Below are 52,572 nucleotides of genomic sequence, written 5' to 3' on the forward strand. Positions count from 1 at the left end.
CGCCCGTGAAATGCGGCCCGCCGCTGTCCGACATCACAGCGGGCCTGCTCGCAAGCATGGGCATCCTCGCCGCGTATACCCATCGTCTCAAGACGGGCGAAGGGCAGTGGGTCGAGACGTCGCTTTATGAGGCGGCCCTGGTGCAGACCTATTGGCAGTCGACGATCGCGCTGGCCGCGGGCACTGCGCCGCGCGCGATGGGCTCGGCGCATCCGCTCAACGCGCCATATCAGGCTTTTGAGGCCTCGGACGGCTGGCTCGTGGTCGGCGGCGCCAACAAGAAGCATTGGCTGTTGATGCTGGAAGCACTCGGCGCACCCGAGCTAGCCTCCGATCCGCGCTTCGTCACCGGGGCCGATCGCATGGCGAATCTGAAACAGCTCGAAGCGGTTCTGAGCGAGCGCTTCCGTACCAAGCCGCGGTCGCATTGGCTCGCGGTGCTGGACGAGAAGGGCGTGCCGTGCGGTCCGGTGCACAACATGCTGGAAGCCCTGAGCGATCCGCAGACGCTGGCGCGCGAGATGGTCGTCGAGGTCGAGCACTCGACGCTCGGCCCCGTGAAGACGATCGGCCTTCCGGTCAAGTTTTCGGAGACGCCGGGCAAGGTCCTTTCCGGCGCGCCTGTCTATGGCGAGCACACCCGCGAGGTGCTTGCAGAGCACGGGTTTGACCAAAAGCAAATCGAAGCGCTCGAAAAAGAAGGCGCAATCGTATCAGTGTCGAGCGAACGCGAGGAACGCGTCGCCTGACCGGACGTCGATAACAACAAGAACAACGGACAAAAATGAGCTGGAGGAAATCATGGGTCGGACGTCAACGCTTTTGCTTTCTGTAGCTGCGACCGTGCTCGCCGGCACGATGCCGGCGCTCAGCGCCTGGCAACCGCAAAAGCCGATCGAGTTCGTGGCCACGGCAGGGCCGGGCGGGGGTACGGATAATCTTGCCCGCGCGGTGCAGAACATCATCGCCAAGTACAAATTGACGGATCAACCGATCGTCGTCGTCAACAAGGGCGGCGGCAGCGGTGCGGAAGGCTATGTCTACGGCAAGGCGTCTGCGGGCGATCCCTACAAGGTGATCTTCGGCACATCGAATGCGTGGCAGCAGCCGCTCGTCTCCAAGGTCGCCTTCAACTACACCGATCTGACCCCGATCGCGGCGATGGCGCAGGACGAGTTCCTGCTCTGGGTCAAGCAGGACGCGCCCTACAAGACCGCGGGTGATTATCTGAAGGCGGCGGCCTCGAGCGAATTCAAGATGGGCGGAGCGCAATCGAAGGACACCGACGAGGTGCTGACCCGCATGATCGAGAAGACCGGTCACGTCAAACTGACCTACATCCCCTTCAAGAGCGGCGCGGAAGCCGCAGTGCAGCTCGCCGGCGGCCACATCGACTCCCACGTCAACAATCCCAGCGAGAGCCTCGGGCAGTGGCGCGGCGGCACGCAGCGTCCGCTCTGCGCCTTCAGCCCGAAGCGGCTGCCGCAGGGCCCCAAGGTGACCGCGACCGAAGGCTGGAACGACGTTCCGACCTGCGTCGAGCAGGGCCTCGACATCAATCAATATGAGCAGCCACGCACGGTATGGCTGCCCGGCAAGGTCACGCCGGACCAGGCCGCGTTCTACATCGACCTCATGAAGAAGGTGCAGGCCACGCCGGAATGGAAGGACTATATCGAGAAGACCTCTCAGGTCGACACGTTCCTGACCGGTGCCGAGTTCGACAAGTTCATCAAGGAGGACCTCGAGCACGTCAAGCAGGTTGCGGGCGAGCAGGGCTGGCTCGTCAAGTGAGGCGGGAAAGCCCCGCGCCATGATGTCCTGTTGTCTCTCGTCACCAGGAGCCCTTGATGATAACGCGCCGCGCTCTTGAACTTGCGACCGCCATGCTCACTGGCAGTTTCGGTGTGGCCGTCGTCGTCTCCAGCCTCGACAACGGCATCGGCTGGTCGAGCGCGGGCGTCGACGCCGGCACGTTCCCATTCCTGACCGGCGTCATCATCGTGCTCGGGAGCCTCTACAACCTGGTGCGGGGCGCCCTGCCGGCTGCGAGGCTCGCAAGCGTTCCCGTCGCCATCACGCCGATCGAGTTGCGCCGGCTGGCCGGGCTGTTCGTGCCGGCTGCGATTTTCGTTGCCGCGATCCCATTGCTCGGGATGTATCTCGCCTCGGCGCTGTATGTCTTCGCGGTGCTGGCGATCCCCGGGCACCAATCCGTGCCGCGCGCGCTGGTCATGGCGGCGGCGACGGCCCTCGCGCTCTACGTGGTGTTCGAGCGCATGTTCCAGGTAACGCTGCCGCACGGCGCGCTCGCCGCCGTGTTCGGGTTCTGACGGAGAGGGCGATGGACAATCTCCAGGAACTCCTGCACGGCTTCACGATCGCGATCACCGCTCCGCATCTGGTCCTGATGGCGGTCGGCGTGCTGCTCGGCATTCTCGTCGGCGTGCTGCCGGGACTGGGCGCGCCGAATGGGGTGTCGCTGCTCCTGCCGCTGACCTTCGGCATGCAGCCGGTGTCGGCGATCATCCTGCTTTCCAGCATGTATTGGGGCGCGCTGTTTGGCGGCTCGGTGACCTCGATCCTGTTCAACATCCCCGGGGAGCCGTCGTCGGTCGCAACCACCTTCGACGGCTATCCGATGGCGCGCGACGGCCGGCCGACCACGGCGCTCGCCACCGCCTTCGGCTCGGCCGCGTTCGGCGCGCTGATCGGCGTCATCCTGATCACCTTCCTCGCATCCTGGGTGGCACAGGTCGCGCTCGCCTTTGGACCGCCGGAATATTTCGCGGTGTATTTCCTCGCCTTCGCAAGCTTCGTCGGCATGGGCGGCGCGGCGCCGATCAAGACCGTGGTGGCGCTCGCCATCGGCTTTGCGATCGCCGCGATTGGCATCGACACCGTGTCCGGCAGCGTGCGCCTCACCATGGGCATCGACGAGCTGGTCAAGGGCGTGAATTTCGTCGTTGCCGTGATGGGCCTGTTCGGCATCGGCGAGCTCCTGGTCGCGGTCGAGGAGGAGGTTCATGCCCGCGCGGTCTCATCGAAGATCGACTGGGGCGAGGTGTTTCGCGCGGTCGCCCGCCTGCCGCGGCATGGCGTTGCGCTGCTGCGGAGCGCTGCCATCGGCTGCTGGATGGGGATCACGCCGGGCGGCCCGACCGCGGCATCCTTCATGAGCTACGGCATCGCCCGCCGCTTCTCGCGCCGCGGCCGGCATTTCGGCACCGGCGAGATCGAAGGCATCATCTCGCCTGAGACGGCCGATCATGCCGCGGGCACCAGCGCACTACTGCCGATGCTCTCGCTCGGCATTCCCGGCTCGGCCACCGCGGCCGTGATGATGGGCGGACTGATGATCTGGGGCCTCAATCCCGGGCCGATGCTGTTCGTCGACCAGAAAGACTTCGTCTGGGGCCTGATCGCCTCGATGTATGTCGGCAACATCGTCGCCGTCGCGCTGGTGCTGTTGACCGTTCCGATCTTCGCCGCCCTGATGCGAATTCCCTTCGTGGTCATCGCGCCCCTGATTGTGATCATCTGCGTCGTCGGCGCCTATTCTGTGTCGAACTCCTATCTCGATGTTGTCATGATGCTCGGCTTCGGGATCGTCGGCTATCTCTTCAAGAAGCTGTTCTATCCGCTGGCGCCGCTCGTGCTCGCGATCGTCATCGGCGACAAGGCTGAGGATGCGTTCCGGCAGTCGATGCTGATGTCCAAGGGATCGCTCGGGATCTTCTTTGCAAACCGGCTGGTGACGTGCCTGATCGTGGCCGGCATCGCCCTGTTGCTGCTTCCGCTCGCGTTGCAGCTTACACGTCTCTGGCGCAAGCCCGCATCCCCCGCTGCCGAGACGACAAGCCAGGAGAAGGTGATCATATGACAGCAAAGCCGCTCATTGCATTGGCAATGGGAGACCCCGCCGGCATCAGCCCGGAGCTGACGGCGAAACTGGTGGCGCAGGACGACATCCGTGCCCGCAGTCGGCTTGTCGTGATCGGTGACCGCCGCATCTTCGACGAGGGAGCGCGCGTTGCGGGTGTGAAGCCCGAGTTGAAGACGGTGAGGCAGCGAGACGATTTTCGCGCGGCCGAGGGCGAGGCGCTGTTCGTTGATCTCGGCCATCTTGATCCGGCCGAGATCGAGCGGGGAACGGCGAGCCTTGCCGGCGGCCGCTTTGCGCTCGCCAACTATCGCCATGCGCTCGAGCTCGGTCGGGACGGGCGCGTCGACGCCGTTTGCTTCACCCCTTTCAACAAGCAGGCGATGCGGCTTGCCCGCGCCGACTATGACGACGAGATCGCATTCTCCGCGGAAGTCGCCGGGCTCAAGACTGCGGCAAGCGAATTCAACGTGCTCGGTCAGCTCTGGAATGCGCGGGTCACCTCGCACATCCCGCTCAAGGACGTTGCCGCGCGGCTGTCCAGCGAACGCATCCACCGCGCGCTCAAGCTGACCGATTTCTGTATGCGCAATGCGGGCTTTGCGCAGCCGCGCATCGCGGTCGCGGGGCTCAATCCGCACGCCGGCGACGGCGGCAATTTCGGCCGCGAGGAGATCGACATCATTGCGCCGGCGGTCGCGGCCGGCCAGCGCGAGGGTATCGCCGCCGAGGGGCCGTTTCCCGCCGACACCGTGTTTCTGCGCGCGAAAAACGGCGCCTTCGATGCGGTGCTGACGATGTATCATGACCAGGGCCAGATCGCGATGAAGCTAATGGGCTTCGATCGCGGCGTGACCCTGCTCGGCGGCTTTCCGTTTCCGATCTGCACGCCGGCGCACGGCACCGCCTATGACATTGCAGGGCAGGGGACCGCCTCGATCGGCGCGAGCCGCGCCGCAGTGCTGCTCGCAGCGGAGATGGCCGCGCGTCGCGTGGCCTGATTGGCAGGAATGGAGCGGGCGCATGCGCGATAGCTGCGCCCGCCGCGCGCCGAGGTTTTGCGCCTTTCGGGAAGAACTGGAAACTTCCGCCGTCGAGGCGAGTTGCCATCCCGATGAACGTCTCCACCTCGGAGCTCGAACATGGTCGACGACGGCCTGTTACGAACGGCGACGAATTGGTCCGTCTACCGCGCCCGGCAGATCTGTATCCTTCTGATCTTCGCCCTGACGACCACGCCTGCGCTCGCCGCCGAGATGACCGCGGACGCCATCAATTCCGCCCAGCCATCGAAGAAGACCCTGTCGAACGAGAAGCCGACCCCGGCGGGGGTGCGGCTGCAGGTTCTCTTGGATCGGGCGCACTTCTCGCCCGGTGAGATCGACGGCAGGTTCGGAGAGAACGCGAAGAAGGCGCTGCGGGCCTATGCGGAAGCGCAGCAGTTGCCGAGCTCGGACGCTTTGACGGAGGACGTCTGGAAGGCGCTAGCGGCGGACGACCGGCCGGTGACGGCGACCTACACCATCACCGAGCACGATGTCGCGGGCCCGTTCCTGCGCAAGCTTCCCTCGAAGATGGAGGACATGAAGAACATCCCGAAGCTCGCCTTCACAAGTCCGCGCGAAGCATTGGCCGAGAAGTTTCACATGAGCGAGCAGCTATTGTCGGCGTTCAACCCCGGGCGCCGCTTCGATCGCGCCGGCGACAGCATCGTCGTGGTGGACACCGCCAGCGGAAGCGGTGCGCCTGCCAAGGCCGATAGGGTCGAGATCGACAAGAACCGGCAGACGGTGAAGCTGTTCGACAAGTCGAATGCGCTGATCGGATTCTATCCGGCGACCGTGGGAAGCGAAGAGAAGCCGTCGCCCTCGGGCACCCTGAAGGTCACGGAGATCAGCCGCAATCCGCGCTATCGCTACAATCCCGCTTATCATTTCAAGGACGTCCGTTCCCGCAGGCCCTTCATCATCAAGCCCGGTCCGAACAATCCGGTCGGCACGGTCTGGATCAACCTGTCCGCCGAAGGCTACGGCATTCACGGGACGCCGTCGCCTGGCAAGATTTCCAAGGCGGAATCTCACGGTTGCGTGCGGCTTACCAATTGGGACGCCGAACGTGTCGCGGGCAGTGTCGCGAAAGGTACGCCGGTTGCATTCGTCGAGGGGCTTGGATGATGGGCTGCCGCATGCGGATCCGGCGCTACTTCGACAGGGGCGTCGTTAGCTCCTTGTCGTTCGTATCGACCACGAACACGGCAAGCAGCTTCGCCGGCTCGGTATCGCTGGCATTGGCGCTGATGGCATGGCGGTCGCCAGGCTTCTCGAAGAAGTTCTCGCCCTTGCGAAAGACCTTGGCGGGCTCGTCATTGACCTGACTGCGGATCGCTCCTTCCAAGACGGTGGCATAGATGAATGCAGAGCGCGCGTGGATGTGGGCCGGCGAGGAGCCGCCGGGACCATACTCGACCAGCACGCCCTTCATGCTCTTGCCCGGGACATTCGGCAGCGCCTGGTCAAACACCACCGTTATCTTGGCCGACGGCGCTGCTGGCTGCGTCTCGGCTGCCCGTGCCGTCAGGAAAGAGGCGGTACAAACCGCCATTACGATCAGCAATCCGCGCATGTGACACCCTTCATTGCCTTGTCTGCCGTGAATCCCGGGAGCGCGGACCCTCAGACCCGCGCGAGCCATGTGGCGAGCGGCGTTTTGCCGAGACGCGCCTCGCCGAGCGGGATCAGCGACGTGTCGTCAACGGGTGCGCCGTAGTACTGGGCGCTGGGCTCTCCAACCACCAGGCGGCCGTCGCCGGCCGCTTTCAGGCGACGCGCGACGAATTCATTGAAGGGAGCCTTCTCGGGTCCTGCGATATCGATCGTGCCATTCAGCGGCCGGCCCGTTGCTATGTCTGCGAGGCAATCAACCACGTCGTCGGCCGCGATCGGCTGAAACAGCGCCGATGGAACGACGATATTGCGGCCAACCGCGCCCGATTCGGCGATGGCGCCGAGGAACTCAAAGAACTGGGTGGCACGGACGATCGAGTAGGGCACCGGAGATGCCTTGACGATGGTCTCCTGGGCGAGCTTGGCACGAAAATAGGCGATGTCGGGCGACCGATCGGTCCCCACGATCGACAGCGCCACGTGATGTCCAACGGCGGCTGCGGCCTCGGCCGCGCCGAGATTTTGGCTCGACAGCTCGAAGAATTCTAGTACGGCGGCAGGCTCCCAGGACGGCGCGTTGGCCACGTCGACGACAACATCTGCGCCGGCCAGCGCCTCAGCGAGGCCTTCGCCGGTCACGGCATTTACGCCCGATCTTGGCGAGGCCGCCACGGCCTCGTGGCCCTGCTGATTGAGCTTCGCCACGAGCTTGGATCCGATCAACCCGGTCCCACCGATCACGACAATCTTCATGGCATATCTCCTCAGCATTTTGCGGGCGTGAGATGATCAGAACCAACTGATGCTCACGCTCTCCTGAAGCGAAGCGCAGTCTAGAGCCGCATTGGGGCAAGCTCTTGCCTGGAACGGGCGTTCCTTGCCGGAAAATGCTCCAGACGGTCCGTTGCGATGCAGCAACGATCCATGTTGCCTGGATGTTCGTGCGAACGTCGAGCATGCCACCGGTCCCTGTTATTTCCCATGATATCGAAGAGCGTCGACCAGCAGCGAGAAGGCCGGCGAAACCTGGCGCCGGCTGGGATAGTAGAGATGATATCCCGAGAATGGCGGACACCAGTCCGAGAGAACCCGCACCAAGCGGCCTTGCGCGAGGTGAGATTGCACATGGCTCTCCGTGAGATAGGCGAGGCCGAAGCCCTTGAGCGCGCCTTCCAGGAGGAGGCCTGCACTGTTGAATACGAGCTGCCCTTCGACGCGCACGTTGAGCTCGCGCCCGTTCTTTTCGAACTCCCACGCGTAGAGGCTGCCGCCATGCGTCGGCAGGCGAAGGTTGAGGCAGTTGTGGCTCGTCAGGTCTTGAGGAGTCTTGGGCCGCTTGCGCTCGGCGAAGTAGGAAGGCGAGCCCACCACGGCCATTCGTAGGTCGGGGCTGACCCGCACGGCTATCATATCCTTGGCAACGAGTTCGCCGGGACGAATGCCTGCGTCGACTTGCTGGGCAACGATGTTGGTGAGCCCATAGTCGATGATCACCTCGACGTGAATGTCGGGATATTTCGGCAGGATCTTGCCAAGCGCAGGCAGCAGAATCTCCGCGGCGGCATGCTCCGTCGCCGTGAGGCGAACGGTCCCGGCCGGCTTCTCGCGGAGCTCGCTGAGCGCGGCAAGTTCCAGGTCCATTTCGTTGAACTTGGGTCCGATGCTCAGGAACAGGCGTTCTCCGGCCTGAGTGGGTGTGACGCTGCGCGTCGTCCGGTTCAGCAGCCTCACGCCGAGCCGCTCCTCCAGATGTCTGATGATCTGGCTCAAGGCGGACTGCGTCATGCCGAGCTTCGCGGCGGCGCGCGTAAAGCTGCGTTCCCTCGCAACCGCGAGAAAGGCGAGGAGGTCGCTCGCGTCGTCCCGATGCATTGATAAGCCATGCTAATGACTACATGCGAAATCTATCACCTAATCGCGCGCGAGCGGAAGTCCTAGGTTCGGGTCAGCCAACGGCAATGCCGTCTCATTGAAGGGCCAAGACCGATGACCAAAGCGATCAACCACGAGACGGCAGCAAGCAGCGGGTTCGACGCAGCCTATCGGCCGATCCGACATGGGTTTTGAACTCGCATGTCGGTAACAGCCTTGCAGGAGCCGGCCGCGGGCCCCCGCACGTCAGCGAATTTGCTGCCGATCATGGCAGTGGTCTTCGTCGCCTTTCTCGTCATCGGCGTCGCGATGCCGGTCCTTCCGCTCCACGTGCACGACGGATTGGGGCTGGGCACGTTCATGGTCGGCCTTGTCGCGGGCAGTCAGTTTGCAGCGTCGCTGGTCTCGCGACCCTGGGCGGGCCACTTCTCGGACAGCCGGGGGGCGAAGCACGGTGTGGTCGCTGGTCTGCTGGCGGCCTCGGTCTCCGGGCTCCTGTACCTGCTCTCGCTCGGCTTCACTGCGGCCCCGCTGGTATCGGCCGCTATCCTCCTGCTGGGGCGCGGTTTGCTCGGCGGGGCGGAGAGCTTCATCATCACGGCAGCGGTGAGCTGGGGATTGGCGCTCGCCGATACCGGCAGCACGGGCAAGGTCATCGCCTGGGTGGGATCGGCAATGTTCGCGGCCTTTGCGATTGGCGCGCCGGCCGGCGCCGCGCTCTACGCCGCTTACGGCTTTGCGGCGATTGCGGCCGCGACCGTGGCTGCTCCGCTGCTTACGCTGCTGGTCGTTGTGTGGCTTCCGTCGGTCGCTCCGGTGCAGCACGCGCGCCTCTCGTTCGCCAAGGTGATCGGCGCGGTATGGGTGCCCGGCCTCGGCTCGGCGCTCGGCAGCGTAGGCTTCGGGGCGGTGACCACATTCGTCGCGCTGCTGTTCGCGCACCGCGGATGGGCCGACGGATGGCTCGCCTACACAGCGTATGCGGTCGCCTTTATCCTGGCGCGTGTATTCTTCAGTCACGTGGCCGACGCGGTCGGCGGTGCGAAGGTCGCGCTGGTCTGCGCGGTGATCGAAGCCATCGGCCAGGCGCTGATCTGGCTGGCCGTCCGGCCCGAGATGGCGTTGGCGGGCGCCGCGCTCACCGGCTTCGGTTTCTCGTTGGTCTATCCGGGCTTCGGCGTCGAAGCGGTGCGCCGCGTGCCGGCACAAAGCCGCGGTCTGGCCATGGGAGCCTACACCGCCTTTCTCGACTTCGCCCAGGGTCTGGCGAGTCCCGCGCTTGGACTGCTTGCGACCGGTGCAAGGCTGAATGTCGTGTTTCTCGCCAGCGCCCTGACCGTGCTCTGCGCCGCGCTCGTCGCTTGGTGGCTGATGGCGTATCCCGAAACTGTGGAGGTATTGCCGCAATGAGACTGCTTGCAGCGGCCTTGATTTCGTTCTGCCTGATCGCCGGCGGCGCGGCCGCCGCGGACCAGCCACCCATCGAAGGAGCAAATCGCATGTCGAAGTCGGAAGATATCGGCGCGGTCGCGCCCGGGCTCGAGAACTACGCGCAGAAAATTGTTCAGGGCGATCTCTGGAAACGACCTGGCCTCTCGCCTCGAGACCGCAGCATCGTCACGGTCGCTGCGCTTATCGCGCGCAATCAGACCGTCGAGCTGCCGTACTATCTCGCTGTCGCACTCGACAATGGCGTGAAGCCGGCGGAGATCTCGGAGATCATCACGCATCTCGCGTTCTATACCGGTTGGGCCAACGCGATGGATGCGATCCCGGCGGCCAGGGACGTCTTCAAGAGCCGCAACATCGGGGCCGATCAGCTCCCGCCGGCATCGGGACCGCAGCTTCCGCTGGATGAAGCGGCGGAGAAGCAGCGGGCGAGCCGTGTCGGAGAGCAGTTCGGGCAGATCACACCGAGCCTCGTCCAGTACACGACCGACGTGCTGTTCCGGGATCTCTGGCTGAGGCCTGCTCTTGCTCCGCGCGATCGCAGTTTGGTCACAGTGAGCGCTCTCATCGCGACCGGCCAGGTCGCGCAGATCACCTACCATCTGAACCGGGCGATGGACAACGGATTGACCAGGGAGGAGGCCGGCGAGGTGCTCGGCCATCTTGCCTTCTATGCCGGCTGGCCCAATGCGTTCTCCGCGGCCGCGGTCGTCAAGGACGTCATCGAGAAGCGTCCGCGCTGAACGGCGTGTTGCGATGATCACACGCAGGGGCGTGCTCATATGCGGCAGCGCTGCCGCAACGGTCGGAGTTTGTCGGGCGAGGGTCTCGCGTGACGCGCAGAAGGAGTTTCACATGGACATCGACATCAAGCGAAACGGATCGCGGCCGTCCCAGAAGGGCCCGGACGATTGGTTCACTGGCACGGTCCGCATCGACCCGCTGTTCCAGGCCCCGGATCCTGCCCGCGTGGGCGCCGGTCAAGTTACGTTCGAACCGGGCGCCCGCACGGCCTGGCATACGCATCCGCTCGGGCAGACGCTGATCATCACGGCGGGCCTTGGCTGGGTGCAGCGCGAGGGCGGTCCAATCGAGGAGGTCCGGCCGGGCGACGTCGTATGGTTTCCGCCGGGATTGAAGCACTGGCACGGCGCCTCGCCGACCACGGCAATGATGCACATCGCCATCCAGGAATCGCTCGGCGGCAAGAACGTCGACTGGATGGAGAAGGTCGGCGACGAGCAGTATCGGAAGTGATGGATCAGCGCGGTCGTGCGCGACCGGGCCTGCGGAAGACCTCTAGACTGCCCGCAGGCCTTCCCTGGGCATCTCCCGGACGAGCGCGTCGATATCGCTTTGCTCCAGCGTTTCTTTCTCGAGCAGCTTGTTCGCCGCACGGTCGAGGATCGACCGCTGCTTGGTCAAGACGGCCTGGGTGCGCTGGAAGACATGGTCCACGATGGCTCTCACCTCGCGGTCGACGGCCGCGGCCGTCTCCTCCGCGTAATCCCGCTCCCGAACCGGGTAGGGTCGATCTGTGCTTGCCAGGAAATTGCCGGGATCGCGCTCGTAAGCGATGCCGCCAAGCTTCTCCGACATGCCGTAGCGTGTCACCATGCTGCGGGCGATATCGGTGACGCGACGCAGATCGTCGGCCGCTCCGGTGGAGAGATGCCCGAACACGATCAACTCTGCGGCGCGGCCGCCGAGCAGAACCGCCATCTTGTTCTCCAACTCTTCCTTTGTCATCAGGAAGCGGTCCTCGATGGGGCGCTGAATAGTATAGCCAAGCGCACCGACGCCGCGCGGAATGATCGAGATCTTGTGCACGGGATCGACGCCCGGCAACGACAGTGCGAGCAGCGCGTGACCCATCTCGTGATAGGCGACGATCTCGCGTTCTCTGGGATTGAGCAAGCGATTGCGCTTCTCGAGTCCTGCGACCATGCGCTCGACCGCATTGTTGAAGTCGCTGATGCCGACGGCCGCTGCCCGACGACGCGTCGCGAGCAGCGCCGCCTCGTTGACCAGATTGGCGAGGTCGGCGCCGGTGAACCCCGGCGTCAGGGCGGCCACCGTCTCCGGATCGACGTCGTGCTCCACTCGCACCTTCGCCATGTGCACCTTGAGGATGTCGACACGGCCCCTCTTGTCGGGACGATCGACCAGCACCTGGCGATCAAAGCGGCCGGCGCGGAGCAGGGCGGGATCGAGGATTTCGGGCCGGTTGGTCGCGGCCAGGATCACAAGGCCCGAGCGTGAATCGAAACCGTCGAGCTCGGCCAATAGCTGGTTGAGCGTCTGCTCCTTCTCGTCGTGGCCGCCGGCGAACGGGCCGAGACCGCGGGCGCGGCCAAGCGCATCAAGCTCGTCGATGAAGATAATCGCGGGCGCCTTTTCGTGTGCCTGCTGGAACAGGTCGCGGACGCGCGCCGCACCGACCCCGACGAACATTTCCACGAACTCGGAACCCGAGATCGAGAAGAACGGCACTTTCGCTTCGCCCGCAACCGCCTTCGCGAGCAGGGTCTTGCCCGTGCCCGGTGGCCCGACCAGCAGGACGCCCTTCGGCATGCGCCCGCCAAGCCGGCCATAATCGGTGGGGGCTTTCAGGAAATCGACGACCTCGCGGAGTTCATCTTTCGCTTCATCGACGCCGGCAACGTCGGCAAAAGTGACCCCGGTATTGGATTCGACGTAGATCTTGGCCTTGCTCTTGCCGATCTGCATTAGTCCGCCGCCAAGCCCGCCGCCTTCGGCAACGCGGCGGCCGATGTACCACCACAAGCCGAAGAACAGCAGCGCTGGCATAGCCCAGGACAGAAGATCGCGGAACAGGGTGCTCTCGATCTGGCCGGTGAAGCGGACGTTGTGCTTGTCAAGGTCCTGGGCGATGTCCTGATCGACACGTGTCGTCACGAACTGCTTCTGTCCGCCGGGCAGGGGCTCCTTCAGCGTGCCCTGCAATGTGCGATCCGAGATAGCGACGCTTTCGACCTTATCCTGGCGCAGAAGCTGCTGGTATTCGCTGTAGGGGATTACGGCGATCCGGCTCGCCGTCGCAACGAAATACTGGATGAACAAGACCACGAAAATTGCGGCGATGGCATAGAGGATGTTGAAGCGGGTCGTCTTGGTCATACGAGAGCTCGAGATGACGCTGAAACGCACGGTCCGAGGCGAGGCGTCGCACGGGCCGGACCGTAAGGGAAGAACCAAAGCGCGCGGTCTTGGTTTCAACGATCGCGCCATGGAACGGCTTGCAGCACAGCGGCCGAATTGTTGACCGCAACCCCCGTTTCGTCGCGACATCCGGCGCTTCGCCTGCTTGAGCCAGGTGCTCCATGTCGCGAAGCCAGCGCGTGCATCCACCGACACATCATGAACGAGCATTTGGCCGGCCAGGTCGGCTGGTGCGCGCAATCGCCCGTAAGAGCGTCGGTGCGCAGACCGGAGTTATCTCCTGCACCATGAGCTTCTGATCCGTCAGCCCCGGCCATACCCCGGCGCCATAACGTACCCCGATGTCGATGCCCTGCGCGGCAGTCGCAGCCCTCAGGGGTGTTCTCGCGCCGTAGGGACGATTGGTGCTGTTGCACGCAGGGAGGGACACACTGTCCGTATCTGCGGGACATCTCGTCGTGGGCGAGCGCAACATCTTGGTGGCGATGACCGGCACGCCCTTCGAAAACGAGAAGACGCTGGATTTCAGCGTGCTCGCGGGTGTACCTCCGTGCATCGAGACCATGCCATTGGAGAGAGCCGCGGCGGCAGTCGCGCGGATGAGGTCCGGCCAAGCCAAGTTCAGAATGGTGTTGACCATGACGGAGAAAGGCAATGCGCATCAATGACGATCTGACGGTTCCGGTTATCGTGCATGCCGCACAGCTCCCGTGGAAACCAAGCCCAGCCCCGGGTGTCGAGCGCCGCATGCTGTTCCGCATCGGCGACGAGGTGGCGCGCGCCACGTCGATCGTGCGGTATGCGCCGCGTAGCGCGTTCCCCCGTCATACTCACGGCGGCGGCGAGGAGATCGTGGTTCTCGACGGCGTCTTCCAGGACGAACATGGCGACTATCCGGCGGGCAGCTACTTCCGCAACCCTCCGGGAACCTCGCACGTTCCCGCATCCAAGGACGGTTGCACGATCTTCGTCCGGCTTTGGCAATTCCGGGACGGCGATCGCGAGCAGATAGTGCGGCGGCCGGCGCAAGGTCGTCCAATAGCGTCGACATCGGGAGCGGCGAGCGCGATCGAATTGTTCGACGATGGCTTCGAGAATGTGCGCATCGAGAGCTGGACGCCCGGCAGGACGATCATGATCGAAAATCCACGCGGGCTCGAAGCGCTCGTTGTCGCGGGCAGCCTGTCGATCGGCGATCAGATGCTGACGTCGCAAGGCTGGATCCGCCTGCCGGCTGGCGAAGCGCTGCGTGCCGTCTCCGGGCCTGAGGGCGCCAAGGTCTGGGTCAAGGACGCGCCGTTGTTGCATCCGGACGTCTGCCGAATACCGTGACGTCGACCGAGAGATCGGCTCGACCTAAAGCGATGCGACCATTGCGTCGCTGTGTGAGATGATCTGGAAGCTTGGCAAACCATGAGCGAGCCGGTCCCTGAGCGCTATCAACACCTGCGATCGTTCGCCTTCGGCGACAGTCCCGCGCTTGCAGATGAACTACTTGACCTTGTCATCAAGGGCATCAAGACCGCGACTTGCAGCAGAGGACGAGCCGAACACCTCCACGCCCGGCGAGCGCTGGGTCGTGCTCGACGGACGTGGAGTGCCGCGCTGTGTCATCGAAACCAGCGAGGTGACGTATCGGCGCTTCGATGAGGTTGATGCCGACTTTGCGTTTGATGAGGGAGAAGGCGACCGGAGCTTGGCCTATTGGCGTAGCGCGCATCGGACCTATTTCGGCCGGCTCGGACGATTCAGCGAGGACATGATGCTCATGTGCGAGCGCTTTCGCCTGGTCGAGGTCTTTGGCGAACTCCCGCAGAGCTGATGTTTGCGTGGTCGGCGCACGCTCTGCGCTGTGCAGCGCGGGGCCATGATCCTCAGGTCATGTAGCTGCGGCGAGCAAGTGCGTTGACGGTTGGGCTGTCCAATCGTCTGATCCCATCCGCCGCCATCGGGCATGAGCCAACGGCCAAGCTGGCGGACTACGCAATCATTGCAGGTTGCCGCTGTTTTGCCCGACGTGTCAAACGGTTGGGCTGAGCACAAAGCGTCGTGCAAAGCAGCCCCGCGCTACTTTGCATGGGGTTGTTTTTCAGATTTTTGGTTGGGACTCCCCGGACCGGTCCGATTTTCGGTCCGGCTTAGACCTCACGCCCCGCAGACGATTACCCCGTACCAACCGAGCCCCCGATAGGTCTCGTAGCCGGGCGTCGCATGGAAGGCGACCAGCGCACCCGAGCGGTCGTAATAGAAGCCGGAGCGCTGTCCGTTGAGCGACAGCGCGAGTCGCTCGCTCAAGATGCCCTGGCCGTCGGAGGCCGCGATCACGCGCAAATGCGAGTCGACCAGCAGCACGCGCGCCTTGTCGCCGTCGCCGACGCGCACGCCCTGGACGATGGCACGGGCCTGCGGCTCCCAGTCGAAATGGATGGCGAGCACGCCGATCGGCGCACCATTGGCCTGGCCGCCGGCACGCACGCTGGCGCAGTAGGTTGCGACCTGCGCATTGCCGAGCAACGGCTGGATCTCGACGTCGCCTGCGACATAGTCGTCGCCGGAGCGCAAGGAGCGCGCCTCGCGAAACCACTTCGTGCCGGCGACGTTCTGGCCGACCACGCGAAAGCGGTCGGCGCGGCCGTTGGCGATGACGTTGCCTTCGAGGTCGCAGAGCCAGAGGTCGAGATAGACGGTGTAGGCACCAAGGATCACGCCCAGGCGCTGCGAGGCGTGGGTGACCGCAGCCGTGCCCGGCGAGGCCGCGCAATCGACCACGGCGGAATCGGTCGCCCACCAGCGCACGTCGCAGGTGCGCTCATAGAGGTTGCGGTCGATCAGCTCGATGGCGTTGAGCGACAGATCGACCATGCGCTCGCCGCGCGAGCGTTGGCTCATCCGCTCGATCGAGGCGACGAGATCACCGGTGCGTTTGGTGAGCTGGGTCTCGAGTTCGCGCGCGATGGTCTCGACCTGCTGGCCGACGCCGCGCACCTCCTGCGCCACCACGGCGAAGCCCGCGCCTTGCGCGCCGGCACGGGAGCTCTCGATCAGCGCGTTCAGCGCCAGCATCTTCATTTGGTTGGTGATCTGCTGGATCGACTTGGTCTTGTCGACCGCGATCTGGTTGACCTCGGCGGTCAGGCGATTGATCAGCGCGGAGATGTCGGAATCATCGTCGTTGAGTTCGGTAGTTCCGTTCGCAATCGGCTTGGCCTTCAGACTCAGCGCAGCAGACATCGGGGATTTCCCTTGGCAATGAGGTCTGACCTGCAACGAACGCGGAACAACAAATTACAGATCGAATGCGAGTCTTTCTCGAAGATTCCGCCTAACGCCCACTTAATTTGCTGTCGGCGCGGCTGCTCAAATGATAGTCAGGTCGCTCAGGAATTCGGCAATCCACCGCTTTCTGAGGCGTCGAGATTGCAAATTGCCGAAGATTCCCGGCGAATCCTCTGATCCAAGGCGGCCGCTCGCGCCGCTGTTCCTACCAGACCGCTCGAACACATTCGAATCATGACGCCGCCCGCCACCGCCTTGCCCGTCGAAATGCCCCAGGCGTTTCTTGGCGTCGCGCGCTCGCTCACCGACAAGCTCTGGCTGGACCGGCTGGACGCCCGCGGCGCGGCGAGGGCGCTCGCCATCGTGCAGCGCCACCAGCTTCCGGAGCTGCTTGCGCGGGTGCTGGCCGGGCGCGGCGTCGACATCGACGCCGTCACCGACTTCCTCGACCCGACCATCCGCAAGCTGCTGCCCGATCCCTTCACCGTGACGGAGATGGAAGCCGCCGCCAAGCGCATCGCCGATGCAGCCGCTAAGGCTGAGAAGGTCGCGATCTTCGGCGACTACGATGTCGATGGCGCAACCTCGGCGGCGCTGCTGGCCTGGCACCTGCGTCATTGCGGGCTCGATCCACTGATCCACATTCCCGACCGCATCTTCGAGGGGTACGGCCCGAACGTCGAGGCTGTTCGTGCGCTGGCCGCGAAGGGCGCCACGCTGCTGGTCACCGTCGACTGCGGCACCACCAGCATCGAACCACTGGCCGAGGCCAAGCGGCTCGGCCTGTCCGTGGTCGTGATCGATCACCATCAATGCGGCCTCGATCTTCCCGAAGTCGACGCGCTGGTCAATCCGAACCGCCCCGATGATCTCTCCGGGCTCGGCCACCTCGCAGCCGTCGGGCTCGTGCTGGTGACGTTGGTCGCGGTCAATCGCGAGCTGCGCCAGCGCGGCTTCTGGAGCGCGGAGATGCCCGAGCCGGATCTGCTCGGCATGCTGCATCACGTCGCGCTCGGCACGGTCGCCGACGTCGCACCGCTGATCGGGCTGAATCGCGCCTTCGTCGCCAAGGGGCTGATTGCGATGCGGCGGCGCGATCATGTCGGCCATACCGCGCTGATGGATGTGGCGCGGCTCAACGGCCCGCCGGAGGCCTGGCATCTCGGCTTCATGCTGGGGCCGCGCATCAATGCCGGCGGCCGCATCGGCCGCGCCGATCTCGGTGTGCGGCTCCTGCTCGAAGGTGACAGCGTCGAGGCCGCGCGGATCGCGGCCGAACTCGACCGCCTCAACAGCGAGCGCCGCCTCATCGAGCAGGCCGCCGAAGCCCAGGCCGAAGCCGAGGCGCTGGCTTCGATCGGGTTCGAGGACAAGCTCGGCGTCGTCGTCACGGCCTCCGAAGGCTGGCATCCCGGTGTGGTCGGTCTCGTCGCCTCCCGCCTGAAAGAAAAATTCTCGCGACCGGCCTTTGCGATTGCGCTCGAGCCCGGCGGCATCGGCACCGGCTCGGGGCGCTCGATCGCCGGCGTTGATCTCGGCAAGGCGGTGCGGCAGGCTGTCGCCGACGGCATCCTGCTCAAGGGCGGCGGTCACGCGATGGCCGCGGGCGTGACGCTACGAAAAGAGAAGCTCGCCGAATTCCGCGCCTATCTCGAGAACGCGCTGGCGCACGACGTTGCGGAAGCGCGCCACGTCAACGAGCTCTATATCGACGGTGCGGTCTCCGCGCGCGCGGTGACGCCGGAGCTTGCGACCACGCTTAACCGCGCCGGTCCCTTCGGCAGCGGCAATCCGGAAGCCGTGCTGGCGCTGCCGGCGCACCAGCTCGTCTATGCCGACGAGGTCGGCCAGGCGCATTTGCGCCTGCGATTCAAATCCGGTGACGGCGCGATCGTCAACGGCATCGCGTTCCGCTCTGTCGGCCAGAAGCTCGGCAATGCGCTCGTGGCCAACCGCGGCCAGCAATTGCATGTCGCGGGCTCGCTGTCGGTCGACCGCTACCAGGGCGCCGAGCGCGTGCAGTTTCGCGTCATCGATGTCGCGCTACCGGACCAGGGCCCGTCCGTGATTAGATGACCTCCGCAAACAACAAAAAACGGGAGTGAACATGGCAGGGCAGGTTGAGGGCAAGGTCGCATTGGTGACGGGCGGCGCCTCCGGCATCGGTGAAGCGATCGCCGAGCTGTTCGCGCGCGAGGGCGCAACCGTCGTCATCACCGACATCGACGAGCTCAGGGGACCGGACCTCGCAAGCCGTATCGCCAAGGCTGGCGGCAGGGCGATCTTTTTGGAGCAGGACGTCACCAGCGAGGAGCGCTGGGCGGAGGTCGTCGCCGACATCGCGAAGCGCTATGGCCGTCTCGATATTCTCGTCTCCAATGCTGGCATCGGCATTGCCGTGCCCTCGATCGTCGACATGACGCTCGGTGACTGGCGCAAGCAGAATGCGATCAACCTCGACGGCGTGTTCCTGTCGGTCAAGCATTGCCTGCCCCTGATGCGCAAGACCGGCGGCGGCTCGATCATCATGATGTCTTCGCTTGCGGGCCTGCGCGGCGCGCCGGGGCTGTCGGCCTATTCCGCCACCAAGGGCGGCGTGCGGTTGTTCGCCAAATCGATCGCGATGGAGTGTGCGGCGGCCGGTGACGGCATTCGCGTGAACTCGGTCCATCCCGGCATCATCGACACGCCGATCTGGGGCAAAATCCCGACCGGCGCCACCGGCAACCAGGGCAACGCGCCGATCGATCCCGAGGAGCGCGCCAGGGTTGCAACGCCGCTGGGTCGCGCCGGCCAGGCCGCGGAGATCGCGAGCGGCGTGCTGTATCTCGCCTCGGACGCCTCGCGCTACGTCACCGGCAGCGAGCTGGTGATCGACGGCGGCATGAACGCCGGCAACGCGCCGCGGCGGCCCTGATCGATGCAGGGCAGGGTGGCGGTCGCGGGGGCTGACGCACAGGCGCCAGCCCTATAGAACGCCGATGTCTCCGACCGAAAGAGGTTTGCCTCGCCATGGCGCACAGCCTTCACGCCTCCTCACCCGCGCCCCATCGCTCGAACCGGCCGGATCTCGCCACCGACGCGATCCGCACCGCGCGCGAGGATCTTGCCGCCTGTTTCCGGATGGCGGCGCGCAACGGCTTTGAGGAGGGCATCTGCAACCATTTCTCCGCGGTGGTGCCGGGACATGACGACCTCTTCCTCGTCAACCCCTACGGCTACGCCTTCCGCGAGCTGACGGCGTCAAAGCTTCTGATCTGCGATTTCCATGGCAACGTGCTCGACGGCGAGGGCGTGCCGGAGGCGACCGCGTTCTACATCCATGCCGAGATCCACAAGCGCCTGCCGCGCGCCAAGGTGGCCTTCCACACGCATATGCCTTACGCCACGGCGTTGTCGATGACCGAGGGCGATCCCTTGATCTGGGCCGGGCAGACCGCGCTGAAATTCTACGGCCGCACGGCGGTGGACCGCGACTACAACGGTCTCGCACTCGACAACCGCGAGGGCGCGCGCATCGCCTCTGCCGTCGGCGATGCCGACATCGTCTTCATGAAGCATCACGGCGTGATGGTGCTGGCGCCGACCATCGCAGAGGCCTGGGACGACCTCTACTATCTCGAACGCGCCGCCGAGGTGCAGGTGCTGGCGATGTCGACCGGACGAAAGGTGCTGCCCGTCGATCCCGCGGTTGCGGCTGCGACCTACAAGCAGATGCGCGAGGGCGATTCCGAGTCCGCGCGGTTGCACCTTGCCGCGATCCGCCGCCAGCTCGATGCGGAAGAGCCGCAGTACCGGCATTAGACCGAAGCGCTACATTCCCCACATCGTCATTCCACATTGCGCACTTGCGCTATGTGGAATGACGAAGGGAGTGAGCTCTACGACCCCTGGCGCAGCTTGGCCAGCACCTTCAGCCCGCCATAGCCATCCGCCGGCGCAAGTCCTGCCTTCTGCTGAAAATCCTTGATCGCCTTCATGGTGTCGTTGCCGACGCGACCGTCGGTGCCGCCGGTGTCGAAGCCGGCCTTGGTGAGCCGCGTCTGCATTTCCTGCACTTCGGCGAGTGTCAGTGCGCGCTCGGAGCCGGGGAAAGGCTGGATGAAGGGCGGCGCGCCGAGGCAGCGGTCGCCGAGATGGCAGATCGCCAGCGCATAGTTCATCGAGGGATTGTAGCTCTTCACTGAGTAGAAATTCGGTCCCAGCAGGAACGTCGGTCCGCCCGCGACCGGTGTCCACATCTGGGCCGAGGCGTTCGGCTGCGGGAACGGTTGGCCATCGGCACGGGTGGCGCCGGCTGACGCCCAGGCCGCGTAGGTGCGGCTGCCGCTCATATTGCCGGGTGCGCGCACCTCATAGCCCCAATGCTCGCCACGATGCCACTTGCCGCGATTGACGAGATATTTCGCCGTCGATCCCAGCGCATCGTCGGGCTTGCCGAACGGCGACACCTTGCCGTCGCCGTCATAGTCGATACCGACATTGAGCCAGACCTCGGGCATCCATTGCGAATGCCCCATCGCGCCGGCCCAGGAGCCGCGCATCTCCTCCGGCGTGCTCCAGCCTTTGTCGACGATGCGCAGCGCGTTGATCAGCTCGGTCTCCCAATAAGCCTTTCGCCGCGGCTCGTTCCAGGCCAACGCCGCGAGCGAAGGGAATACCGGCCTCATGTGGTTCTGCTGCACCAGCGGGTCGCCATACGCAGACTCGACGCCCCACAGTGCCAGCAGCGTGCCGCGCTCGACGCCGAAATCGCGCTCGATGCGCGCGAACAGCGCCTCGTTGTTCTTCAGTGCGATCTTGCCGTTAATGATGCGCCAGTCGGAGACGCGGCGGTTGATGTACTGCCAGACCTGCTCGTTGAATTCGGGCTGGTTGCGGATCTGCTTGAACACGCTCATGTCGGGTTCGACCCGCGCCATCGCGCGCTGCCACGTTGCGGCCGAAATGCCCTTCGCCATCGCGCGCGCGCGGAAGCCCTCGCGCCACTCGTCGAAGCCGGGCGGCGCGGCGGCAAGAACGCGTGCAGGTGAGGCGAGCAGGGCGCCTGCGCCTGCTGCGGATTGCAGAAGAGCGCGGCGGGTGAGATTGGCCGAGGAATCAGCTTGCTTCATGCGACCATTCTAGCGGGAAACGGAGCCGCTGTGAGGCGGTTCCCGGGGGCCGCGCGGGTGAGTTCCTGCGCAGGCTCACCACAGCACAGGCAGGTCCAAACGCGCCTGTTCCCCGGAACAAAGTGTCGCACTGCTGCATTCCCCAGGCACGCGCGGTACGCAGTGCGAATTGGAGGGTGATGAAAATACGAGCGCATTCAGAGAGTCACGTCGTTGAACTCGATGACGGATCCCGGTGGCAGATCTTCCCCGGTGATCTCGATCTGACATTAAGCTGGAAGCCCGAAACGGAGTTGCGCATCGAGCGCATCGACGATCGGGTCAGTTCGCATGTGTTGGTGAATTCCGCCGACCAAAGTCGCGTGCGGGTGATCGCCGCGGGAGAGTCCTGGCCCGCCGGCGCGGTTAAGAATGCATTGAAGGACGGATAGGGCCCTGCGGCGGGCGCCGTCCTCATCGCCTAATCTTCTTCCTGTAATTCGGCTGCAATGTTGGACAGCCAGCGCCGGATCGTGGTTTCCGCCTTCGAATCCAGGCCTGCGGCGAGGCGCTTCTCCAGCGCGATGACGCGCTCGCGGCACGCCTTGAGCAGGGTCGCGCCGCGCGTCGTCAGTGTCCACTGCTGGATGCGGCCATGGACGGGGTGGGGCGTCATTTCGATCGCGCCGTCGCGTTCGAGATTGCGAATGATCACGCCGACGGTCTGCGGCGTCAGGAAGGTGAGGCGGGCGACGTCGGCGCCCGACAGGCCGGGATAGGCGTTGAGCATGGTCAGCACCGCGAATTGGGGCGACGTCACGCCGAGATCGGCGAGCGTTCGTTCCATCTTCAGCCGAACCGCGGCATGGGCCTGCCGCAGCAGATAGCCGAGATAGCCTTGTTCCCCGCGCTTGCCTTCGCCAGGCGCAGGCACACGGACATCGGCGATAGGCCGGTGAGTGTCTCGCCGCGCGGTCGCCTTTCGGCCCGGTTGCGATCTTGTGACGTCAGCCGTCTTGCGGTGCATAGAAGAGCTCTTATAAGATGTAAGGACGCTTATATACGACGAGGTGAACGAAAATGCCACACGCCCGCAGCGAATATGAGGATTTCAAGCGCCTTGCGCCCGACGCCTATGATCTGGTGCTCGCGCTCGGCCAGCTCGCAGCCAAGGCCGGCCTCGACAAGCAGCTCCTCGAACTCGTCAAGCTGCGTGCTTCGCAGATCAACGGCTGCGCCTTTTGCCTGCAGCATCACATCCTCTTGTCGGAGCGCATCGGTGTGCCCATGGACAAGCTCAATCTGGTCGCGGTCTGGCGCGAGGCTCCGATCTTCTCCGCACGCGAACGCGCAGCGCTCGCCTGGGCTGAAGCGCTGACCTTCCTGCCCGATGGCGTCAGCGATGAGGTGTATGCGGAGGCGAGCCGCGAATTCTCCGAGACCGAGCTGATGTATCTGACTTCGGCGGTCGCCTCGATCAACGTCTGGAACCGGTTTGGCGCGGCGTATCGCTGGACGCCGGCAAAGCGGCCGGTCGCGGCGAATGCCGCGGCGTCCTGATCGCGAGGAGAGGGGGTCACCATGACAACAATGATGATGACCGCGACTCCGCGGCAAATGCCGTCGCGATCGATGTCGCTTGCCGTCGTCGCCGGCCTCGCCTGTGCGCTCGCCATCGGCAAGGCGCTGCCGCTGCCGATGGACGCCGTGTCCGGAGCATTGGCGCCGCTGTGTGCCACGGCCGCCAAGAGCTCGCCGCTCGACAAGGTCGAGCCGATCGCTTCCTATGCGCTGCCGAACGTGCCGGGCAAGCGTGTCACTATCGTGCGCGTCTTCTACGGCCCCGGCGGGTTTTCGCGGCCGCATCGTCACGCGGGATCCGTCACCGCCTACGTCACCAAGGGCGAGATCCGCTCCCAACTCGGTGGCAGTCCGGTCGAGACGTTTGGCGTCGGCCAATCCTTCTTCGAGCCGCCCGGTTCGACGCATCTGGTCTCGGCGAACGCCAGCAATACCGAGCCTGCGGAATTGATCGCAGTGTTTGTGGCCGACGAGGGCGCGCAGCTCACGACGTATTTGGAGTAGCGCTGCGCGCTGCCTCCCCAACGCCGTCCGGCCCCATACGCAATTGCGCACTTGGCCGGGACGACCCTGAATGCGTGGCGAGAGCCAACCCTATGCGAGCTGCCCTCAATTCTCCTCGCCGCCTGAACCCTCTCGCACGTCCGGCTTGATCACCTCGTCCGGCAGCGCATGCGCGACCGGTTGTGCGGCGCCTGCGATCTCCGGGCCGATCTCGCGGCCGCGGGCGCGGATCAGGCGTTCGTAGGACGAGACCAGTGTCACGTAAGGACTGACCCAGATCCAGCCGTCGCGGGTGAACACCTGGACGTCGAAATGCAGGTGCATGGACGTGCCGGCGGGATGATCGAGATAGTTCGAGACGACGCCGATCTTCTCGCCCTCGGTGACAATGCGGCCGTTGAGCAGGCCGTCGGCATTCATTGTCTGCGGATTCATGTGCATGTAGCGGAAGCGAATGTGCTCTGTGCGGCTGTTGACCTCGAGCGTTGCGGCTTGGTCCTTGGAGCCGCGGACCACCACGGCATCGCGTACCGCGACCACCGCCCGCTGCTTCGGATCGCAGCGCTCGCGGCCCTCGCCGGCAGGCGGGCAACCGGCTGCGCGAATATCCTCGCCCTGATGGCCATGGCCGCCGTTGCATTGCCAGACCTCGAAGCTGCGTGACTCGCAGAAATTGTCACGCCACGGGTAAGCGGTTGAACCGTCCGACTTGTCGCGCCTGACATGCGATTGCGAGCGCACGAAGGCCGGTGCCTTTTCGAGCGGGAATCGGATCTGCGCATAGGCGATCACGTCGCGATGGCCGCCCTGCTTGCGGTAACCGGTGTTCGGGACGATGTCGCCGCTTGGCCGGTAACTGAAGTCCGTTGAGCGCTCTGCGGGACGGTCGATGACATCCGAGGCGACGTCCATCAGCGGCCGGATGCGCTGACCGCCGGCGACATGTAGCGCCTTCAGAAACCGTTCGGCGACCGGATAGGCCTCCTTGCAAGCGAGCCGCCGCGGCTTGGCGACGCTGTCGAGGCACTGGATCGACACCACGTAGGCAGCGCCGAAACGCGTGAAGGCGTAGCGCACATAGCCTTCCCGGATGAACTTGCGCAAATCCGGATAGAGCGCCGCGAGCGGCTTGACCTGCTCGCCCTTACCACCGGTGGGATCGGCAACGTCGTAGACGAGCGCGGAGCCGGTGATCTGCACCTCAACCGGCCTTGCGAATACCCGGGTCGGCATGCCGTCGCCGGCGCCGGGTTCGAACGAAAAGCTCGCGCTGTAGCCGGCGGGACCGGCGTCGAACATGTCGACGGGACTGAAATCGGCTTGGTAGCGTGCAAGCGCCAGGCTCGGCGCGGCGCCGTTGCGCAGCGCCTCAAGGTAGGCGGCAGCGTCGAAAGGCAGTAGCACGGGGACGGAGCTGCGCGCGATCCCGGTGAAGAATTGTCCTGAGATCGCGTTGAGCTGCACTAGCGCCGGCATGGCGCGGGGATCGTATCGTGGCACCGAGCGACGCGGCGCGAAGATGAAGTCGCCCGCGATCTGGGGGTGGCTCTTGATCTCGGTGCGGAGTTGGTCGAGCGCTGCGCGCCAATCGACGCGCAGGGCCGACAGCGATGGGCTACGGAACTCATCCGCAGCGAGGGGGCTTGCGATCAGAAGCGAAAGCGACGCCAGAAGCTGCGAGACGAAGCGGACTGAATTCCCAACCACTGTCTCGCCCCCGGCGGCACCTGTTCCGCTACGATCAGTCCTTGGCGCGCTCGGAGTAGGAGCCGTCTTCTGTCATCACCACGATGCGGGTACCGACCGTGATGTGCGGTGGGACGGTGGTCCGCACGCCATTGGAGAGCACCGCAGGCTTGTAGGAGGAGGAGGCAGTCTGGCCCTTGGTCACCGGCTCGGTTTCGACCACTTCCAGCGTCACGCGCTGCGGCAGGGCGATCGACACCGGGTTGGCGTCGTGCATGGACAGCTTGACCGTCATGCTCTCCTGAAGGTACGCGGCCGCGTCGCCGACGACGTCCTTGGAGACCTGGACCTGATCGTAGGTCTCCGGGTTCATGAAGTGGTAGCCGTCGGCATCTTCATACAGGAAGGTGTAGTTGCGCTCTTCGATCGTGGCCTTTTCGACCTGGTCGGTGGTTTTGTACCGTTCGGAGATCTTTACCCCGTCCGAGATTCGGCGCATTTCGATCTGGCTGACCGGGGTGCCCTTGCCGGGATGGATGTTCTCGGCGCTCACGACGACATAGAGCTTGCCGTCTTGCTCGATCACGTTGCCCTTGCGAATAGAACTGGCGATGACTCTCAAAGCTATATTTCCTGCTTGCTTGGCCCGGCACCGGCCAGGACGTGGTCAAATCTCGGGGGGACTCGGGGTCTCAAATCGGACCGCGGCGCCCGTTTCGGGCCGCAACATACTGATTTTGCCGTTGGATGCCAGCATTTTGCTCGCGGCGGGAGCGGTCGGTTAATGGCTGGGGACAAGCCGAGTTCACCGTTCTGGTCGCCCGGCCGGCACATCGATCGCCGGCCGTTCCTTCAGGCACGGGGGGCCATTACCGGGGCTCTACGGGGCTTTTTCGCCGAGCAAGGCTTCGTCGAGGTCGAAACCTCCGTCCTCCAGGTCTCCCCGGGGAATGAGACCCATCTGCACGCTCCGCGGACGGAGATCATGCGGCCCGACGGCGGCCGGGCCACGCGCTATCTGCGGACGTCCCCGGAATTCGCCTGCAAGAAGCTGCTCGCGGCCGGCGAACCCCGGATTTTCGAATTCGCACGGGTGTTCCGAGATCGCGAGCGCGGCGACCTGCATCTGCCCGAATTCACCATGCTGGAATGGTACCGGGCGGGTGCACCGTACGACGCCACTATGGCCGATTGCGTCGTCATCATCGCTCGGGCGGCGCAGGCGACGGGGATCGGGCAGTTCTCCTTCCGCGGCCGGATCGCCGATCCCTTTGCCGAGCCCGAACTCCTGACGATCGCCGGCGCGTTCGTGCGCTTCGCCGGAATCGACCTGCTTGCGACCATTTCGGGCGGCGAGGGTAACCGCGCCGCGCTCGCGCAGGCGGCGGCGGGCAAGGTCCGCGTCAGCGAGGATGACACCTGGTCGGACATCTTCAGCAAGGTCCTGGTCGAGCATGTCGAACCCCATCTGGGGCAGGGTCGTTTGACCATTCTGTTCGAATACCCATCTCCAGAGGCGGCGCTGGCGCGCGTGAAGGCCGACGATCCACGTGTGGCCGAGCGTTTCGAGGTCTATGCCTGCGGCGTCGAGCTCGCCAACGGGTTTGGCGAATTGACCGACGCCGATGAGCAGCGCGGGCGCTTCATGGAGGCGATGGCCGAGAAGCAACGCCGCTACGGCGAGGCCTATCCGCTCGACGAGGACTTTCTGGCCGCGGTCGCGCAAATGCCGGAGGCGAGCGGCGTTGCGCTCGGCTTCGACCGGCTGGTGATGCTGGCGACCGGCGCATTGCGGATTGATCAGGTGGTGTGGACGCCGCCTGCGGGTGAGACATGACGAAAACCAATCTTGCACGGACATTGCGGGAACCGGCGGATCTCGTGGAGGAGGGGCTTGCGCCCGCCACGGCACTGCCGGCGCTCGAGCGCGTCGCCGCGCGCTATGCGGTTGCGATCACGCCGGCGCTGGTCCAGTTGATCGACACGTCGGATCCCGAAGATCCCATCGCGCGGCAGTTCGTCCCGAGCGCCGCGGAACTCGATGTGCAACCAAGCGAGCGCGCGGACCCGATCGGCGATCATCCGCATTCGCCGGTAGCCGGCATCGTGCATCGCTATCCCGACCGCGTCCTGTTCAAGCTGGTTCACGTCTGCGCGGTCTATTGCCGCTTCTGCTTCCGTCGCGAGATGGTCGGTCCCGGCAAGGAGAACGCGCTCTCGGACGGTGCTTACCGCGCGGCGATCGATTACGTCCGCGCGCACAGCGAGATCTGGGAGGTAATCCTCACCGGCGGTGATCCCTTGATGCTGTCGCCGCGTCGGATGAGCGAGATCATGACCGATCTCGCCAGCATCGATCACGTCAAGATCATCCGCCTTCACACCCGCGTTCCCGTGGCGGATCCGGCGCGCATCAGCGATGAGATGGTCGCAGCGCTCAAGGCCGAGGGTGCAACCACCTGGGTCGCGGTGCACGCCAACCATGCGCGCGAGCTGACTGAAGCGGCACGTAGTGCCTGTGCCCGGCTCGTCGACGCCGGCATTCCCATGGTGAGCCAGTCCGTGCTTTTGCGCGGCGTCAATGACAACGTCGCCGCTCTGTCGGATTTGATGCGAGCTTTCGTCGAATGCCGGATCAAGCCCTACTACCTGCATCACGGCGATCTCGCGCCGGGGACTGCGCATCTGCGCACCACGCTGGCGCAGGGACAGGAGCTGATGCGGCAGTTGCGCGGTCGGGTATCAGGATTGTGTCAGCCGGACTATGTCATCGATATTCCCGGCGGTGCCGGCAAATCGCCGGTCGGCCCGAATTATGTGTTGGCGGAGCAAAATACCGCACCGGATGTGCGTGATGCGGCGTCGGAAACGCGCTATCGTATCCTGGACTATTGCGGCGACGTTCATCTCTATCCGCCCGAGACCTGAGCGGTCGAGATGGCAGGCGACGCCGGTTTGAGGATTGGAGGAGCAGAATGAGAAAGATCGTCGTGGCAATGTCGCTCCTGGTGGTGTTCGGCAGCGCAGGCTTTGCGCAAACCGGGAGCAAGGGCACGAGCACGGGCACGTCGGGAACATCGGCGGGTTCAGGCGTGCTGCCCGCCCCGGTCGGTCATCGCCAGCCGCGCGCGGCCGACGTGCCGAGCGAGAAGAATCTGAGCGACCCGAACAATCCGGTGAACAAGGAAGACGCGTTGCTCGACAAGAAGATCAAGAGCATCTGCCGCGGCTGCTGATGCAGACAGGTTTGCGGGCAGGGCGCGACAGCATCGCCCCGCCCGCATGACACCCGATCAGGCGGAACGCTCGTGCATGCCAGCGCGCTGGTTGTTGCGCCGGATCTCGACCGCGTCGGCAAGCTGCTCAAGGACGGTTGCCGTGGTCGCCCAGTCGATGCAGCCGTCGGTGATGCTCTGGCCGTAGGTGAGCGGCTGGCCAGCGACGACGTCCTGGCGGCCGGCAACGAGATTGCTCTCGATCATCACGCCCATGATGCGGCTCTCGCCGCCTGAGATCTGGCCGGCGATGTCGGCCATGACCAACGGCTGGTTCTCCGGCTTCTTGCTCGAATTGGCGTGGCTCGCATCCACCATCACCCGTGACGCAACGCCGGACTTTGCCAGCTCGTTGCAGGCGGCTGCAACGCTCGCCGCGTCGTAATTCGGCTTGCTGCCGCCACGCAGGATGATGTGGCAGTCCTCGTTGCCCGCGGTCGAGGCGATCGCCGAGCGGCCGCGCTTGGTCACCGCCATGAAGTGGTGCGGATGCGAGGCCGACTTCACTGCGTCCGCCGCGATGCGGACATTGCCGTCGGTGCCATTCTTGAACCCGACCGGGCAGGACAGTCCCGAGGCCAGCTCGCGATGGATCTGGCTCTCGGTCGTACGCGCGCCGATCGCGGCCCAGGACACCAGGTCGGCGATATATTGCGGCGTCGTCATGTCGAGGAATTCGGTGCCCGCCGGCAGGCCGAGGTTGTTCACCGCGGACAACACGTTGCGTGCGAGCCGCAGGCCCCTGTTGATGTCGAAGCTGCCGTCGAGGCCAGGGTCGTTGATCAGGCCCTTCCAGCCGACGGTGGTGCGCGGCTTCTCGAAATAGACGCGCATCACGATCTCAAGCTGGTCGGCGAGGTCTTCGCGCAGTTTTGCGAGGCGCTCCGCATAGTCGATCGCAGCCTTGGGATCGTGCACCGAGCAGGGGCCGACGACGACCAGAAGGCGGTCGTCCTGGCCGTTCAGGATGGCATGGATCGCGTTGCGCGCCGCCATGACCACGCGGGTCGCGGTGAGGGTCCGCGGGACCTCCCGCATCACCTCATCAGGCGTACTCAGCTCTTTCAGTTCGCAGATACGAAGGTCGTCGGTCGTACTCAGCACGGCGGGGCTCCTGTCTTTGAAGAACCTGCCGGCCAACAAAAAAGCCGCCAGGTCTGGCGGCTGTTCGGATGTCTTGCTGCAATGTGTCAGATTGAGCGCGATCCTCCCGCCGCCAGCGAGCTGTCGTAGCTAAAGTACCAAAAATAGCTGGTGGCGACGGTGATCATGGCAGGCTCTTTAGCGCAGGCGTTCGGGGTTGTCACCCCCCAATCGACGCAGGGCCCTAAGTGTTGCTCTTGCGTGCCGCCAGCGCCACACCGATCAGGGTGGCGCCGCCGAACAACAGGTTGATGCCGACCAGGATGCCGATGGCCCATTCGGCCGAGCTTGGCAGCCCCGCGATCACCATGAACGAGATCGCGATGTCGAGGAGGCCCGAGATCAGGAGCCACGACCAACGGCTGTTCAGCTCGCGGCGGTGCTCCAGCGCGTACATGATGGTGGCAACGCCCTCGGCGAGAAAATAGGCGCCGAGCACGATGGTCAGCGTCAGCACGGCCTGCATCGGCCGCGCCAGCAGGATCATGCCGGCGAGCACCGCCAGCGCGGCAGAGATCAGCGACCACCAGAAGCCCGGCATGTTGCGCGCCCAGTAAGTCACGATCAGCCCGCCGATGCCGCTGATCAGGAACATCCAGCCGAGGAAGATCGTGATCGCAAGGCTGGCGAGCGGCGGCAGGATCAGTGCGGCAACGCCGAGAACGGCAAGCAGGATCCCTTCGAACAGGAAGGCCTTCCAATGTGCCTTCACCGTCTGGCTCATGGCGGACTGCAATCGTGCGAAATCGTCAGGCGATGTCATCGAAAGCTCCAGGTCGCAGCACCAGGTGCGGCCCCAGTCTAGTATGGCCGCACCGGTGTTGCCATCCCGGAGCTCACCCGCCGCCCGGTGCCGATGAAAAGCCTTCCGCGCTGGTGCGGATGCGGTTGCGGCCGAGAATGTAGATTGCGGTTGTGACAACCAGAAGCGCAATGCCGAGCAGGATCGAGGTCAGGCCGATCGGGATCAGGGCCAGAGTCAGATTGCGCTCGGGATTGACGAGCCAGTGACGGATCGAGGTCAGTACGAAGGCAAGGCCGAGAAACCCGACGCCGCCGCCGGCCAGCAGCAATGCCCACATGCGCCGCAACTGGCTCAGCCGCTCGCGCGCGATGTCGGTACGCGGCGCATGGTGGCGCGCGACGCGCCGCACCAGGCGGATGGCAAAAGCGATCGAGCTGAATCCGATCACGAGGCTCGCCGCACCGAGCCACATTCTCAGTGTCGGATCGAGCTCCGGCATTTGCTGCAGCGTGAGCAGCGGGAAATCGAAGGCCGAATGCAGGGCGAGCGGCCCGGCCAACATCAGGAGGCGGCTGGAGAGACGGGCCCAGTCGCGATGATGGCGGTTCGCGCCGAGTGCCGTGCCTGCGCGTGCAATGGTCAGATATGCGCCGGCGATGATGCCGAGCGCGCCGTGGAAGGGCACGGTCAGCACGCTGCGCAGCGCCGCCAGTGATCGCCACATCTCGGCGTGCTGCACGAGGTAGGCGAGGTTCTCATAGGCCGCGAAGCCGAGGCCGACCGCCGCGCCATAGACCACGGTATCCATGGGATTGGCGAAGGTCCGCCGCTTGGTCGAGGAGACCAGCACGATGGCGATCACCTTCACGGCCTCTTCGGGCAGCGCGACGCCGAAGATCGAATGCATGGCCAGCGCCGTCCAGGGGTTGTCGGGAGCGGCGACCATCTTGGCGAAGGGCGCACGGGCGAGGCCCAGAAGCGAAATGCTGGCCGCGCCGAGCACGAAAGCGGTCCAGACCTGAGCCGGCGGGCCGGGACGCTCTTCGGCGGCAATGACAAGCCACAGCATCAGCAGCGCCGGTGCGATGGCGGCAGTTCCGATGACGGTGGGTAATGCTTCAATCAGGTACATTGGCGTCGAAAATAGGTTCCCTTGACCGCCTTATCCACTTTCACCGGATGCGACCCTGTGTCATGCGCGTGCTGTCGCCTGGATTAACAACCGCGACAGCTTCCCTTCATCGCCGCCGTCAGTTGTGAATTGTCTGCGACGCCGTCCGGCACGGAAGTATGAGTGCAATCAATCGCATGGCGGTACCTGTTCGGAGTCAGGGGCAGCACCGCGCATCCCGCATCAGGTCGCGATTGCTGAATTAGATCAAAGGAATATGAAGAGTTCTTCGATTTACGATGCACGTATCTCGCGCGCGAGTCCAGACCCCCGGGCCATGCGTTCCCGCATCCCGGCGGCCGCTTCTCACGCGAAATGTTTGCCCCCGCGGTTCGAACCGTGGGCGCATCGATCGGCTAGCCGGCCCTCAATGCGTGGCGAGCGACGGCTTTGTGTCGGGCGCAATATCGAAGGCGCCGAGATGGAATTCGTCGCCGATCGCCTGGCCCGGCACAGGATGCTGTACCAGCAGCGCGAACGCCGCGTCCGGATATTGCTTCCAGATCGCAATATCGTCGGCAGTGATCGTGAGCCAGCCAAACGTGTACATGTAACGTCCGGGCTCGGTAACCCGGCCAACCCTGTCCCAAGTGATTTTATTGACAGCCATTCGGTCCCCCGATCGCAAAATCTGCAAATGAAGGCCGGGCGCGAGGCGCGGTCCTTGACAGGCTGACCTCCCATTGCGGCCGCGGCATGGCGGGTGGCGTGGAGGTTAAGCCGGCGGATGCTGTGGACGGATCGGTGTGCCATCGAGGTAGCGCAGCGCGCGCTGCCCTGCGCCGTGATAATGCGGCGCCGCCGGCTCCCCCAAACAGGCCGACTTTTGTCCGCCGGCCGCCTCAGGCCGACTGCAACGCAGCCGAGCGGACGATCAGGCGGACGAGGTCGTCCCGTTGTTGCTTCTCGGCGAATTTCACCGCAAAGCCGTCGTGGAATTTTCGGATGACGCGTCCGACGCAGGCACCGACCGCAAGCGGCGTTCCGACCGGCGGATCGTATTCGGACGACACCGCAACACCGGCGGTGGAGACGTCGATGATGAAGCAGGGGTGGGTGCTGCCGTCGGCGATCGTCAAGAACGTGTGTGCGACCTGCGGAACGAACCGCGCGTCGCGCCGGTGTTCGGCGATGCTGGCGTCCCTCTGCTTCTTCTCGAGCCAGGTCAGCTTTTCGGACATCCAGGCGCGGCGCGCCCGCGTCATCTCGAGCTCCATTAGGAAGCCCGATTTCAGCGTCCCGCTGATCGTGCATTCGAATTCGCCGAAGTCCTCGAAGTAGGACGTCACGCGCTCGCCGACCTTGCCGACGACCGGCACGTCCACGATCATCCGGAACGGCGACACGCGCTTGGTGCGGCAGGCGAACGTTCGCAGCTTGCCTTCGCAGTCATACCAGCGGTGCAGCGAGTAGCTGCCGCCCACGGTGACTTCCACTGCGCGCTGCCTGAGGAACTCTGCGACAGACATGAGGACCAATGATGTTGGAATTGCCTTCCGTATTTCCACGGTAGCAGGCAAATTCTAAGCAAATGATACCGGCGCTCGCGAGCGGGGGTAAATTTCAGGTAAACTCGCGCGCGATTGTGAGGAGACCAACTGTCGCGGCGGAGGTCGGGGACGCCGTTGACGCGGCGGATATCGTCCGGCGTCCAATTGCCGAGCAGGGGATGATTGCCTCACGCCGGTCCTGCCGCGCGTCCACTCAGTGCGGCAATTAAGCCGCCGGCTGGAACCTAATCGCCACTTGAGACGTTCGTTTCCGCGAATGAGCAGCGCCGTCGCCCCGGCGCAGCGAGCGCCGAGGCCGAGGCGCTGAGCTTGTGCGGGGAGAAACGCTCATGAGACTCACCATTTCTGTCATTAAGGCTGACGTTGGCTCCATTGGCGGGCATACAAAACCGTCTTCACGCATGATGGCGGCTGTCGAAGGCGAGGTCGCGAAGGCGATCTGCAATGGTCTTTTGATCGACGGTTTTGTCTGCCACACCGGCGACGACATCGCGATCATCATGACGCACACGCGGGGCGAGGGGAGCTCCGAGATCCATCAATTCGCCTGGAAGGCGTTTCTCGCCGCCACTTCAGTGGCGAAGACCTCCGGCCTCTACGGCGCCGGCCAGGATCTTCTCGCAGACGCACCTTCCGGGAACATTCGCGGTGCCGGCCCGGGCGTCGCCGAACTCAGCTTCGACCACCTCTCAGGTCCGAGACCGGCGGAGTCCTTCATGGTGTTCGCCGCCGACAAGTGCGGCCCCGGCGCCTACAACCTGCCGCTCTACCTCGCCTTCGCCGATCCCATGTATTGCGCGGGGCTGATGCTGCCCCCGATGATCAAGGGATTCCGTTTCCATATCATCGATATGGACAACACGGCCGGTGACAGCGTGATCGAACTCGACGCGCCCGCGGATAACTACCACATTGCCGCGCTGCTCCGCGACAACGAGCGCTTTGGCATTGATCGCATCGTTTCTCGGACACATGGCGAGGCCGCCGCCGCCGTGTCCGCGCAGCGTCTTCACGCGATCGCAGGCAAGTACACCGGCAAGGATGATCCGGTCGCGATCATCAGGAATCAGGGAATCTTCCCCGCGCCCGAGGAAATCGTCTCTCCCTTCGCCAAGGCACACTTCGTCGGCGGCGATGCGCGCGGCTCGCACGTGATGCCGCTGATGCCCGTCCCGCTCAATACACCGGTGACCGGCATGTATTGCCTGCCGATCGCTTCCTGCGCCGGTTTTTCGATCGACAAGGAAGGCCGCTTTTCCGAGTCCTACACAGATTTCTTCGACAATCCGGCGTGGGACGAGGTGCGCCGGCGCGCGCAAAGCAAGGCAATCGAGATGCGCAGCCAGGGCTGGTCCGGTGCTGCGATGCTGCCCTATTCTGAATTGGAGTATGGCGGCTTCCGCGACACCGTATCCGCACTCGTGAAGCGTTTCCGGCTGCGCGAGGAGCGCAAGCCGGAAGCGGCCGAATAGAGAACGTGTGACGCAGGCGCTATAGCGACATGCCAACATTGGGAGGTGGGCGTGGCGAGAAAACGCATTGGCATTCTCACCGGCGGCGGCGACGTCCCCGGCCTCAACGCAATCATCAAGACCGTGACCTATCGCGGCAGCGAGGACGACATCGAGGTCGTCGGTCTCCGCCGCGGCTGGGAGGCCCTCACGCACCTGAACCTCGACGACCCCGCCAGCAAATCCCACTACCTCATCCCGCTCAACCGCGAAAACACGCGCGTCATCGATCGACGCGGCGGTACCGTGCTGCACTCGAGCCGCACCAATCCCTCCAAAATGAAAAAGCTGCCCGATCATCTGGCTGGCCAAGACCTTCCGGTCTCGGAGAGTACCAAGGGCAGCGTCGCAACCAAGACCTGGGACGTCACCGGCCAGGTGCTGGCGAACCTGTCGGGGCTCGGCATAGAACACCTCATCGCCATTGGCGGCGACGACACACTTAGTTATGCGGATAAGCTCAACGGACTCGGTGTCAAGATCATCGCCATCCCGAAGACGATGGACAACGACGTCCGCAACACCGAGTATTGCATCGGCTTCTCGACCGCGATTACCCGCGCCAGCGATGCCATCCAGCGGCAGCGCACCACCATCGGCTCGCATGAGCGAGTTGGCATTTTCCGCATCTTTGGCCGCGATGCCGGATTTACGGCGCTCTATACTGCATACGCGACCTCGATCCGATGCGTGATACCGGAGTACAAAGTCAATCTCGACAAGCTGATCCGATTGCTGCTCGAGGAGAAGCGCGCCAACCCAAGCAACTACGCGCTGATCGTGCTGAGCGAAGGCGCCGAATGGGAGGGCTACAAGGTGCAGGAATACGGCGAGCCTGACGCCTACGGTCACCGCAAGAGGACGAGCGTGGCCGAAGCACTTGCCGACGAGATCAAGCGGCGCGCTGGCGAGGAGACCATCGTCTCTGATCTCACCTACGACCTGCGATCGGGCGACCCTGACTTCATCGACAAGCTCGTCGCTCTGACTTTCGGCAACATGGCCTATGATGCCATCCTGGAAGGCAAGACCGGCCTCATGTCAGCGCTGGTCGAGGGACGCTACGACCTTGTGCCCATTCCTGACGCCAGGCTCGGGCCGCGCAGACTGGACGTTGCCAGCACATACAACACGGAGCGCTACCGTCCTCTCTATTCCAGCAAGCGGGGGCTGCCGATCTTCCTCAACCGCGCGTCTTGAACGACCGCGCGACTCTGCGACGCATCGCGTGACGCGTCTTGCGCGCATTGTGGCCGCATTGGCTCCGCTGAATGGTCATGGAAGATTCAGACCCCAACCAAATTTGGGCGGTAGGAGAATTGGTCGTTCGTCCATCTGGAAAGGAACAATCATGCGCATGCTTGCGGCAACCGTCCTTATCGCAGCCGCCTCCTTCGGGATACCGGCTTCCGTGCTGGCTCAGGGAACGCCACCGCAATCGGAGGCGCCTGCTCGGTCGGATACGGTGATACGGAGCATACAGGTCGTCGACGTCAAGGAACTGCAACCGTCGGTGCGCTCGAAGGTCGATGACCTCGTCGCGCACACCAGCGAGGAAGACATACAGTCGCTTCGGAAGTCGATTGACGCGACACCGCAGGCGGTCTCCGTGCTCAAGGCCAAGGGCCTGAATTCGGCACAGGTCGTTGCTATCAACATCGCCGACGGTGTCCTGACGATGTTCACCAAGACAACGTGAAGTCGAGGATCGCACGTCGAACGAAAGCCCCGCCGGGCGTTTGAACCGGCGGGGCTTTCTTTGTTCGGCCCGGCAACGCGATCAAAGCGCTTTTGGGAATTGTGGCGCTCCCTAGCGGAATCGAACCGCTCTCTCCACCGTGAAAGGGTGGCGTCCTGACCGATAGACGAAGGGAGCAAACGCCCGCCGCCCGCGCGAGTCGTGCCCGGCGGCTTGCGGCGGGCGAACGTATAGTGGCCTTTCCGCCCGCGGGCAAGCCATTCGGGGACGGTCTCCCGCGGTCGGTGGACAGCGCCAACCCCGGGGTTATTCGGGCCCGATTTCAACCGTTTCTTAGGGTTCCCTGAGATAGCGCTGGAACGGGAGAATTTATCTATGCCACCGCCCAAGAAGCGTGCAGATCGTAAATTGCTGTCGCAGCATGCCTGGATCACGCTCGACGGCGGGTTCGCCGCGCGGCATTGCCTGGTCCAGGACATCTCGAGCACGGGCGCGAAGATCACGCTCGACGAGGATGCGAGCCAGCTCCCCGGTATCATCCGCATGGCATTCGCGCGCGACGCCCGCACCGGGCGGAGCTGCCAGGTGATCTGGCGCCGCGGCAAATCGGCCGGCCTCAGGTTCGTTTGACGCGGGCACGATGCCCGATGGCGTCGGGTGTGCGTCCGGGCTACAACGCGCTGATGCGAGCACTCCTCATCATCCTCATGGGAGTTGGCGCGGCGTCCGCGGCTGCGGCCGAGACCTTGCGCCTTCCCGCCGCCGAGCGGCCGCAAGCCGGCAAGGCGTTGCCGCTGAAAGGCGCGGCAGGGGCGGCGAAGCCGAATTCCTGCGCGTCTTATGGCCGGGGTTTTGTCATGGTCGATGGCACCGGGACCTGCGTGAAGATCGGCGGCGCGATCAGCGTCGACACGACGATCCGGCGCTGAGAGATGGCGCCGGATCTGTTGCGGCTCGACATCGTCGTTCCCGTGCTGATCTATTGCGCGCTGCTGCTTTGGGTCGGACGCGGCCTGAGCTGGACCCAGAAGCTTGCCACCGCCGCCGTCACGCTCGCGCTGATCGTCTGCATCGTGCTGGTCGAACGCGGCTGGCTCCAGAACAAAAATCTCGAAAACAACCCCATGCAAAGTAGCCGACCACTTCGGCCGTGATGCCCGAGGCTTGACGCGGAATCGTGATTCATCACGAGTTTATCGCCTGTTAGCCCGCGCCAGCGGCTCACGACATCGGGGGCGCGACGTATTGGGCGAATCCGGGGCGGCGGCCGAGCTCGGCGAGCCAGCGTGTCAGGTGCGGCTGCGCGGGGCGGCTGATGCCCTCGACGCCGAGCCAGCGCCGGGCATAGGCGCCGACCGCGAGATCGCCGAGGGTGAACTGATCGCCCTCCAGGAAGCGGCGCGTGGCGAGCTGGCGGTCGGCGATCGCCCAGACCTCGGCGGCCGCATCGGCGTCCTTCTGGACCTGGATCATGTCGCGCTCCGCGGGCGCCGTGCGCACGATTCCCCAAAATACCGGACGGTCGGCCGGCTGCACGGTCGACAGGGTCCAGTCGAGCCAGCGGTCGACGGCGGCGCGGCTCTTCGGCGCCTCCGGATAGATCGGCGTGCCGCGGCCGTGCGCGAGGCAGAGGTAACGCATGATGGAATTGGATTCCCACAGCACGAAGTCGCCCTCGACCAGCGTCGGGATGCGCGCATTGGGGTTCATCGCGAGATAGTCGGCCTCGCGGGTGCGACCATACTGCATGCCGGCATCGATGCGTTCATAGGGAAGGCCGAGCTCGCTCAGGCACCACAGCACCTTCTGCACATTGACCGAGTTGGCGCGGCCCCAGATCGTCAGTTTCGGCCGTTGATTGTCAGCCATGTTGCTCCTCCCGCAGATCCGGGTTTGCGCGGGTGATAGCGGAATTTGGCTTGTCGAGCGACGGCGATTGTGCCGAGGGCCTCATGCAAAAAAGGCCTCATGCAAAGAACTCCGCCAGGGGCGGAGCTTTCATGCACGGCGCTGTCAGCGCGATCAGTGGCTGAACAACAGCCACAACAGAATGATCACGGGAATAGGCACGCCCAGCACCCACAGCAACAGCCCTCTCGCCATTACGTCCTCCTTCAGTCTCCTCGTTGAAGGGAGAACGCGAGGCCAGAGGGCAGGTTCCCGCGCGCCAGCGGCGCGGGAGTCCTTACCAATGGCCGGTATTCGGCATCGACAGCCAGGGCTCCTGCGGCGGCTTCGGCTCGCCCTTCTGGAGCAGCTCGATCGAGTGCAGGTCGGGCGAGCGGACGAAGGCCATGTTGCCGTCGCGCGGCGGCCGGTTGATGGTGACGCCGGCCTTCATCAGCTTCTCGCAGGTCGCGTAGATGTCGTCGACCTCATAGGCGAGGTGGCCGAAGAAGCGGTCCTCGCCGTATTTCTCCTCGTCCCAGTTGTAGGTGAGCTCGACCAGCGGTGCGCCCCGCGTCGAGGGCTGCTTCTTCAGCCCTTCGAGATCGTCCGCCGAGCACAGAAACACCAGCGTGAAGCGCCCCTTGTCGTTCTCGATCCGCCGCACCTCTTTCAGCCCCAGCGCATCCTGATAAAACTTCAGCGCGACATCGAGATTGCGTACGCGCAGCATGGTGTGGAGGTAACGCATGGTTGTTGCTCCCTTGTTTTTGTTCGGACCGACGGTAGCATCAAATAGCAGCAAAATGCGACAAGGGGCAGGGGCCAGATTGGGATGATGGAAGTGCCTTAGATGGCCGGACGGCACATTAGGTCTTGTAGCTAAATTGAGTGAGCGAACGGGGGATATGATTGCATTTTTTCATGCTCTTGTATGGTTGGTGGCGATGTTTGGCGCGGGTTGCGTTGGCAAGATCGCTTACGAAGACTCCGACAGACCCGTTGCGGGTCTCTATTACGGTGTTGCAGTCGCATCTACGTTCGCCTTGATCTGGATCTCACTATGGTGGTCGGTAGCGTGGTGTTTCGGCGATCACCTCGTCAATCTACTTAAATTGCTGAAGGTCGGAGTGCCGTATGCGCTAACCTTCTGGCTCGTCGGTAGGCTGGCGGATGTCATCGCATCAAAAGAGTCGGTGTTTGCATTCCTGTTTAAGGGCTTCTTCTACTTGTTGTGGGGAGGGGCCTTCTTTGTGAGCCTCGCTGCTCTTAATGCCCTGATGGACTGGTTCACGAAATAACAGCGACGAAGCCCCTAAAATTACGGTGACAGTGCACTCAATTGGTGTTGCTCGCTAAGCGTGGTCCGAAGCCGCAGAACCAAGAGGGTGGCGAGGACGAATGAATTTAATGCACTGTCACCGTAACTCCGAACGGCAACTGATGGAGCAACTGGATTACAACCCGCTGTTCCGCTGGTTTGTCGGCGTGGCGATGGATGCGCCGGTCGGGGATGCCGGCACGTTCAGCAAGAATCGCGACCGGGTCGCTTGACATGCCCGACGACCTACGCAATTGGCTGTTGTTCATGGAACGCCCGGTTGCGGACTGAGCCGCCGCGCCGGCAGCGCGTGTTCGCTAAACTTGTTCGCTCACTCCAGCAGTAGGACACCACCATGAGCATTCGCGTCGGCATTGTCGGGATCAGCGGTTTCGGCGGCGGCGAGGCGATGCGCCTGGTCGCGAGCCACCCGTCTTTCGAGCTGATCTACGCCGCGGGCGAGGGCAGCGCCGGCAGCCGGTTGGTGGACCGCTTCCCTGGTGTGCCGGCCAAGCTGGCCGAGCTGGTGATCGAGAAGTGGGACCCTGTGACCCTGCCGAAGCTCGACGTGCTGTTCGCGTCGCTGCCCACGGGCGCCTCGGCCGAGGCGCTGGCGCGCGTCCCCAAGGACGTGAAGATCGTCGATATCGGCGGCGACCACCGCTACGTCGAGGGTTGGGCGTACGGCTTGGCCGACGTCTGGCCAGCCCAAATCGAGGGTCAGACGCGCGTTGCCAACCCGGGCTGCTTCCCCGCGGCGACGCTGAACGCGCTGGCGCTGCTGCTGGTCAACAAGCTGATCGAGCCTGGCAACATCGTGATCGACGCTAAGACCGGCATCTCCGGTGCCGGCCGGGGCGGTGCTGACAGCAAGTTCGGCTATGCCGAGAGCAACGAGAACTTGCTGCCTTACGGTCTGCTCAAGCACGTCCACATGCCCGAGATTGCCAAGACGATCGAGCGGCTGAGTGGCGGCAGCGCGGCCGGGCTGGTGTTCACGCCACACTTGGTGCCGATGACCCGCGGCGTTCTCGTCACCATGTACTGCCGCGGCCGCGCCACCACGGGCCAGTGCTTGGACGCGGCCCGGCGCTTCTACGCCGGGCGGGCATTCGTCCGCGTGACCGACAAGCCGCCGCAGACCAAATGGGCAACCGGTTCGAACCTCGCGTTCGTCAGCTATGCGGCCGATCCAGAGCGCAACTTGGTGATCGCGATGGGCGTGGTCGACAATCTCGGCAAGGGAGCGGCCGGTCAGGCGGTGCAGAATGCGAACCTGATCTGCGGCCTGCCAGAAACTGCGGGGCTGGACGGCGTACCTGTTTGGCCGTGAGATCTTTTGCGAGTCCGTGTTGTCCGTCGTTTGCTTGTCCGAGGTTGAAATTGACCCCATTTCACGGACTGAACCGTCCCGGGTTTGGAGGAGGCTGGTTGGCTTGAGCCAGGCCGGCCTGCTCAAGATTGCGAGGACTCGGCGAAGATGAAGACTGGTTGCGGGACATAGCCGAAATGAACGTCGAGGACGGCGTTGTCTGGGTCTACGGCGCCGGTGACGACGGCATCATGGCCCTGACCGACCTCGAGTTACGGTGACAGTGCACCCAATTTACGCGACGCCGCGGAGCTGATGGCAATGGCGGACGAATTTGATGCATCGTCTCCGTAATCCCCGACAAGGCCGCCGCCTGCAACTACGCTGCAATCCGTCGCTCGACGGGGGCCGTCAGGTGCTTGAGCACTTCTGCATGCTCCAGGTCGGGAACCGCGATGGCCGTGTGGCTGTAGATCGCATGGGTCCGTGATTTTGCAATCATGTTCAGGATTTCTCTGCCTTTGATGACATGAAGGCCCATACCCTCTTTGCAAGGGAAGATCGCCAACACCACGTCATAAGCGGCGATGACGGCTCTTAGCGCTTCAGCCTTGTCTTCGGCGAGATCGACAAAAATGCGAACGTCAGCCGCGAGTTCACGCAGCTCGTCAAAATCCAGCACTGTGGGCTACTCCAACGCAACGATACTGATGGGAGCTTGGAGGCGTTGGGTTACTGAAGTCTCAACAACGCAGGCTGAGACACAAGTTTCACTATGAGGTGACTCGTTAGACGGGAGCGATGTTGAGCCGGCACACCCTTCGGTCGTGCGGATGCCTCGACCTGACGGATACTGCCGGCTGGGGATAAAGGCGTGGAATCCGCCCTGGGCGCGCCTTGTGTTTTGGCCCTCGATGGGTTCTAAGCCCGGTGACTTCATGACCGTTGGCATGAATGGCAGCGCATTGCGTGGTTCAGCCGCGTCCCGGATTTGCTCGCTCGCACAAAAGGAATTCAGACATGGCGAAGATGACGAAGACTCAATTGATCGACGCAATTGCAGAAGGCACGCAGCTTTCGAAGAACGATGTGAAATCGGTCATCGAGTACATGGCGACCGTCGGGTACAAGGAGCTCAACGAGTCCGGCGAGTTCGTCATTCCCGGCTTTGTGAAGATGTCGGTGGTGAACAAGCCCGCGACCGAAGCCCGGATGGGCGTGAATCCCTTCACGAAGGAGCCGATGCAGTTTGCGGCCAAGCCCGCGAGCAAGTCGGTCAAGGCGTCACCGCTGAAGGTGGTCAAGGACGCCGTTTGAAGGTGGGGCGAGGGCTTTGACTGTTTAGGCAGCCCAAAAGAAGAACCTCGCGCCTTCGCACGGGGCTCTCTTGCTGACGGCAATGGGATTTCAGCGCCTGGCCGCCAGCGTATCTCCAACTTAAGGTTGAAAATCCAAAAAGCAACTCGTCTATTGATGCCGACCCGGTCGGGAGATCGCTAATGTCCTCGCGGTCGTTTCGAAATTCCTGCGGCAAAAGAGGTTGCGCCGGTGCGCCTTTATTGATCGTTAGGAATCGCTTCTGTCATGCCCCGGCTTGACCGGGGCATCCAGTACGCCGCGGCTTCTCCGTATCCTCGCTCCGCCTCTGGAATACTGGATCGCCCGCCCCAGTGCGCAATTGCGCACAAGGCGGGCGATGACAGTGAAATCGTGGAACGCCGTACCCGAATCTCGTCATTGCGAGCGCAGCGACGCAATCCAGATTGTCGCCGCGGAAAGATTCCTGGATTGCTTCGCTGCGCTCGCAATGACGGAGCAACACCAGCATCGACGCATCGGGCATCTCATTCACGCGCGCTCCAACCAATTGTTAAGAGTTCATCCGCGCTGATTTCTTCGATTCCGATTCGTTCTTTGAGAACGAAATGGAGTCGGATGCAGAACAAGCTGTGACTGCCGATATCGGTGCAGAGTGCTTTGTCATGACACGTCGGCATCGTCGCGCGAATGAGGCCGAGGCGGGTAGGGGCGTCTTTCGGTGTTGTTGGCATTTCGCCTTCCCATACATCGCTGTCATGCCCCGGCTTGACCGGGGCATCCAGTACGCCGCGGCTTCTCCGTATACTCGCTCCGCCTCTGGAATACTGGATCACCCGCCCCAGTGCGCAATTGCGCACAAGGCGGGCGATGACAGTGAAATCGTGGAACGTCGTACCCGAATCTCGTCATTGCGAGCGCAGCGACGCAATCCAGATTGTCGCCGCGGAAAGATTCCTGGATTGCTTCGCTGCGCTCGCAATGACGGAGCAAACACCAGCATCGACGCATCGGGGATCTCATTCACATGCGCGCGAACCAATTGTTAGGAACTCATCCGCGCCGATTTCTTCGATTCCGATTCGTTCCTTGAGAACGAAATGGCGTCGAAGCTGGAACAAAACGGTCCGCAGAGCTGCCAGAAACTTCGTGCGTCACCGTCTCGACGTTCGCCCCGTCCGGCGATATCGTCGCTCTCAGCGGCGGGCGCATCCATGAAGAACGGGCTCTACTCGATCCACATCCATATGCTCGACGGCGTGAAGGGGCGCGACAGCGGGATATTGGTCTTGCGCGATGGCGTGCTGCTCGGCGGCGGGCCGTATTTCTGGTCGCGTGGATCGTATACGGTCGGCAACGGCACCTGGAAGGGTGAGCTCGTCACCAACCAGCATTCGCCGTTTTCCGATCCCTTCATCCGGCCGCTGTTCGGCGGCGAGGAGGCGACGAGTGGCTTTTCGGGCACATTCAGCGACGACGGAGCCGAGGTGTTCGGCACCGTGCTGGTCGAGGGCCGTCGCAGCCTGAGCTTCCGTGCGACGCTCAAGCGGCTTGCCGACATCTGATCTGCGCGATCGCGCCAAGTCCTAACGAAAGCTTGCACCGACCGCGATAACGCTATTCGGTTAGGTTAAAACCCCAATCGCGTTGCAGTTGCGGAGGGTTGGGATAGGTGTATCGGCAAAGACAAGCAAGAAACAGCTTCGCCAAGACACCTTTGACATGACGCCATTATTTTCAGAACCGTCCTTTTACCAGGGTGACAGGCATACCTATCGGCGCGTCGCCGTCGTCGGCTCGCTGTTCTGCCTCGCCTTCGTGGTGATCAGCTTCTCGCTGCGCCCGCAAGTGGAGGACACCCATGTCCTCGTCAAGGCCGACCGGCTGGTGCGCACGGCGGGCCAAGCTCTACACACGAACTAGCGCTTATCGCTGTAGATGTGATCGTCGCCGGACGAGCGCTGGCACGACACGCCGCGCGTGGCGAGCACCACGAACCCGGCGTAGCCGGCCAGGTTCAGCAGGATTTCGAGCCACGCCGGCATGCTGCGCCTCATTTTACGTGGAGCACAGTTCCAACGCCATGACCGAGCTCCTTGTTCCGGAACGGCCACACAGGCAACATTCAGACTCCCGACGTGGGGTCAAGCCGGCGGCGGAGGTTTGCCACCGTCTCCGAGGAGGGTGAGTCCTTCAGGAACTCGGCGATGGCGCGCGCGAGCTCGCGGTCGCTCATCGGAGTTGGCGGCGGCCGCAGGGCACCGACACCGAAGTTGCGGACAATCTCGTCGTAGTGTTGGTCCTTCGTGTTCGGAATCAATTTGCGGATGCGTGCCAGCAGAGCGGATATCGGCATGTTTCCTCCTCCATCATCCGCCCCGTTGGCAGCAGGCCGCCTCTGCTGCCATCTCCCTCCGTGAAACCAAAAACCCCGCCAACACCACTGCGGATGCTGACGGGGTCTTCGTGCTCTCGCCTCTACCGGATAGCGGAGGCTCGCACTCATGGCACTAACGCACGAGGCACGATGCTGTTCCCTTCGTTCCGGCATTCTTTGCACGGGCCGCGGTTCCCGCTTTGCGCAACCATCGGAAGGTCGTCCGCGTTACCTCGCGAGGTGCGAAGGAGGAGATGCATCATGAAGAAGACACTCGCAGTTTTGGCCACCGTTGCAGCGGTGGGCGTGGCCGCGGTTACGGCGCCGGCACCTGCGCAGGCGCGTCACATTGGACCGGGCCTGGCATTCGGTCTGGCCGCCGGCGCCATCACGGCGGGCGCCATCGCGGCGTCTCATCCGTATTACGGCTACGGCCCCGCCTACGGCTATTATGGCGGCCCTGGCTACTACTACGAACCGGGCCCGTACGCCTATTACGGCGGACCGGTCTACTACCGACACCACTACTATCGCCATCACTGGTAAGCGAAAAGCCCGGAGCAGCGCTCCGGGCTTTTTCACGTACGATGGTTTCAGCGTAGCGTTTTATGGCCAGAGCGAGGGACGTTCCACCTTGCGGGCATTCTCCAGTGTGGACACGAAATATTCCTCGCGCTCGCGTTTGAATTTTTCCTGCGTGGCACGGAAGGCCGCGACACGTGCGGCAATTTCATCGCGCTCGCGTGCTTTGCGTTCTTCGTCTTCGGTCATGACCATCCCCTCTGTTCACTACTGAACTCAAGCAGTGCCGCCGCATCACGCTGAGTCGCATTTACATATGCATCTGCGCTCCCGATTTTGGCGTCAATGGGGAGGAGGCATTGCAGGATTGTGATAAGCAAAGGGCGGAGAAATTTGTCGACCGCTGTTCGCTTCACGATAGATAGGAGCGTCAACAGCCTTGTCGCTTGCACGCCTTGCAGCTCGCCAAAAAAATAAATCGGGGGACTGCGATCGCGAAGATCGATGTGGACTCACCGAGCATCGAAAAGCGAGCTGCGCGAGCGCGCGAACAAAGACTCGTGGAAAAGGTAGCGGCACGGCAGGCAGAGCCCGAGGCCGATCTCGAGCAGCTCGCCCACGGCAAGGCGGCGCAGAAAGCAGCGCACGCATTCCGTTGGACCGCGGCAGCACCCGGTCCGGCGTGCTATAGAGCGATGCCGAGAATACGGATGGCTTCTCCATGATCGCATCGGATCTTCGCAGCGGCGTTGAACAGCTCGGCGAGATGATCGCCGCGGCCAAGACCATCGTCCCGTTCACCGGTGCGGGCATTTCGACCGAATGCGGGATCCCCGACTTCCGCTCGCCTGGCGGCTTGTGGACCCGCAACCGCCCGATCCCGTTCGATGAATTCGTCGCCAGCCAGGACGCCCGCGACGAATCCTGGCGCCGCCGCTTCGCCATGGAGGCGACCTTTGCCGCGGCGAAGCCCGGACGCGGCCACAGGGCACTCGCCTCGCTCTACCGTGCCGGCAAGGTTCCCTCTGTTATCACCCAGAACATCGACAATCTGCACCAGGTCTCGGGCTTCGCCACCGACCATGTGATTGAACTTCATGGCAACACGACTTACGCGTGTTGTATTGGATGCGGGCAGATCTATCAGCTCGACTGGGTGAAGCGCCGCTTCGAGGCGGATGGCGCCGCGCCCGACTGCACCGTATGCGACGAGCCGGTGAAGACCGCGACTGTCTCGTTCGGCCAGGCGATGCCGGAGGATGCAATGCAGCGTGCAACCGAGCTGTCGCAAGCCTGCGACCTTTTCATCGCGATCGGTTCCTCGCTTGTGGTGTGGCCGGCCGCGGGCTTTCCGATGATGGCGAAGAATTGCGGCGCGCGTTTAGTGATCATCAATCGTGAGCCGACTGATCAGGACGATATCGCCGACCTCGTGATCCACCACGACATCGGCGAATCGCTCGGGCCGTTTGTCGGCAATTGAGCCGACATTTTGATTCGCGCGTGTGCAAGCTGTTCATAGGTCCCGGCGAATCTCTTTTTTGTCTATGCCTCTCAACCGGGAGTGTTATCTTCGATTCGAAAGATTCGCGTCGCGTCTTGCTGGGAAGGTTCTCGATAGACGCGTGATTCGACACCGCCGCTGAGGCGGGTGGCATGGCAGTGTGGGGTCCGGGGTTATGGGGTCGTCGGACGGATTTGAGTCCAAGAAGGTCGGAGTTCCTGCGCCGGGAGGCGCATCGTCGGGCCGGCTTGCGCCAGGCGAGCTCGGTGGTGGCGGCCGGGATGCAGCGCTCAATCCCTTCACCGGACTTGGCGAAGCCGGTGCCAACCTCGTCGAGGTCACCGGCGTCATCAAGTGGTTCGACGCTTCAAAGGGCTACGGCTTCATCGTTCCGGACAACGGTTGGCCGGACGTGCTGCTGCATGTGACGGTGCTGAGGCGCGACGGTTTCCAGACGGCTTACGAAGGCGCACGCGTCGTCGTCGAGTGCATCCAGCGCGTCAAGGGCTATCAGGCGTTCCGGGTGGTCTCGATGGACGAGTCGACCGCGATCCATCCGGCGCAGATGCTGCCGCCACGCACCCACGTGACGGTCACGCCGACCAGCGGACTGGAGCGCGCCCAGGTCAAGTGGTTCAACCGGCTACGCGGTTTCGGCTTCCTGACCTGTGGGGAGGGAACCCCCGATATCTTCGTGCACATGGAGACGCTGCGCCGCTTCGGTATGACCGAATTGCGGCCCGGCCAGTATGTCCTGGTCCGCTATGGGCCGGGCTCCAAGGGCATGATGGCGGCGGAGATCCATCCGGAGACGGGGTCGCCAGGATTGTCTTCCCACTAGACGACTGGATTTCCCACTGGCGTGGGCCGCCAAGTCCCGCAATCGTGAGCAGAGGCGCGCGGCCGGAGCGGACCGCGCGATCTGGCTTTTGTCATGATCGCCGCGTAAGGATGAGCCAGTTCCCACGCCGCCAGGCTATGAGTGCCGTCCCATGAGTTTTGATCGAAAGGCTGTCTGGTCCCGTGCCCGGGGCTGGCTTGCCGCCGTTCTTCTTGTCACCGGTTTTGCGATCGCGAACGCGCCCGTCCGCGCCGCCAGCTTCCAGCCGCTCGAGATCGTCACTAGGAACGGCGTCCAGGTGTTCTCGGTGGAGATGGCGACCACCGAGGAGGAAAAGCAGACCGGCCTGATGTACCGCAAGGAGCTCGCCGACGGCAAAGGCATGCTGTTCGACTTCAACCCCGAGCAGGAAGTGTCGATGTGGATGAAGAACACCTACATCTCGCTCGACATGATTTTCATCCGCGCCGACGGCCGCATCCTGCGGATTGCAGAAAATACCGAGCCGCTCTCGACGAAAATCATCTCGTCTCAAGGGCTTGCGAGGGGTGTTCTGGAGGTGCCGGCGGGCACGGCACAGAAGTACGGCATCCGACCCGGCGACCGCGTCGCCCACCCGCTGTTCGGCAGCAAATAGAGCCGTTTGGCGGGGCCAATGCCAGCCTTGCTGGCGCCCCGGGAAGCGTGTATCGACGGGGCTCGCTGGATATGCGGGGTATAGCGCAGCCTGGTAGCGCGGCAGTTTTGGGTACTGCAGGTCGTTGGTTCGAATCCAGCTGCCCCGACCAGCAATTTCAAGCAATGATCCGGCAAACAGCGATCCGGAAGGTCAGCGCGTGGCGCCCAGGGCGCTGGCGCGGGCCGTTTGATCGCACGTAATCTGTTCCTCTCGGATATTTGGGGTGCGCCTGAACTATCGCTTCGGCGATGTCGATCAGCGCGATTGATTCGTTCAGCACGGCGGCTGCGACGTCGCAGTCGACCGCCACAACGTCTTCCTCGGCAACGTCGTCGACACGCCTAACCAGCGCTCGATCGCAGGCGCCGAAATGCACGCTCGCATGCATGCTTAAACCTTGGCGTTTGTTCTCCGCACAGCGCGACTTCTACGCGGTTTTTCAAGGTATTGGTGCAGACTTGGCGGTACAGAATTCGCGCAGCATCGTCGAACCTTTGAACGTCGCCGGCGACATATTGGTGTTGGGGATTTCAGCGCCCAATGCCTAACGGACGCCGCCGAGCGAGGATACTCCGCTTGTGCGGCGTCGCGCTGTTCAGCGCAGCGCGGGTCAGCTCGAGGCGTACCAACCAGTAGGAAACGGGATCAACGGCCAGGCCCGACGATTGTCGTTGGCGGCTTTCGGCAGTTGATCGGCACCCCGTTCGACGACCGGGGCGGGCGGCGGCTGTACGATCGCCAGATGCAAACATGCACACTGCAAATTCATGGTGATCAATCCGGGCAATACGTTGCTTCAGCAATTCTCGGTCAAATGTCACGCGCTCTCAAAACGGCGCGTCTCGTCTCAAATCAGGCTGGTATTTTAGGAGGGAGACGCCGGCGTTTCAACGGCCGAAACCTGGCTATTCGGGATGAGTAAGGTTGACCGGTTAGGTTAAGGACGGGCCGTTGTTGCGGCGACTTTCGCAAGCGCTATCACATCGGTCACGGCTCGCGACGATGGGCGCCAACCCGCTTCACTCGAGATCGCATTCGTCGCGGCGGTTCGTTTCGTGCGAGTTGTCCGCCAAGGCTTTTCGGTTCGACATGGCTTTCGATTCAAACCCCGGAAATCTCCGTCCCCGATCCGGCTGGACCGAGATCTGGCACCTCTGGACGGTGATCGTGCCGCGGCGCTCGATCAACGGACAGCTTGTGTTCGGCAAGGTCTGGCGCCGGCATGACGGTCGCGACTGGATCTACAAGAAGTTCACCGAGTACAACGACGAAGCGGCCTGAACGCCAACCCCGTTCGGGTGCTCGCACGTGATCGAACCGGCGCGTCCGGGCTGGTTCGGCCGGACGCCGTGCTTGCGCCGGCTCAGCCGGCCTTTGCCGGCGTCGGCTTGGGTGAGGGCGGCTTCAGCGGCTTGTCCTGCCGTTTAGACCAGGAAATGTAGTAGGCGACGGTCGTCATGATCGCGATGCCGGCGATGCTGACGAAGATCTGCGCGAACACCGAGCCCGAGCTCATCGACAGCTCGAAGTGGCCGACGAATGACAGGAATACGCCGACGCAGAACACGGCAAGCGACTGCTGGCCGCACACGATCAAGGGATCGAACACCTTCCATTCCAGGCCCGGCCAATCCTTCGGCACGAAGCGGATCACCAGGATCACGATCACGGCGAAATGGATGAAGCGATAGGGCGCGAGATTGGTCTTGTCGTTCGGGTTGAACGCCGAGAACAGCCATTCCGGCAACATGGCGCCCAAGCTCGGGAAGCGGCCGGCCATGGTCATGATCAGCGCGAACAGGAGGTAGGCGAGGCAGAGCCAGAGCGTGATCTGCGAATTGATCAAGGTCATCGAGCGCCGCGCGCCGCCCATCGCGCACCAGGCGCCGAACACGAACAGCACCTGCCAGCAATAGGGGTTGAAGTACCACTGGCCGGCCGGATAGGCGTTCAGATTCCAGCCGAAATGACGCGCAGCCAGCCACAGCGCGATGGACGCCGCCATCGTCAGGTCGGGCTTGCGCAGCATGAACCAGAGCACCGGGGGAAACAGGCCCATCAGCACGATGTAGAGCGGCAGCACGTCGAGATTGAGCGGCTTGAAGCGCAGGAACAGGCCCTGCCGCAAGGTCTCGGTGGCGTTGTCGACGAGGCCTGCCACGTTGAACTCGTTGATCATCTCTGAATCGCCAAAGCGCAGCGCCAGGTAGCTGATCGAGGCGATGTAGATCACGAACAGAATGATGTGGGCGACATAGAGCTGCCAGACCCGCTTGGTCAGACGGGTGGCGCCGACGATGAAGCCGCGTTCCAGCATCATCCGCGCATAGACGAAGGAGGCGGTGTATCCGGAGATGAAGACGAACAGGTCGGCGGCGTCGCTGAAGCCGTAATTGCGCGTCGTGATCCAGTTCACCACGTTGTCGGGGATGTGGTCGAGGAAGATCGCCCAGTTCGCGACCCCGCGAAACAGGTCGAGCCGCAGGTCGCGTCCCTTTTCCGGGAGCGTTGCACTGATGTTCAGGAAGGCCATGCGAGGGGAGCTTTCGAAGAGGACGGACACGCAGGCATCGGCGGAACAGTGCCGCCGGGCGGGATCCGGACGGAGGCGGGTACGCAATTGTCACGGCGCAGCATAATGACTATACCCTCGGCCAGGTTACCCAGGGGCGGAATCACCAATCAGTTCCCGAATGGTGTCTCTATACTATCCCCGCGGTTTCCACCAACTGCTACCGTGACGCATCAAAATCGACCAAAGTCGCAAGGGGCCCGGCCGACCAATGACCGCACGCATTTTTAAGCCCGCCAAAAACGCGATGCAATCGGGCAAGTCCATGACCCGGGAATGGCAGCTCGACTACGAGCCGGAGCTGCCGCGGGCGGTCGAGCCGCTGATGGGCTGGACATCGTCGGCGGACATGAAGCAGCAGATCACGCTGCGCTTCCTCACCAAAGAGGAGGCGGTCGCCTATTGCGAGCGCAAGGGCATCGCCTACCAGGTGATCGAGCCCAAGGAGCCCCAGCGCCGGCCGGCTGCCTATGCCGACAATTTCTCCTTCCGCCGCGGCGAGCCTTGGACGCACTGAGCCGGACCCGCTGAGCCGGATCCACACCGGCGGTCCCGCCGCCCGAATCCCCTCGTCGAGCCCTTGGCAGCGATTCCGCGCCGTGCTTCGTTGATCCGAGGCATGACGGAATCCTGACGAGGTGGGTATGGCGGGGCGTCACCAGCTCGACGGCGTCGATCTGAAGATCTTATCCGAGCTGCAGCAGGACGGCCGCGTGCGCAACAACGAGCTCGCGCTTCGCGTCGGCGTCTCCGCGCCCAATTGCCTGCGGCGGCTGAAGGCCCTGTTCAGCCGCGGTGTCATCCGGGCGGTCCGCGCCGTCATCGATGAGCGGCTGCTGGGCTTTGAGGTGGTGTCGTTCGTCGCCATACAGCTCGGCAGCCAGGCCCAGCCGGTGCTGGAGGCCTTCGAAAGCTCGATCGCCGCGATCCCGCGCGTCCAGCAGTGCTGGCGGATTTCCGGCGATACTGACTATCTGCTGAAATGCGTGGCGCCGAGCGTCGAGAGCATGCGCCAGCAGCTCCTGCATTTCGCGGCGATGCCGAACGTGAAGAACGTCCGCAGCTTTCCGGTGCTGGGAGTGGCGAAGGACGTGCCATTGCCCGTGCAGGAGATCGCGGAAGTCACCTCGACAGGCTAGCAGCTTTACCGGCGAGGTAGTTGGCAATTTCATTCCAACATTCCAATGGCTTGACCGAAAAGCTTAGTAGATCACCTAACTGTGACATGTGATTTGGGAATTACTGCAATGCGGTGATCCGTGATTGTCGGCCCTGGCCCGCTCCCCACATGCGCGGTGTGAAGCTCGGCGCGCGCCGCACGCCGAGGACGCTTTTGTGGGACCCTGAATCAGGAAAAGACAGATGACCTCGACCTCGAAGACGTTCGTCGCCTCTGCTGCGACGCTGTTTGCGTCCGCGTTTCTCGTGATGACGGCACCGGCCGCTCGTGCAGACGATTACTGCATCACCAACGGCGCCCAAGCCGCTCACGGCTGCGGCTATCCGACGATGGAGGCCTGCCGGTCTGCAGCCGCCGGCATCGGCGGATCGTGTTCACAGAGCGGCGCGAAGAGCACGAACGACTCTCTCGCCTTTCAGCCGAAGCAGTCGCAGTCGCGCACCAAGCTTCGGCCGGGCGCACAAACCAACTCGAACTAACGCAATCGTATCGGATTGAGATCAGTTTCCAGCCATAGCGGTCTCCGAGCTTGTTCTCGGAGGCCGCAAAAGTATGACGCCTGCAACGGTTGAAAGCGAACGCTGTTCGGCCTTCGCATGCGCGCGACCTAACGATATCTGCCGCGAAACTCGCGCGGTGAAGCGCCGGTCCAGGTGCGAAAGGCGCGGGAAAAGCTCTTTTCGTTGCGGAAGCCGGCGAGCTCGGCGATCCGCTTGATCGGCACGCGGCCACGCATCAGCTCCTGCTTGGCGAGCTCGAGCTTGGCTTCCTCCTTCAAGTCGCGCAGCGAGGTCGCTTCCTCGCGCAGGCGGCGA

63 protein-coding genes, 2 tRNA genes and 1 pseudogene (2 of these 66 running past the window's edge) are annotated in these 52,572 nt (G+C 63.7%); 42 read left to right on the plus strand and 24 right to left on the minus strand.

Annotated features, from left to right (window positions below; translation table 11 throughout):
- The 6 genes from MTR72_RS11770 to MTR72_RS11795 all read left to right on the plus strand — a co-directional run.
- Positions 1-749: the 3' portion of a CaiB/BaiF CoA transferase family protein gene (locus MTR72_RS11770; protein ID WP_341510375.1), read on the plus strand. It extends 511 nt beyond the left edge of the window; 749 of the gene's 1,260 nt are visible here — the last part of the coding sequence; its start codon lies beyond the left edge, outside the window; it ends in the stop codon at positions 747-749.
- 52 nt (positions 750-801) lie between these two features.
- Positions 802-1,794, plus strand: coding sequence for a Bug family tripartite tricarboxylate transporter substrate binding protein (locus MTR72_RS11775; protein ID WP_280964068.1), 993 nt, complete (start codon positions 802-804; stop codon positions 1,792-1,794).
- Between the two features lie 56 nt (positions 1,795-1,850).
- Entirely contained in the window at positions 1,851-2,333 is a 483-nt protein-coding gene (locus MTR72_RS11780) for a tripartite tricarboxylate transporter TctB family protein (RefSeq protein WP_280964067.1), read from the plus strand.
- A gap of 11 nt (positions 2,334-2,344) precedes the next feature.
- A complete protein-coding gene (locus tag MTR72_RS11785) occupies positions 2,345-3,883 on the plus strand; it encodes a tripartite tricarboxylate transporter permease (protein ID WP_280964066.1) in 1,539 nt (512 codons plus the stop codon).
- Entirely contained in the window at positions 3,880-4,884 is a 1,005-nt protein-coding gene (locus MTR72_RS11790) for a 4-hydroxythreonine-4-phosphate dehydrogenase PdxA (protein ID WP_280964065.1), read from the plus strand. The genes MTR72_RS11785 and MTR72_RS11790 overlap by 4 nt, the downstream gene beginning before the upstream one ends.
- Positions 4,885-5,025: 141 nt before the next feature.
- Positions 5,026-6,057, plus strand: a complete 1,032-nt coding sequence (locus MTR72_RS11795; RefSeq protein ID WP_280964064.1) for a L,D-transpeptidase family protein — start codon at positions 5,026-5,028, stop codon at positions 6,055-6,057.
- A gap of 25 nt (positions 6,058-6,082) precedes the next feature.
- Here the strand turns inward: MTR72_RS11795 and MTR72_RS11800 are convergent, their stop codons facing one another.
- The 3 genes from MTR72_RS11800 to MTR72_RS11810 form a co-directional block, all read right to left on the minus strand.
- Complete coding sequence (locus tag MTR72_RS11800) at positions 6,083-6,505, minus strand: cupin domain-containing protein (protein WP_280964063.1); 423 nt, start codon at positions 6,503-6,505, stop codon at positions 6,083-6,085.
- A gap of 50 nt (positions 6,506-6,555) precedes the next feature.
- Positions 6,556-7,299: an SDR family oxidoreductase gene (locus tag MTR72_RS11805; RefSeq protein ID WP_280964062.1), complete on the minus strand. Its 744-nt coding sequence runs from the start codon at positions 7,297-7,299 to the stop codon at positions 6,556-6,558.
- Between the two features lie 219 nt (positions 7,300-7,518).
- Complete coding sequence (locus MTR72_RS11810; protein WP_280964061.1) at positions 7,519-8,418, minus strand: LysR family transcriptional regulator; 900 nt, start codon at positions 8,416-8,418, stop codon at positions 7,519-7,521.
- 201 nt (positions 8,419-8,619) lie between these two features.
- On the opposite strand from MTR72_RS11810, the gene MTR72_RS11815 reads away from it, so the two are divergent.
- From MTR72_RS11815 to MTR72_RS11825, 3 genes are all read left to right on the plus strand, one after another.
- The gene (locus MTR72_RS11815) at positions 8,620-9,828 is read left to right on the plus strand and encodes an arabinose transporter (RefSeq protein ID WP_280964060.1); all 1,209 of its coding nucleotides are present in this window, start codon (positions 8,620-8,622) and stop codon (positions 9,826-9,828) included.
- Entirely contained in the window at positions 9,825-10,610 is a 786-nt protein-coding gene (locus MTR72_RS11820) for a carboxymuconolactone decarboxylase family protein (protein WP_280964059.1), read from the plus strand. Before MTR72_RS11815 ends, MTR72_RS11820 begins: the two co-directional genes overlap by 4 nt.
- Positions 10,611-10,728: 118 nt before the next feature.
- Positions 10,729-11,124, plus strand: a complete 396-nt coding sequence (locus tag MTR72_RS11825) for a (R)-mandelonitrile lyase (protein ID WP_280970990.1) — start codon at positions 10,729-10,731, stop codon at positions 11,122-11,124.
- Between the two features lie 42 nt (positions 11,125-11,166).
- Here MTR72_RS11825 and ftsH read toward each other — a convergent pair whose 3' ends face one another.
- A complete protein-coding gene (ftsH, locus tag MTR72_RS11830; RefSeq protein ID WP_280964058.1) occupies positions 11,167-13,008 on the minus strand; it encodes an ATP-dependent zinc metalloprotease FtsH in 1,842 nt (613 codons plus the stop codon).
- A gap of 500 nt (positions 13,009-13,508) precedes the next feature.
- On the opposite strand from ftsH, the gene MTR72_RS11835 reads away from it, so the two are divergent.
- From MTR72_RS11835 to MTR72_RS11845, 3 genes are all read left to right on the plus strand, one after another.
- The gene (locus tag MTR72_RS11835; protein ID WP_280964057.1) at positions 13,509-13,718 is read left to right on the plus strand and encodes a hypothetical protein; all 210 of its coding nucleotides are present in this window, start codon (positions 13,509-13,511) and stop codon (positions 13,716-13,718) included.
- Positions 13,705-14,382, plus strand: coding sequence for a cupin domain-containing protein (locus MTR72_RS11840; RefSeq protein ID WP_280964056.1), 678 nt, complete (start codon positions 13,705-13,707; stop codon positions 14,380-14,382). The genes MTR72_RS11835 and MTR72_RS11840 overlap by 14 nt, the downstream gene beginning before the upstream one ends.
- Before the next feature lie 154 nt (positions 14,383-14,536).
- Positions 14,537-14,872, plus strand: coding sequence for an ASCH domain-containing protein (locus MTR72_RS11845; RefSeq protein ID WP_445819573.1), 336 nt, complete (start codon positions 14,537-14,539; stop codon positions 14,870-14,872).
- Positions 14,873-15,195: 323 nt separating this feature from the next.
- On the opposite strand, the gene MTR72_RS11850 is transcribed toward MTR72_RS11845, so the two are convergent.
- Entirely contained in the window at positions 15,196-16,281 is a 1,086-nt protein-coding gene (locus MTR72_RS11850; protein WP_280964054.1) for a methyl-accepting chemotaxis protein, read from the minus strand.
- Positions 16,282-16,560: 279 nt separating this feature from the next.
- Here MTR72_RS11850 and recJ point away from each other — a divergent pair, with 279 nt between their 5' ends.
- The 3 genes from recJ (at position 16,561) to MTR72_RS11865 (ending at position 20,130) form a co-directional block, all read left to right on the plus strand.
- Positions 16,561-18,402 (plus strand): single-stranded-DNA-specific exonuclease RecJ, encoded by a 1,842-nt coding sequence (gene recJ, locus MTR72_RS11855; RefSeq protein WP_280964053.1) that lies wholly within the window; start codon positions 16,561-16,563, stop codon positions 18,400-18,402.
- A gap of 31 nt (positions 18,403-18,433) precedes the next feature.
- Positions 18,434-19,243: an SDR family NAD(P)-dependent oxidoreductase gene (locus tag MTR72_RS11860; RefSeq protein ID WP_280964052.1), complete on the plus strand. Its 810-nt coding sequence runs from the start codon at positions 18,434-18,436 to the stop codon at positions 19,241-19,243.
- 95 nt (positions 19,244-19,338) lie between these two features.
- Positions 19,339-20,130, plus strand: coding sequence for an aldolase (locus MTR72_RS11865; RefSeq protein WP_280964051.1), 792 nt, complete (start codon positions 19,339-19,341; stop codon positions 20,128-20,130).
- Positions 20,131-20,207: 77 nt separating this feature from the next.
- Here the strand turns inward: MTR72_RS11865 and MTR72_RS11870 are convergent, their stop codons facing one another.
- The gene (locus MTR72_RS11870; protein ID WP_280964050.1) at positions 20,208-21,440 is read right to left on the minus strand and encodes a lytic murein transglycosylase; all 1,233 of its coding nucleotides are present in this window, start codon (positions 21,438-21,440) and stop codon (positions 20,208-20,210) included.
- A 179-nt stretch (positions 21,441-21,619) separates the two neighbouring features.
- Here MTR72_RS11870 and MTR72_RS11875 point away from each other — a divergent pair, with 179 nt between their 5' ends.
- Positions 21,620-21,871: a hypothetical protein gene (locus tag MTR72_RS11875; protein WP_280964049.1), complete on the plus strand. Its 252-nt coding sequence runs from the start codon at positions 21,620-21,622 to the stop codon at positions 21,869-21,871.
- 29 nt (positions 21,872-21,900) lie between these two features.
- Here MTR72_RS11875 and MTR72_RS11880 read toward each other — a convergent pair whose 3' ends face one another.
- Entirely contained in the window at positions 21,901-22,446 is a 546-nt protein-coding gene (locus tag MTR72_RS11880; RefSeq protein WP_280964048.1) for a MarR family winged helix-turn-helix transcriptional regulator, read from the minus strand.
- 53 nt (positions 22,447-22,499) lie between these two features.
- On the opposite strand from MTR72_RS11880, the gene MTR72_RS11885 reads away from it, so the two are divergent.
- Together MTR72_RS11885 and MTR72_RS11890 are read left to right on the plus strand one after the other, a co-directional pair.
- Positions 22,500-22,979: a carboxymuconolactone decarboxylase family protein gene (locus tag MTR72_RS11885; RefSeq protein WP_280964047.1), complete on the plus strand. Its 480-nt coding sequence runs from the start codon at positions 22,500-22,502 to the stop codon at positions 22,977-22,979.
- 21 nt (positions 22,980-23,000) lie between these two features.
- Positions 23,001-23,504, plus strand: a complete 504-nt coding sequence (locus MTR72_RS11890; protein ID WP_280964046.1) for a cupin domain-containing protein — start codon at positions 23,001-23,003, stop codon at positions 23,502-23,504.
- Positions 23,505-23,609: 105 nt separating this feature from the next.
- On the opposite strand, the gene MTR72_RS11895 is transcribed toward MTR72_RS11890, so the two are convergent.
- The gene (locus tag MTR72_RS11895) at positions 23,610-25,211 is read right to left on the minus strand and encodes a M23 family peptidase (RefSeq protein ID WP_280964045.1); all 1,602 of its coding nucleotides are present in this window, start codon (positions 25,209-25,211) and stop codon (positions 23,610-23,612) included.
- A gap of 34 nt (positions 25,212-25,245) precedes the next feature.
- Entirely contained in the window at positions 25,246-25,812 is a 567-nt protein-coding gene (efp, locus tag MTR72_RS11900) for an elongation factor P (RefSeq protein ID WP_341510376.1), read from the minus strand.
- Between the two features lie 162 nt (positions 25,813-25,974).
- Between efp and epmA the strand changes: the two genes are divergently transcribed.
- The 3 genes from epmA to MTR72_RS11915 are packed head-to-tail and all read left to right on the plus strand — an operon-like array spanning position 25,975 to position 28,426.
- Positions 25,975-27,027 carry an EF-P lysine aminoacylase EpmA gene (gene epmA / locus MTR72_RS11905; protein ID WP_280970989.1) on the plus strand — a complete coding sequence of 351 codons (1,053 nt, stop codon included), beginning with the start codon at positions 25,975-25,977 and terminating at the stop codon, positions 27,025-27,027.
- Complete coding sequence (locus MTR72_RS11910) at positions 27,024-28,118, plus strand: lysine-2,3-aminomutase-like protein (protein ID WP_341510377.1); 1,095 nt, start codon at positions 27,024-27,026, stop codon at positions 28,116-28,118. Before epmA ends, MTR72_RS11910 begins: the two co-directional genes overlap by 4 nt.
- A gap of 47 nt (positions 28,119-28,165) precedes the next feature.
- On the plus strand, positions 28,166-28,426 hold the full coding sequence (locus tag MTR72_RS11915) for a hypothetical protein (protein WP_280964042.1): 261 nt from the start codon (positions 28,166-28,168) through the stop codon (positions 28,424-28,426).
- 57 nt (positions 28,427-28,483) lie between these two features.
- Here MTR72_RS11915 and MTR72_RS11920 read toward each other — a convergent pair whose 3' ends face one another.
- The 5 genes from MTR72_RS11920 to MTR72_RS11940 all read right to left on the minus strand — a co-directional run bounded on the left by MTR72_RS11920 (position 28,484) and on the right by MTR72_RS11940 (position 32,993).
- Positions 28,484-29,569 (minus strand): 3-deoxy-7-phosphoheptulonate synthase, encoded by a 1,086-nt coding sequence (locus MTR72_RS11920; protein WP_280964041.1) that lies wholly within the window; start codon positions 29,567-29,569, stop codon positions 28,484-28,486.
- 223 nt (positions 29,570-29,792) lie between these two features.
- On the minus strand, positions 29,793-30,371 hold the full coding sequence (locus MTR72_RS11925; protein ID WP_280964040.1) for an HdeD family acid-resistance protein: 579 nt from the start codon (positions 30,369-30,371) through the stop codon (positions 29,793-29,795).
- Between the two features lie 73 nt (positions 30,372-30,444).
- Entirely contained in the window at positions 30,445-31,485 is a 1,041-nt protein-coding gene (locus MTR72_RS11930; RefSeq protein ID WP_280964039.1) for a PrsW family glutamic-type intramembrane protease, read from the minus strand.
- Between the two features lie 406 nt (positions 31,486-31,891).
- A complete protein-coding gene (locus MTR72_RS11935) occupies positions 31,892-32,134 on the minus strand; it encodes a hypothetical protein (protein ID WP_280964038.1) in 243 nt (80 codons plus the stop codon).
- Between the two features lie 232 nt (positions 32,135-32,366).
- Entirely contained in the window at positions 32,367-32,993 is a 627-nt protein-coding gene (locus MTR72_RS11940; protein ID WP_280964037.1) for a PilZ domain-containing protein, read from the minus strand.
- 371 nt (positions 32,994-33,364) lie between these two features.
- On the opposite strand from MTR72_RS11940, the gene MTR72_RS11945 reads away from it, so the two are divergent.
- From MTR72_RS11945 to MTR72_RS11955, 3 genes are all read left to right on the plus strand, one after another.
- Complete coding sequence (locus tag MTR72_RS11945; protein ID WP_280964036.1) at positions 33,365-34,507, plus strand: fructose-1,6-bisphosphatase; 1,143 nt, start codon at positions 33,365-33,367, stop codon at positions 34,505-34,507.
- Positions 34,508-34,558: 51 nt separating this feature from the next.
- The gene (locus tag MTR72_RS11950) at positions 34,559-35,746 is read left to right on the plus strand and encodes a 6-phosphofructokinase (RefSeq protein ID WP_280964035.1); all 1,188 of its coding nucleotides are present in this window, start codon (positions 34,559-34,561) and stop codon (positions 35,744-35,746) included.
- Between the two features lie 151 nt (positions 35,747-35,897).
- Positions 35,898-36,245: a hypothetical protein gene (locus MTR72_RS11955; protein WP_280964034.1), complete on the plus strand. Its 348-nt coding sequence runs from the start codon at positions 35,898-35,900 to the stop codon at positions 36,243-36,245.
- Positions 36,246-36,347: 102 nt separating this feature from the next.
- On the opposite strand, the gene MTR72_RS11960 is transcribed toward MTR72_RS11955, so the two are convergent.
- A tRNA-Glu gene (locus MTR72_RS11960) sits at positions 36,348-36,422 on the minus strand.
- A gap of 198 nt (positions 36,423-36,620) precedes the next feature.
- Here MTR72_RS11960 and MTR72_RS11965 point away from each other — a divergent pair.
- From MTR72_RS11965 to MTR72_RS11975, 3 genes are read left to right on the plus strand one after another with little or no spacing between them, the layout of a single operon-like run.
- Positions 36,621-36,875, plus strand: a complete 255-nt coding sequence (locus tag MTR72_RS11965; RefSeq protein WP_280964033.1) for a PilZ domain-containing protein — start codon at positions 36,621-36,623, stop codon at positions 36,873-36,875.
- Between the two features lie 53 nt (positions 36,876-36,928).
- Positions 36,929-37,174 carry a porin gene (locus MTR72_RS11970; protein WP_280970988.1) on the plus strand — a complete coding sequence of 82 codons (246 nt, stop codon included), beginning with the start codon at positions 36,929-36,931 and terminating at the stop codon, positions 37,172-37,174.
- Between the two features lie 3 nt (positions 37,175-37,177).
- A complete protein-coding gene (locus MTR72_RS11975) occupies positions 37,178-37,399 on the plus strand; it encodes a hypothetical protein (RefSeq protein ID WP_280971182.1) in 222 nt (73 codons plus the stop codon).
- Positions 37,400-37,466: 67 nt separating this feature from the next.
- Here the strand turns inward: MTR72_RS11975 and MTR72_RS11980 are convergent, their stop codons facing one another.
- Both MTR72_RS11980 and MTR72_RS11985 read right to left on the minus strand, forming a co-directional pair.
- Positions 37,467-38,114, minus strand: a complete 648-nt coding sequence (locus tag MTR72_RS11980) for a glutathione S-transferase family protein (RefSeq protein WP_280964032.1) — start codon at positions 38,112-38,114, stop codon at positions 37,467-37,469.
- 316 nt (positions 38,115-38,430) lie between these two features.
- Complete coding sequence (locus tag MTR72_RS11985; RefSeq protein WP_280964031.1) at positions 38,431-38,883, minus strand: VOC family protein; 453 nt, start codon at positions 38,881-38,883, stop codon at positions 38,431-38,433.
- A 157-nt stretch (positions 38,884-39,040) separates the two neighbouring features.
- On the opposite strand from MTR72_RS11985, the gene MTR72_RS11990 reads away from it, so the two are divergent.
- From MTR72_RS11990 to argC, 3 genes and pseudogenes are all read left to right on the plus strand, one after another.
- Positions 39,041-39,433 carry a hypothetical protein gene (locus tag MTR72_RS11990; protein WP_280964030.1) on the plus strand — a complete coding sequence of 131 codons (393 nt, stop codon included), beginning with the start codon at positions 39,041-39,043 and terminating at the stop codon, positions 39,431-39,433.
- Between the two features lie 100 nt (positions 39,434-39,533).
- A pseudogene (locus MTR72_RS11995) lies at positions 39,534-39,680 on the plus strand (transposase); the annotation flags it as partial.
- 128 nt (positions 39,681-39,808) lie between these two features.
- Positions 39,809-40,786: an N-acetyl-gamma-glutamyl-phosphate reductase gene (argC, locus tag MTR72_RS12000; RefSeq protein WP_280964029.1), complete on the plus strand. Its 978-nt coding sequence runs from the start codon at positions 39,809-39,811 to the stop codon at positions 40,784-40,786.
- A 358-nt stretch (positions 40,787-41,144) separates the two neighbouring features.
- Here the strand turns inward: argC and MTR72_RS12005 are convergent, their stop codons facing one another.
- Positions 41,145-41,447: a hypothetical protein gene (locus tag MTR72_RS12005; protein ID WP_280964028.1), complete on the minus strand. Its 303-nt coding sequence runs from the start codon at positions 41,445-41,447 to the stop codon at positions 41,145-41,147.
- Between the two features lie 338 nt (positions 41,448-41,785).
- Here MTR72_RS12005 and MTR72_RS12010 point away from each other — a divergent pair, with 338 nt between their 5' ends.
- From MTR72_RS12010 to MTR72_RS12020, 3 genes are all read left to right on the plus strand, one after another.
- Positions 41,786-42,082 (plus strand): HU family DNA-binding protein, encoded by a 297-nt coding sequence (locus MTR72_RS12010; RefSeq protein ID WP_280964027.1) that lies wholly within the window; start codon positions 41,786-41,788, stop codon positions 42,080-42,082.
- 1,214 nt (positions 42,083-43,296) lie between these two features.
- Entirely contained in the window at positions 43,297-43,647 is a 351-nt protein-coding gene (locus MTR72_RS12015) for a GrlR family regulatory protein (protein WP_280964026.1), read from the plus strand.
- A 157-nt stretch (positions 43,648-43,804) separates the two neighbouring features.
- Positions 43,805-44,005 (plus strand): hypothetical protein, encoded by a 201-nt coding sequence (locus tag MTR72_RS12020; RefSeq protein WP_280964025.1) that lies wholly within the window; start codon positions 43,805-43,807, stop codon positions 44,003-44,005.
- Here the strand turns inward: MTR72_RS12020 and MTR72_RS12025 are convergent.
- Positions 44,002-44,127 carry a hypothetical protein gene (locus tag MTR72_RS12025; protein WP_280964024.1) on the minus strand — a complete coding sequence of 42 codons (126 nt, stop codon included), beginning with the start codon at positions 44,125-44,127 and terminating at the stop codon, positions 44,002-44,004. The two genes, MTR72_RS12020 and MTR72_RS12025, sit on opposite strands and share 4 nt — an antisense overlap.
- An 80-nt stretch (positions 44,128-44,207) precedes the next feature.
- The gene (locus tag MTR72_RS12030; protein WP_280964023.1) at positions 44,208-44,438 is read right to left on the minus strand and encodes a hypothetical protein; all 231 of its coding nucleotides are present in this window, start codon (positions 44,436-44,438) and stop codon (positions 44,208-44,210) included.
- Between the two features lie 282 nt (positions 44,439-44,720).
- Between MTR72_RS12030 and MTR72_RS12035 the strand changes: the two genes are divergently transcribed.
- A complete protein-coding gene (locus MTR72_RS12035) occupies positions 44,721-45,005 on the plus strand; it encodes a hypothetical protein (RefSeq protein ID WP_280964022.1) in 285 nt (94 codons plus the stop codon).
- A gap of 60 nt (positions 45,006-45,065) precedes the next feature.
- On the opposite strand, the gene MTR72_RS12040 is transcribed toward MTR72_RS12035, so the two are convergent.
- The gene (locus MTR72_RS12040) at positions 45,066-45,230 is read right to left on the minus strand and encodes a hypothetical protein (RefSeq protein WP_162832225.1); all 165 of its coding nucleotides are present in this window, start codon (positions 45,228-45,230) and stop codon (positions 45,066-45,068) included.
- A 472-nt stretch (positions 45,231-45,702) separates the two neighbouring features.
- On the opposite strand from MTR72_RS12040, the gene MTR72_RS12045 reads away from it, so the two are divergent.
- From MTR72_RS12045 to MTR72_RS12060, 4 genes are all read left to right on the plus strand, one after another.
- The gene (locus MTR72_RS12045; protein WP_280964021.1) at positions 45,703-46,464 is read left to right on the plus strand and encodes a Sir2 family NAD-dependent protein deacetylase; all 762 of its coding nucleotides are present in this window, start codon (positions 45,703-45,705) and stop codon (positions 46,462-46,464) included.
- 196 nt (positions 46,465-46,660) lie between these two features.
- Positions 46,661-47,326 (plus strand): cold-shock protein, encoded by a 666-nt coding sequence (locus MTR72_RS12050; protein WP_280964020.1) that lies wholly within the window; start codon positions 46,661-46,663, stop codon positions 47,324-47,326.
- Positions 47,327-47,477: 151 nt separating this feature from the next.
- The gene (locus tag MTR72_RS12055; protein ID WP_280964019.1) at positions 47,478-47,963 is read left to right on the plus strand and encodes a DUF192 domain-containing protein; all 486 of its coding nucleotides are present in this window, start codon (positions 47,478-47,480) and stop codon (positions 47,961-47,963) included.
- Between the two features lie 74 nt (positions 47,964-48,037).
- A tRNA-Pro gene (locus MTR72_RS12060) sits at positions 48,038-48,114 on the plus strand.
- A 6-nt stretch (positions 48,115-48,120) separates the two neighbouring features.
- On the opposite strand, the gene MTR72_RS12065 is transcribed toward MTR72_RS12060, so the two are convergent.
- The gene (locus tag MTR72_RS12065) at positions 48,121-48,393 is read right to left on the minus strand and encodes a hypothetical protein (protein ID WP_280964018.1); all 273 of its coding nucleotides are present in this window, start codon (positions 48,391-48,393) and stop codon (positions 48,121-48,123) included.
- Positions 48,394-49,094: 701 nt separating this feature from the next.
- Here MTR72_RS12065 and MTR72_RS12070 point away from each other — a divergent pair.
- Positions 49,095-49,286: a hypothetical protein gene (locus MTR72_RS12070; protein ID WP_280964017.1), complete on the plus strand. Its 192-nt coding sequence runs from the start codon at positions 49,095-49,097 to the stop codon at positions 49,284-49,286.
- Positions 49,287-49,368: 82 nt separating this feature from the next.
- On the opposite strand, the gene MTR72_RS12075 is transcribed toward MTR72_RS12070, so the two are convergent.
- On the minus strand, positions 49,369-50,538 hold the full coding sequence (locus MTR72_RS12075; protein WP_280964016.1) for an OpgC domain-containing protein: 1,170 nt from the start codon (positions 50,536-50,538) through the stop codon (positions 49,369-49,371).
- 250 nt (positions 50,539-50,788) lie between these two features.
- Between MTR72_RS12075 and MTR72_RS12080 the strand changes: the two genes are divergently transcribed.
- From MTR72_RS12080 to MTR72_RS12090, 3 genes are all read left to right on the plus strand, one after another.
- Positions 50,789-51,094 carry an ETC complex I subunit gene (locus MTR72_RS12080; RefSeq protein WP_280964015.1) on the plus strand — a complete coding sequence of 102 codons (306 nt, stop codon included), beginning with the start codon at positions 50,789-50,791 and terminating at the stop codon, positions 51,092-51,094.
- A gap of 127 nt (positions 51,095-51,221) precedes the next feature.
- Positions 51,222-51,716 (plus strand): Lrp/AsnC family transcriptional regulator, encoded by a 495-nt coding sequence (locus tag MTR72_RS12085; RefSeq protein ID WP_280964014.1) that lies wholly within the window; start codon positions 51,222-51,224, stop codon positions 51,714-51,716.
- A 223-nt stretch (positions 51,717-51,939) separates the two neighbouring features.
- A complete protein-coding gene (locus MTR72_RS12090) occupies positions 51,940-52,236 on the plus strand; it encodes a DUF3551 domain-containing protein (protein WP_280964013.1) in 297 nt (98 codons plus the stop codon).
- A 128-nt stretch (positions 52,237-52,364) separates the two neighbouring features.
- Here the strand turns inward: MTR72_RS12090 and MTR72_RS12095 are convergent, their stop codons facing one another.
- On the minus strand, positions 52,365-52,572 hold the 3' portion of the coding sequence (locus tag MTR72_RS12095) for an AraC family transcriptional regulator (RefSeq protein ID WP_280964012.1). The gene runs 821 nt beyond the window's last position; 208 of the gene's 1,029 nt are visible here — the last part of the coding sequence; its start codon lies beyond the right edge, outside the window; it ends in the stop codon at positions 52,365-52,367.

Origin of the sequence: Bradyrhizobium sp. ISRA442, assembly GCF_038085055.1 — a bacterium.
In the GTDB taxonomy this organism is placed as follows: Bacteria; Pseudomonadota; Alphaproteobacteria; order Rhizobiales; family Xanthobacteraceae; genus Bradyrhizobium.

Bases quoted from the DNA above. Each gene is read 5' to 3' on its own strand.
- MTR72_RS11775 (WP_280964068.1), top strand. From the start codon at position 802: ATGGGTCGGACGTCAACGCTTTTGCTTTCTGTAGCTGCGACCGTGCTC.
- MTR72_RS11780 (WP_280964067.1), top strand. From the start codon at position 1,851: ATGATAACGCGCCGCGCTCTTGAACTTGCGACCGCCATGCTCACTGGC.
- MTR72_RS11785 (WP_280964066.1), top strand. From the start codon at position 2,345: ATGGACAATCTCCAGGAACTCCTGCACGGCTTCACGATCGCGATCACC.
- MTR72_RS11790 (WP_280964065.1), top strand. From the start codon at position 3,880: ATGACAGCAAAGCCGCTCATTGCATTGGCAATGGGAGACCCCGCCGGC.
- MTR72_RS11795 (WP_280964064.1), top strand. From the start codon at position 5,026: ATGGTCGACGACGGCCTGTTACGAACGGCGACGAATTGGTCCGTCTAC.
- MTR72_RS11800 (WP_280964063.1), bottom strand. From the start codon at position 6,505: ATGCGCGGATTGCTGATCGTAATGGCGGTTTGTACCGCCTCTTTCCTG.
- MTR72_RS11805 (WP_280964062.1), bottom strand. From the start codon at position 7,299: ATGAAGATTGTCGTGATCGGTGGGACCGGGTTGATCGGATCCAAGCTC.
- MTR72_RS11810 (WP_280964061.1), bottom strand. From the start codon at position 8,418: ATGCATCGGGACGACGCGAGCGACCTCCTCGCCTTTCTCGCGGTTGCG.
- MTR72_RS11815 (WP_280964060.1), top strand. From the start codon at position 8,620: ATGTCGGTAACAGCCTTGCAGGAGCCGGCCGCGGGCCCCCGCACGTCA.
- MTR72_RS11820 (WP_280964059.1), top strand. From the start codon at position 9,825: ATGAGACTGCTTGCAGCGGCCTTGATTTCGTTCTGCCTGATCGCCGGC.
- ftsH (WP_280964058.1), bottom strand. From the start codon at position 13,008: ATGACCAAGACGACCCGCTTCAACATCCTCTATGCCATCGCCGCAATT.
- MTR72_RS11840 (WP_280964056.1), top strand. From the start codon at position 13,705: ATGCGCATCAATGACGATCTGACGGTTCCGGTTATCGTGCATGCCGCA.
- MTR72_RS11845 (WP_445819573.1), top strand. From the start codon at position 14,537: ATGAACTACTTGACCTTGTCATCAAGGGCATCAAGACCGCGACTTGCA.
- MTR72_RS11850 (WP_280964054.1), bottom strand. From the start codon at position 16,281: ATGTCTGCTGCGCTGAGTCTGAAGGCCAAGCCGATTGCGAACGGAACT.
- recJ (WP_280964053.1), top strand. From the start codon at position 16,561: ATGACGCCGCCCGCCACCGCCTTGCCCGTCGAAATGCCCCAGGCGTTT.
- MTR72_RS11860 (WP_280964052.1), top strand. From the start codon at position 18,434: ATGGCAGGGCAGGTTGAGGGCAAGGTCGCATTGGTGACGGGCGGCGCC.
- MTR72_RS11865 (WP_280964051.1), top strand. From the start codon at position 19,339: ATGGCGCACAGCCTTCACGCCTCCTCACCCGCGCCCCATCGCTCGAAC.
- MTR72_RS11870 (WP_280964050.1), bottom strand. From the start codon at position 21,440: ATGAAGCAAGCTGATTCCTCGGCCAATCTCACCCGCCGCGCTCTTCTG.
- MTR72_RS11875 (WP_280964049.1), top strand. From the start codon at position 21,620: ATGAAAATACGAGCGCATTCAGAGAGTCACGTCGTTGAACTCGATGAC.
- MTR72_RS11880 (WP_280964048.1), bottom strand. From the start codon at position 22,446: ATGCACCGCAAGACGGCTGACGTCACAAGATCGCAACCGGGCCGAAAG.
- MTR72_RS11885 (WP_280964047.1), top strand. From the start codon at position 22,500: ATGCCACACGCCCGCAGCGAATATGAGGATTTCAAGCGCCTTGCGCCC.
- MTR72_RS11890 (WP_280964046.1), top strand. From the start codon at position 23,001: ATGACAACAATGATGATGACCGCGACTCCGCGGCAAATGCCGTCGCGA.
- epmA (WP_280970989.1), top strand. From the start codon at position 25,975: ATGGCTGGGGACAAGCCGAGTTCACCGTTCTGGTCGCCCGGCCGGCAC.
- MTR72_RS11910 (WP_341510377.1), top strand. From the start codon at position 27,024: ATGACGAAAACCAATCTTGCACGGACATTGCGGGAACCGGCGGATCTC.
- MTR72_RS11915 (WP_280964042.1), top strand. From the start codon at position 28,166: ATGAGAAAGATCGTCGTGGCAATGTCGCTCCTGGTGGTGTTCGGCAGC.
- MTR72_RS11925 (WP_280964040.1), bottom strand. From the start codon at position 30,371: ATGACATCGCCTGACGATTTCGCACGATTGCAGTCCGCCATGAGCCAG.
- MTR72_RS11930 (WP_280964039.1), bottom strand. From the start codon at position 31,485: ATGTACCTGATTGAAGCATTACCCACCGTCATCGGAACTGCCGCCATC.
- MTR72_RS11935 (WP_280964038.1), bottom strand. From the start codon at position 32,134: ATGGCTGTCAATAAAATCACTTGGGACAGGGTTGGCCGGGTTACCGAG.
- MTR72_RS11940 (WP_280964037.1), bottom strand. From the start codon at position 32,993: ATGTCTGTCGCAGAGTTCCTCAGGCAGCGCGCAGTGGAAGTCACCGTG.
- MTR72_RS11945 (WP_280964036.1), top strand. From the start codon at position 33,365: ATGAGACTCACCATTTCTGTCATTAAGGCTGACGTTGGCTCCATTGGC.
- MTR72_RS11955 (WP_280964034.1), top strand. From the start codon at position 35,898: ATGCGCATGCTTGCGGCAACCGTCCTTATCGCAGCCGCCTCCTTCGGG.
- MTR72_RS11965 (WP_280964033.1), top strand. From the start codon at position 36,621: ATGCCACCGCCCAAGAAGCGTGCAGATCGTAAATTGCTGTCGCAGCAT.
- MTR72_RS11970 (WP_280970988.1), top strand. From the start codon at position 36,929: ATGCGAGCACTCCTCATCATCCTCATGGGAGTTGGCGCGGCGTCCGCG.
- MTR72_RS11975 (WP_280971182.1), top strand. From the start codon at position 37,178: ATGGCGCCGGATCTGTTGCGGCTCGACATCGTCGTTCCCGTGCTGATC.
- MTR72_RS11980 (WP_280964032.1), bottom strand. From the start codon at position 38,114: ATGGCTGACAATCAACGGCCGAAACTGACGATCTGGGGCCGCGCCAAC.
- MTR72_RS11985 (WP_280964031.1), bottom strand. From the start codon at position 38,883: ATGCGTTACCTCCACACCATGCTGCGCGTACGCAATCTCGATGTCGCG.
- MTR72_RS11990 (WP_280964030.1), top strand. From the start codon at position 39,041: ATGATTGCATTTTTTCATGCTCTTGTATGGTTGGTGGCGATGTTTGGC.
- argC (WP_280964029.1), top strand. From the start codon at position 39,809: ATGAGCATTCGCGTCGGCATTGTCGGGATCAGCGGTTTCGGCGGCGGC.
- MTR72_RS12010 (WP_280964027.1), top strand. From the start codon at position 41,786: ATGGCGAAGATGACGAAGACTCAATTGATCGACGCAATTGCAGAAGGC.
- MTR72_RS12015 (WP_280964026.1), top strand. From the start codon at position 43,297: ATGAAGAACGGGCTCTACTCGATCCACATCCATATGCTCGACGGCGTG.
- MTR72_RS12020 (WP_280964025.1), top strand. From the start codon at position 43,805: ATGACGCCATTATTTTCAGAACCGTCCTTTTACCAGGGTGACAGGCAT.
- MTR72_RS12025 (WP_280964024.1), bottom strand. From the start codon at position 44,127: ATGCCGGCGTGGCTCGAAATCCTGCTGAACCTGGCCGGCTACGCCGGG.
- MTR72_RS12030 (WP_280964023.1), bottom strand. From the start codon at position 44,438: ATGCCGATATCCGCTCTGCTGGCACGCATCCGCAAATTGATTCCGAAC.
- MTR72_RS12035 (WP_280964022.1), top strand. From the start codon at position 44,721: ATGAAGAAGACACTCGCAGTTTTGGCCACCGTTGCAGCGGTGGGCGTG.
- MTR72_RS12040 (WP_162832225.1), bottom strand. From the start codon at position 45,230: ATGACCGAAGACGAAGAACGCAAAGCACGCGAGCGCGATGAAATTGCC.
- MTR72_RS12045 (WP_280964021.1), top strand. From the start codon at position 45,703: ATGATCGCATCGGATCTTCGCAGCGGCGTTGAACAGCTCGGCGAGATG.
- MTR72_RS12050 (WP_280964020.1), top strand. From the start codon at position 46,661: ATGGGGTCGTCGGACGGATTTGAGTCCAAGAAGGTCGGAGTTCCTGCG.
- MTR72_RS12055 (WP_280964019.1), top strand. From the start codon at position 47,478: ATGAGTTTTGATCGAAAGGCTGTCTGGTCCCGTGCCCGGGGCTGGCTT.
- MTR72_RS12065 (WP_280964018.1), bottom strand. From the start codon at position 48,393: ATGCATGCGAGCGTGCATTTCGGCGCCTGCGATCGAGCGCTGGTTAGG.
- MTR72_RS12070 (WP_280964017.1), top strand. From the start codon at position 49,095: ATGGCTTTCGATTCAAACCCCGGAAATCTCCGTCCCCGATCCGGCTGG.
- MTR72_RS12075 (WP_280964016.1), bottom strand. From the start codon at position 50,538: ATGGCCTTCCTGAACATCAGTGCAACGCTCCCGGAAAAGGGACGCGAC.
- MTR72_RS12080 (WP_280964015.1), top strand. From the start codon at position 50,789: ATGACCGCACGCATTTTTAAGCCCGCCAAAAACGCGATGCAATCGGGC.
- MTR72_RS12085 (WP_280964014.1), top strand. From the start codon at position 51,222: ATGGCGGGGCGTCACCAGCTCGACGGCGTCGATCTGAAGATCTTATCC.
- MTR72_RS12090 (WP_280964013.1), top strand. From the start codon at position 51,940: ATGACCTCGACCTCGAAGACGTTCGTCGCCTCTGCTGCGACGCTGTTT.